The organism is Lysobacter helvus (assembly GCF_018406645.1).
Lineage (GTDB): Bacteria > Pseudomonadota > Gammaproteobacteria > Xanthomonadales > Xanthomonadaceae > Noviluteimonas > Noviluteimonas caseinilytica.
This window is the reverse complement of sequence record NZ_AP024546.1, coordinates 609,729-666,950: the sequence shown is the minus strand read 5'-3', so window position 1 is coordinate 666,950 and position 57,222 is coordinate 609,729. Positions and strand designations below refer to the sequence as shown.

Annotated in this window: 48 protein-coding genes (1 of these 48 cut by a window edge); 29 read left to right on the top strand and 19 right to left on the bottom strand. The window is 69.5% G+C overall.

Going from position 1 to position 57,222, the window contains the following annotated elements:
- Positions 1–41 precede the first annotated feature (41 nt).
- The 7 genes from galE (at position 42) to LYSHEL_RS03355 (ending at position 6,304) form a co-directional block, all read left to right on the top strand.
- A complete protein-coding gene (galE, locus tag LYSHEL_RS03385; RefSeq protein ID WP_213435665.1) occupies positions 42–1,016 on the top strand; it encodes a UDP-glucose 4-epimerase GalE in 975 nt (324 codons plus the stop codon).
- A 129-nt stretch (positions 1,017–1,145) separates the two neighbouring features.
- Positions 1,146–2,003, top strand: a complete 858-nt coding sequence (locus tag LYSHEL_RS03380; RefSeq protein WP_213435663.1) for an STAS domain-containing protein — start codon at positions 1,146–1,148, stop codon at positions 2,001–2,003.
- Position 2,004: 1 nt separating this feature from the next.
- Positions 2,005–2,367, top strand: coding sequence for an STAS domain-containing protein (locus tag LYSHEL_RS03375; protein WP_213435661.1), 363 nt, complete (start codon positions 2,005–2,007; stop codon positions 2,365–2,367).
- Positions 2,364–2,768, top strand: a complete 405-nt coding sequence (locus tag LYSHEL_RS03370; protein ID WP_213435659.1) for an anti-sigma regulatory factor — start codon at positions 2,364–2,366, stop codon at positions 2,766–2,768. Before LYSHEL_RS03375 ends, LYSHEL_RS03370 begins: the two co-directional genes overlap by 4 nt.
- Positions 2,769–2,773: 5 nt before the next feature.
- Positions 2,774–3,787, top strand: coding sequence for an ATP-binding protein (locus tag LYSHEL_RS03365; RefSeq protein ID WP_213437552.1), 1,014 nt, complete (start codon positions 2,774–2,776; stop codon positions 3,785–3,787).
- The gene (locus tag LYSHEL_RS03360; protein WP_213435657.1) at positions 3,784–4,638 is read left to right on the top strand and encodes a sensor histidine kinase; all 855 of its coding nucleotides are present in this window, start codon (positions 3,784–3,786) and stop codon (positions 4,636–4,638) included. The genes LYSHEL_RS03365 and LYSHEL_RS03360 overlap by 4 nt, the downstream gene beginning before the upstream one ends.
- Positions 4,628–6,304 carry a response regulator gene (locus tag LYSHEL_RS03355; protein WP_213435655.1) on the top strand — a complete coding sequence of 559 codons (1,677 nt, stop codon included), beginning with the start codon at positions 4,628–4,630 and terminating at the stop codon, positions 6,302–6,304. Before LYSHEL_RS03360 ends, LYSHEL_RS03355 begins: the two co-directional genes overlap by 11 nt.
- Before the next feature lie 4 nt (positions 6,305–6,308).
- Here the strand turns inward: LYSHEL_RS03355 and LYSHEL_RS03350 are convergent, their stop codons facing one another.
- From LYSHEL_RS03350 to LYSHEL_RS03295, 12 genes are all read right to left on the bottom strand, one after another.
- A complete protein-coding gene (locus tag LYSHEL_RS03350; protein ID WP_213435653.1) occupies positions 6,309–6,845 on the bottom strand; it encodes a lipocalin family protein in 537 nt (178 codons plus the stop codon).
- Positions 6,842–7,927, bottom strand: a complete 1,086-nt coding sequence (locus tag LYSHEL_RS03345; RefSeq protein ID WP_213435651.1) for an SAM-dependent methyltransferase — start codon at positions 7,925–7,927, stop codon at positions 6,842–6,844. Before LYSHEL_RS03345 ends, LYSHEL_RS03350 begins: the two co-directional genes overlap by 4 nt.
- Positions 7,928–7,965: 38 nt before the next feature.
- Positions 7,966–8,742 (bottom strand): DUF1295 domain-containing protein, encoded by a 777-nt coding sequence (locus LYSHEL_RS03340; protein ID WP_213435649.1) that lies wholly within the window; start codon positions 8,740–8,742, stop codon positions 7,966–7,968.
- Between the two features lies 1 nt (position 8,743).
- Positions 8,744–10,018, bottom strand: coding sequence for an SAM-dependent methyltransferase (locus tag LYSHEL_RS03335; protein WP_213435647.1), 1,275 nt, complete (start codon positions 10,016–10,018; stop codon positions 8,744–8,746).
- Positions 10,015–10,788: a DUF1365 domain-containing protein gene (locus LYSHEL_RS03330; RefSeq protein ID WP_213435645.1), complete on the bottom strand. Its 774-nt coding sequence runs from the start codon at positions 10,786–10,788 to the stop codon at positions 10,015–10,017. The genes LYSHEL_RS03335 and LYSHEL_RS03330 overlap by 4 nt, the downstream gene beginning before the upstream one ends.
- The gene (locus LYSHEL_RS03325) at positions 10,785–12,089 is read right to left on the bottom strand and encodes an NAD(P)/FAD-dependent oxidoreductase (RefSeq protein WP_213435643.1); all 1,305 of its coding nucleotides are present in this window, start codon (positions 12,087–12,089) and stop codon (positions 10,785–10,787) included. The genes LYSHEL_RS03330 and LYSHEL_RS03325 overlap by 4 nt, the downstream gene beginning before the upstream one ends.
- Positions 12,089–13,015, bottom strand: coding sequence for an acyl-CoA desaturase (locus LYSHEL_RS03320; protein WP_244858645.1), 927 nt, complete (start codon positions 13,013–13,015; stop codon positions 12,089–12,091). The genes LYSHEL_RS03325 and LYSHEL_RS03320 overlap by 1 nt, the downstream gene beginning before the upstream one ends.
- A gap of 69 nt (positions 13,016–13,084) precedes the next feature.
- Complete coding sequence (locus LYSHEL_RS03315; RefSeq protein WP_213435641.1) at positions 13,085–13,855, bottom strand: anti-sigma factor; 771 nt, start codon at positions 13,853–13,855, stop codon at positions 13,085–13,087.
- Positions 13,852–14,418, bottom strand: coding sequence for a sigma-70 family RNA polymerase sigma factor (locus LYSHEL_RS03310; protein ID WP_213435639.1), 567 nt, complete (start codon positions 14,416–14,418; stop codon positions 13,852–13,854). The genes LYSHEL_RS03315 and LYSHEL_RS03310 overlap by 4 nt, the downstream gene beginning before the upstream one ends.
- Positions 14,419–14,586: 168 nt before the next feature.
- Complete coding sequence (locus tag LYSHEL_RS15970; RefSeq protein WP_244858644.1) at positions 14,587–15,069, bottom strand: hypothetical protein; 483 nt, start codon at positions 15,067–15,069, stop codon at positions 14,587–14,589.
- The gene (locus LYSHEL_RS03300; protein ID WP_213435637.1) at positions 15,066–16,280 is read right to left on the bottom strand and encodes a glycosyltransferase; all 1,215 of its coding nucleotides are present in this window, start codon (positions 16,278–16,280) and stop codon (positions 15,066–15,068) included. Before LYSHEL_RS03300 ends, LYSHEL_RS15970 begins: the two co-directional genes overlap by 4 nt.
- Before the next feature lie 49 nt (positions 16,281–16,329).
- The gene (locus tag LYSHEL_RS03295; protein WP_213435634.1) at positions 16,330–17,121 is read right to left on the bottom strand and encodes a UDP-2,3-diacylglucosamine diphosphatase; all 792 of its coding nucleotides are present in this window, start codon (positions 17,119–17,121) and stop codon (positions 16,330–16,332) included.
- Positions 17,122–17,276: 155 nt separating this feature from the next.
- On the opposite strand from LYSHEL_RS03295, the gene LYSHEL_RS03290 reads away from it, so the two are divergent.
- Positions 17,277–17,792, top strand: a complete 516-nt coding sequence (locus tag LYSHEL_RS03290; RefSeq protein WP_213435632.1) for a hypothetical protein — start codon at positions 17,277–17,279, stop codon at positions 17,790–17,792.
- 201 nt (positions 17,793–17,993) lie between these two features.
- Positions 17,994–18,185, top strand: coding sequence for a hypothetical protein (locus LYSHEL_RS03285; protein ID WP_213435631.1), 192 nt, complete (start codon positions 17,994–17,996; stop codon positions 18,183–18,185).
- A 62-nt stretch (positions 18,186–18,247) separates the two neighbouring features.
- On the opposite strand, the gene recQ is transcribed toward LYSHEL_RS03285, so the two are convergent.
- Complete coding sequence (gene recQ, locus LYSHEL_RS03280; protein ID WP_213435629.1) at positions 18,248–20,053, bottom strand: DNA helicase RecQ; 1,806 nt, start codon at positions 20,051–20,053, stop codon at positions 18,248–18,250.
- Positions 20,054–20,115: 62 nt separating this feature from the next.
- Entirely contained in the window at positions 20,116–20,643 is a 528-nt protein-coding gene (locus LYSHEL_RS03275; protein WP_213435627.1) for a Dps family protein, read from the bottom strand.
- A 110-nt stretch (positions 20,644–20,753) separates the two neighbouring features.
- On the opposite strand from LYSHEL_RS03275, the gene hrpA reads away from it, so the two are divergent.
- From hrpA to LYSHEL_RS03260, 3 genes are all read left to right on the top strand, one after another.
- The gene (gene hrpA, locus LYSHEL_RS03270; protein ID WP_213435625.1) at positions 20,754–24,740 is read left to right on the top strand and encodes an ATP-dependent RNA helicase HrpA; all 3,987 of its coding nucleotides are present in this window, start codon (positions 20,754–20,756) and stop codon (positions 24,738–24,740) included.
- 179 nt (positions 24,741–24,919) lie between these two features.
- Positions 24,920–26,980: a RelA/SpoT family protein gene (locus tag LYSHEL_RS03265; RefSeq protein WP_213437546.1), complete on the top strand. Its 2,061-nt coding sequence runs from the start codon at positions 24,920–24,922 to the stop codon at positions 26,978–26,980.
- Positions 26,970–28,517, top strand: a complete 1,548-nt coding sequence (locus LYSHEL_RS03260; protein WP_213435623.1) for a hypothetical protein — start codon at positions 26,970–26,972, stop codon at positions 28,515–28,517. The genes LYSHEL_RS03265 and LYSHEL_RS03260 overlap by 11 nt, the downstream gene beginning before the upstream one ends.
- Here LYSHEL_RS03260 and LYSHEL_RS03255 read toward each other — a convergent pair.
- Complete coding sequence (locus LYSHEL_RS03255) at positions 28,514–30,628, bottom strand: glycosyltransferase (protein WP_213435621.1); 2,115 nt, start codon at positions 30,626–30,628, stop codon at positions 28,514–28,516. The two genes, LYSHEL_RS03260 and LYSHEL_RS03255, sit on opposite strands and share 4 nt — an antisense overlap.
- Positions 30,629–30,776: 148 nt before the next feature.
- On the opposite strand from LYSHEL_RS03255, the gene mrcB reads away from it, so the two are divergent.
- The 5 genes from mrcB to tsaB are packed head-to-tail and all read left to right on the top strand — an operon-like array spanning position 30,777 to position 36,819.
- On the top strand, positions 30,777–33,197 hold the full coding sequence (mrcB, locus tag LYSHEL_RS03250; protein ID WP_213435619.1) for a penicillin-binding protein 1B: 2,421 nt from the start codon (positions 30,777–30,779) through the stop codon (positions 33,195–33,197).
- Positions 33,194–33,721 carry a hypothetical protein gene (locus tag LYSHEL_RS03245; RefSeq protein WP_213435617.1) on the top strand — a complete coding sequence of 176 codons (528 nt, stop codon included), beginning with the start codon at positions 33,194–33,196 and terminating at the stop codon, positions 33,719–33,721. The genes mrcB and LYSHEL_RS03245 overlap by 4 nt, the downstream gene beginning before the upstream one ends.
- A 2-nt stretch (positions 33,722–33,723) precedes the next feature.
- Entirely contained in the window at positions 33,724–35,733 is a 2,010-nt protein-coding gene (yoaA, locus tag LYSHEL_RS03240) for a DNA repair helicase YoaA (RefSeq protein WP_213435615.1), read from the top strand.
- Entirely contained in the window at positions 35,726–36,127 is a 402-nt protein-coding gene (locus LYSHEL_RS03235; RefSeq protein ID WP_213435613.1) for a VOC family protein, read from the top strand. The genes yoaA and LYSHEL_RS03235 overlap by 8 nt, the downstream gene beginning before the upstream one ends.
- The gene (tsaB, locus tag LYSHEL_RS03230; RefSeq protein WP_213435611.1) at positions 36,124–36,819 is read left to right on the top strand and encodes a tRNA (adenosine(37)-N6)-threonylcarbamoyltransferase complex dimerization subunit type 1 TsaB; all 696 of its coding nucleotides are present in this window, start codon (positions 36,124–36,126) and stop codon (positions 36,817–36,819) included. The genes LYSHEL_RS03235 and tsaB overlap by 4 nt, the downstream gene beginning before the upstream one ends.
- A 6-nt stretch (positions 36,820–36,825) precedes the next feature.
- Here the strand turns inward: tsaB and LYSHEL_RS03225 are convergent, their stop codons facing one another.
- Both LYSHEL_RS03225 and gshB read right to left on the bottom strand, forming a co-directional pair.
- A complete protein-coding gene (locus LYSHEL_RS03225; protein ID WP_213435609.1) occupies positions 36,826–37,707 on the bottom strand; it encodes an energy transducer TonB in 882 nt (293 codons plus the stop codon).
- Entirely contained in the window at positions 37,707–38,678 is a 972-nt protein-coding gene (gene gshB, locus LYSHEL_RS03220) for a glutathione synthase (protein ID WP_213435607.1), read from the bottom strand. The genes LYSHEL_RS03225 and gshB overlap by 1 nt, the downstream gene beginning before the upstream one ends.
- Positions 38,679–38,890: 212 nt before the next feature.
- Between gshB and pilG the strand changes: the two genes are divergently transcribed.
- The 8 genes from pilG (at position 38,891) to LYSHEL_RS03165 (ending at position 52,208) form a co-directional block, all read left to right on the top strand.
- Complete coding sequence (pilG, locus tag LYSHEL_RS03215; RefSeq protein ID WP_213437544.1) at positions 38,891–39,289, top strand: response regulator; 399 nt, start codon at positions 38,891–38,893, stop codon at positions 39,287–39,289.
- A 20-nt stretch (positions 39,290–39,309) separates the two neighbouring features.
- Positions 39,310–39,675 carry a response regulator transcription factor gene (locus LYSHEL_RS03210; protein WP_213435605.1) on the top strand — a complete coding sequence of 122 codons (366 nt, stop codon included), beginning with the start codon at positions 39,310–39,312 and terminating at the stop codon, positions 39,673–39,675.
- Between the two features lie 25 nt (positions 39,676–39,700).
- Positions 39,701–40,255 (top strand): chemotaxis protein CheW, encoded by a 555-nt coding sequence (locus LYSHEL_RS03205; RefSeq protein ID WP_213437543.1) that lies wholly within the window; start codon positions 39,701–39,703, stop codon positions 40,253–40,255.
- 26 nt (positions 40,256–40,281) lie between these two features.
- Complete coding sequence (locus LYSHEL_RS03200) at positions 40,282–42,288, top strand: methyl-accepting chemotaxis protein (RefSeq protein ID WP_213435604.1); 2,007 nt, start codon at positions 40,282–40,284, stop codon at positions 42,286–42,288.
- A 25-nt stretch (positions 42,289–42,313) separates the two neighbouring features.
- The gene (locus LYSHEL_RS15965) at positions 42,314–48,679 is read left to right on the top strand and encodes an Hpt domain-containing protein (protein WP_244858643.1); all 6,366 of its coding nucleotides are present in this window, start codon (positions 42,314–42,316) and stop codon (positions 48,677–48,679) included.
- Positions 48,672–50,453, top strand: coding sequence for a chemotaxis protein CheB (locus LYSHEL_RS16080; protein WP_213435602.1), 1,782 nt, complete (start codon positions 48,672–48,674; stop codon positions 50,451–50,453). The genes LYSHEL_RS15965 and LYSHEL_RS16080 overlap by 8 nt, the downstream gene beginning before the upstream one ends.
- An 11-nt stretch (positions 50,454–50,464) precedes the next feature.
- Complete coding sequence (locus LYSHEL_RS03170; RefSeq protein WP_213435600.1) at positions 50,465–50,956, top strand: chemotaxis protein CheW; 492 nt, start codon at positions 50,465–50,467, stop codon at positions 50,954–50,956.
- Between the two features lie 76 nt (positions 50,957–51,032).
- Positions 51,033–52,208 (top strand): phosphoglycerate kinase, encoded by a 1,176-nt coding sequence (locus LYSHEL_RS03165; protein ID WP_213435598.1) that lies wholly within the window; start codon positions 51,033–51,035, stop codon positions 52,206–52,208.
- Here LYSHEL_RS03165 and LYSHEL_RS03160 read toward each other — a convergent pair whose 3' ends face one another.
- The gene (locus LYSHEL_RS03160) at positions 52,209–52,757 is read right to left on the bottom strand and encodes a GNAT family N-acetyltransferase (protein WP_213435596.1); all 549 of its coding nucleotides are present in this window, start codon (positions 52,755–52,757) and stop codon (positions 52,209–52,211) included.
- A gap of 54 nt (positions 52,758–52,811) precedes the next feature.
- On the opposite strand from LYSHEL_RS03160, the gene pyk reads away from it, so the two are divergent.
- The 4 genes from pyk to LYSHEL_RS03140 all read left to right on the top strand — a co-directional run bounded on the left by pyk (position 52,812) and on the right by LYSHEL_RS03140 (position 56,751).
- On the top strand, positions 52,812–54,281 hold the full coding sequence (gene pyk, locus LYSHEL_RS03155) for a pyruvate kinase (RefSeq protein WP_213435594.1): 1,470 nt from the start codon (positions 52,812–52,814) through the stop codon (positions 54,279–54,281).
- 45 nt (positions 54,282–54,326) lie between these two features.
- Positions 54,327–54,947, top strand: coding sequence for an energy transducer TonB (locus tag LYSHEL_RS03150; RefSeq protein ID WP_213435592.1), 621 nt, complete (start codon positions 54,327–54,329; stop codon positions 54,945–54,947).
- Between the two features lie 108 nt (positions 54,948–55,055).
- Positions 55,056–55,661, top strand: coding sequence for a hypothetical protein (locus LYSHEL_RS03145; RefSeq protein WP_213435590.1), 606 nt, complete (start codon positions 55,056–55,058; stop codon positions 55,659–55,661).
- Between the two features lie 79 nt (positions 55,662–55,740).
- Positions 55,741–56,751, top strand: coding sequence for a class I fructose-bisphosphate aldolase (locus LYSHEL_RS03140; protein WP_213435588.1), 1,011 nt, complete (start codon positions 55,741–55,743; stop codon positions 56,749–56,751).
- A gap of 171 nt (positions 56,752–56,922) precedes the next feature.
- Here LYSHEL_RS03140 and LYSHEL_RS03135 read toward each other — a convergent pair whose 3' ends face one another.
- Positions 56,923–57,222, bottom strand: partial view of a hypothetical protein gene (locus tag LYSHEL_RS03135; protein ID WP_213435586.1) — the 3' portion only. Its footprint extends 207 nt past the window's final position; 300 of the gene's 507 nt are visible here — the last part of the coding sequence; the start codon falls outside the window, past its right edge; its stop codon occupies positions 56,923–56,925.

Below are 57,222 nucleotides of genomic sequence, written 5' to 3'. Positions count from 1 at the left end.
GTGCCTGTTTTTTTGGGGCGACTCCCCGCATGCTTGCCCGCATGCACATCCTCGTCTGCGGCGGAGCGGGTTACATCGGCAGCCACATGGCGCGCTGGCTCGCCCTGCGCGGCACGCGCGTCACGGTGCTCGACAACCTCTCCACCGGGCATCGCGCCGCGGTGCAGTGGGGCGAGCTGATCGAAGCGGACCTGCGCGATGCCAGCGCGCTCGACCGCGCCTTCGCGGCCCATCGCTTCGACGCGGTCATGCACTTCTGCGCCAAGTCGCTCGTCGCCGAATCGGTGGCCGATCCGCTGGCGTACTACGAATCCAACGTCGGCGGCACGCTGTCGTTGCTGCAGGCGATGCGGCGGCATGGCGTCGAGCGGCTGGTGTTCTCGTCGACGGCCGCGGTGTTCGGGCATCCGATGACGGACCGCATCGACGAAACCCATCCGCTGCAGCCCATCAATCCCTACGGCGCCACGAAGGCGATGGCCGAGCGCCTGCTCGCCGATGCCGCGGCGGCGCATGGCCTGCGTTCGGTGGCGCTGCGCTACTTCAACGCGGCCGGCGCCAGCGACGATGCCAGCATCGGCGAATCGCACCATCCGGAAACGCACCTGGTCCCCAACGTGCTGCGCGCGGCGCTGGGCACGGGGCCGGGGCTGCAGGTCTTCGGCGACGACTGGCCGACGCCGGATGGCACCTGCATCCGCGACTACGTGCACGTCGACGACCTGGCGCAGGCGCACGCGCTCGCACTCGACTACATGGACGCGCATCCGGGCGCGCACGCGTTCAACCTCGGCAACGGCGCGGGCTTCTCGGTGCGCGAAGTCATCGCGGCGGCGGAGGCGGCGAGCGGGCAGGCGATCCCTTTCAGCGTGCAACCCCGGCGCGCAGGGGATCCGGCGGTGCTCGTGGCGGCCAGCGATCTTGCGCGCGCGGCGCTGGGATGGACGCCGGTGCACAACGCCCTTGCGCCGATCCTGGAAAGCGCACTGCGCTGGCATCGCGCGCCGACGTTCTGATGCGCGCGCGATGCGCGCGAGTACGCGGCGACATGTGAAGACCACGTGATTTGTCTTTGTAAATCAGATACTTCCATTGCCGCTCGCGTCGGCACATGATGTGAGGCCTTGCCTGTTGGAAGCGCCTCAATGCCCGTGTTGCCGCAACGTACGATCGACGCGATCACCAAGAACGAACAGAGCCTGCTGGCGCGTTGGGGCCAGGGCCTGGAAACGAGCGGCGCGACGCGCGACGCACGCATCACCGCCGATGAGTTGTCGCGCCAGACGCGCGAATTCCTCCGCCTGCTGGTGAGCACCGCCGCCACGGCCGATGCCACCAACATCACCGGCAAGGACTGGGCCGACACGCGCACGTTCCTCGATGGCCTGTCGCGCACGCGCGCCGAGCAGGGCTTCGATTCCCAGCACACCGCCAATTTCATCTTCTCGCTGAAGCGCCCGATGTTCGAGGAACTGCAGCGCGCCTACGCCGATTCGCCCGCGCAGCTGGCCGACCAGCTGGTGGGCGTGTCCGAGATGCTCGATGCCCTGGGCATGCACACGGTGCGCGCGTTCCAGAAGACGCGCGAGGACATCATCAACCGCCAGCAGGAAGAACTGCTCGAGCTGTCGACCCCGGTCGTGAAGCTGTGGGACGGCGTGCTGGCGCTGCCGATGATCGGCACGCTGGATTCGCAGCGCACCCAGGTGGTGATGGAATCGCTGCTGCAGCGGATCGTCGACACCGGCTCGGAGATCGCGATCATCGACATCACCGGCGTGCCGACGGTCGACACGCTGGTCGCGCAGCACCTGCTCAAGACGGTCACCGCCATCCGCCTGATGGGCGCGGACTGCATCATCAGCGGCGTGCGTCCGCAGATCGCGCAGACCATCGTGCACCTCGGGCTGGACCTGCAGGGCATCGTGACCAAGGCCAACCTCGCCGATGCACTGGCGCTGGCCTTGAAGCGACTGAACATGACGGTGGTCAAGGCCTCCTGACGTGGAACGCATCCCGATCCTCCAGATGGGGCAGTTCCTGCTCGTCACCATCCAGGTCGACATGCACGACCAGCTCGCGCTGACGTTGCAGGACGACCTGTCCGAGCGCATCCGCAAGTCGTCGGCCCGCGGCGTGCTCATCGACATCTCCGCGCTGGAGATCGTCGACTCCTTCATCGGCCGCATGATCAGCACGATCTCCGGCCTGTCGCACATCATGGACGCCGAGACGGTGCTCGTCGGCATGCAGCCGGCGGTGGCGATCACGCTGGTCGAACTCGGGCTCACGCTGCCGGGCGTTGCGACCGCGTTGAACGTCGAGCGCGGCATGGCGCTGCTGCACCAACGAATGCAGCAGGCATGAACGTGCGCGAGAGCGGGACGCAGGCGGTCGCGGTGGAGCAGGACGTCGTCCTGGCCCGCCAGACCGTCCGCAAGCTGGCGCTGCAATGCCGCATGCGCCTGGTGGACCAGACCAAGCTGATCACCGCCGCGAGCGAACTGGCGCGCAACACCGTCATCTACGGCGGCGGCGGGCACATGGACTGGGACGTGCTGGAAGACGGCCTCCGCACGGGACTGCGCTTGCTGTTCCGCGACGAAGGCCCCGGCATCGCCGACATGAAGCGCGCGATGACCGATGGCTGGACTTCCGGCAACGGACTCGGGCTCGGGCTGACCGGTTCGCGCCGGCTGGTCGACGAGTTCGCGATCGACAGCGCGCCGGGCATGGGCACGCGCGTCACCATCACGAAGTGGACGTGAGCGCCGTGCCTGCCGTCCTCGCCGGCGGCTTGCCGCGCACGATCCCGGTCGACGACGCCAGCCGCGTCGGGCAGGCGCGCCGCGTGGTGCAGCAGCTCGCCGAATCGCTCGGCTTCGACGAGGTCGATGCCGGGCGTGCATCGCTGGTGGCGATGGAGCTGGCGACCAACATCCTCAAGCACGCGCAACGCGGCGAGCTGCGCTTGCAGCAGGTCGCTTCGCCGGCGGGCACGGGGCTCGAAATCGTATCGGTCGACAAGGGCCCCGGCTTCGACGCCGCGGCCTGCTTCGACGATGGCTTCTCCACGCGCGGCACGCAAGGCATCGGGCTGGGTGCGGTCGCGCGCCAGTCCGACGTGATGGACCTGTATGCCGACGCACGCGGCGCCGTGGTGCTGGCGCGCCTGTACAAGCGGGGCACGCCGCACCAGGACCTGCGCTACGGCGCGGCGGCGCACGCGGTGCACGGCGAATCGGTGAGCGGCGATGCCTGGCGCATCGCGTTCGACGGCACGCAAGCGAACGTGCTGATGATCGACGGGCTCGGGCACGGCCTTCTTGCGCACGACGCCGCGCAACAAGGCGTCGCGGGATTCGATGCGGATCCGCTCGGCGAACCCGACACCTTGATGGCGTCGCTGCACCAATCGATGCACGGCTCCCGCGGCGGCGCCGTCGCGCTGGCGCGCTACGACGGCGACTCCGGTGCGTTGCGCTTCGCCGGCATCGGCAACCTGTCCGCCGCGACGCACAACGGGCAGGGCTCGCGCGGGCTGGCCTCGCATCCCGGCATCGTCGGCACGCAGTACCGCAAGATGCAGACCTTCGACTTCCCGGAATCGCGCGGCCGCCTGCTGATCATGCACAGCGACGGCTTGCTGTCGCGTTGGAGCCTGCGCGATTACCCGGATTTGCTGGGACGGCATCCGGCCGTCGTCGCCACGGTGCTGTTGCGCGACCACGACCGGGGCCGCGACGACGCCACCGTGGTGGCACTCGCACTTGGACATTCGCGATGACGCAGTCCGGATCAGACGTTGAAGCGCTGCGCGCCGAGTGCGACGCGCTGCGCACCGAACTCGACGAAACCAACCAGGGCGTCGTCGCGCTGTACGCCGAACTGGACAAGCAGGCGGAAGAACTGCGCGAAGCCTCCGAACTGAAGAGCCGGTTCCTGTCGTACATGAGCCACGAGTTCCGCACGCCGCTCGGATCCATCCTGAGCATGACGCGCCTGCTGGACGACGAACTCGACGGCCCGCTCAACGGCGAGCAGCACACGCAGGTGCGCTTCATCAGCAGCGCCGCGGGCGAGTTGACCGAGATGGTCGACGACCTGCTGGACCTGGCGAAGATCGAAGCCGGGCGCGTGACGATCTCGCCGGGCTGGTTCGAGATGGTGGATCTGTTCGCCGCGTTGCGCGGCATGTTCCGCCCGATCGTCGAAGGCGAAGACGTCGACCTGGTCTTCGAAGAACCCGAAGGCATGCCGGCGCTGTACACCGACAACAAGAAGGTCGCGCAGATCCTGCGCAACTTCATTTCCAACGCGCTCAAGTTCACGCCGTCGGGCACCGTGCGCATCGAAGCCGCGTCCGAGGATGCGGACTGGGTGCGCTTCACCGTGACCGACACGGGCATCGGCATCCCGCCGGAACTGCACGACAAGCTGTTCGAGGATTTCAGCCAGATCGACTCGCCGCTCCAGCGCCGCGTGCGCGGCACCGGCCTGGGCCTGGCGTTGTCCAAGCGCTTCGCGGAGCTGCTGGGCGGACACGTCGGCATGCGCAGCGAAGTCGGCGTGGGGTCGGCGTTCTACGTGGTGCTGCCGGTGGCGCTGGCCGGTCCGGAGGCGGGCGATGTCGCCTGACCCCAGCGACGCGGCGCACCCCGGCCTGCCGACGATCCTGATCGTCGACGACAACCCGGCCACGCGTTATGCGATGGGCCGCGTGCTTGGTCGCCAGGGCTACCGCGTGATCGAAGCGGGCACCGGCGAACAGGGCCTGGCGCGCATCGCCGAAGGGATGGTCGATGTCGCGATGCTCGACATCAACCTGCCGGACATGAGCGGCTTCGACATGGTGCGGCTGCTGCGCGCCGATCCGGTCACCGCCCTGTTGCCGATCGTGCATATTTCCGCCGCCTCCACGCACACGCGCGACATGGTGACGGGCCTGGAAGGCGGCGCCGACGGCTACCTGGTGCATCCGGTCGACCCGAACGTGCTGCTCGCGACCGTGCGCACGCTGCTGCGCGTGCGCGCCGCCGAAGAATCCCTGCGCGAGCGCGAGACGCGCGTGCACGCGGAGCGGCTGGATTCGGCGCACTCCGCGCTGGCCGACGAGATCTCCGCGCGCGAGCGCACCGAACAGCAGCTGATGCAGGCGCAGAAGATGGATGCGCTCGGGCAACTGTCCGGCGGCATCGCGCACGACTTCAACAACCTGCTGACGGGGATCATCACCTCGCTCGGCCTGATGGGCCACGAGATCGACACCGGGCACGCGCAGGCCGCCAAGGCCCACGCCGCCACCGCGCTGGACGCCGCGCGCCGCGCGGCCGCGCTCACGCATCGCCTGCTCGCGTTCGCGCGCCAGCAGCCGCTGGATGCGCGCGCGGTGGACGTCAACCTGCGGATCCTGTCGCTCGAAGAACTCCTGCACCGCACGATCGGCGAACAAGTCGCCCTGCAGTTCGACCTCGATCCGGAAGCGGGCATCGCGAGCGTGGATGCCAACCAGCTCGAGAACGTCGTGCTCAACCTCGCGGTCAACGCGCGCGATGCCCTGCCCAACGGCGGCACCATCCGCATCGCGACGCGGCGCGTGTCGCCCACGCGCGCCGATGTGCTGCCGGCCGGCGACTACGTCGAAGTCAGCGTGTCCGACGACGGCACCGGCATCGCGCCGGAACTGCTGGACAAGGTGTTCGATCCGTTCTTCACCACCAAGCCGATCGGGCAGGGCACGGGGCTGGGGTTGTCGATGACCTACGGCTTCGCGCGCCAGAGCGGCGGGACGGCGCGCATTACGAGCGAGCCGGGCGCGGGCACGTGCGTGTCGCTTTTGCTGCCGCTGGCGAACGATCGCACGCTGGCCACCGATCCGGTGCGCAGCCCCGCGAATGCGCTGGCGGACATCCCGGGCAACGGCGAGACCATCCTGGTCGTCGAAGACTCCGACACGGTGCGCCAGCTCACCTCGACGCTGCTGCAGATGTTCGGTTACGTCTGCCTGCAGGCGGCCGATGTCGAACGCGCACTCGAAATCCTGCGCAGCGACCAGTCCCTCGACCTGTTGCTCACCGACGTCGGCTTGCCCGGCATGAACGGCCGCCAGCTCGCCGAGGCCGCGCGCGCGTGGCGCCCGACGTTGCCGGTGCTGTTCCTCACCGGCTACGCGAAGCACACGCTCGCGGTGGGCGATTTCCTCGGCGAGAACATGGACATGATGACCAAGCCCTACGAGGCCGACGCGCTGCTGTCGAAAGTGGCGCGCATGGTGACGCGACCGGTGGGCGCGATCGGCGCCTGAGTCGTCAGCGCTGCGGCACCTTGCGCAGCTTCGTCGTGTCGTAACCGATTGCCTGCAGCTTGCGCACCGCTGCCTCGTACTGCGCCGCCGGCATGCGCGGCGTACGCGCCATGATCCACGCATAGTCGCGCTTGCTGCGCGCCACGATCGTGCTGCTGTAGTCGGGCGCCAGGTCCACGATCACGTACTCGGCCCGGATCGGCCAGAAGAACTGCATGCCCCACACGGCGTTGTTCGTGCCGGGGCGCACGAAGCCCTTCGGCGTCATTGTCTGCACCGGCGCTTCGAAGCTGCCCTTGCGGAAGCGGAACGTCGTGCCGATCGTGCCATCGGCGTTCTTCGCGTAGCGCTCCACCGCGCCCCACGCGTCGCGCTCCTGCCTGGAGGGAATGTGCGCGATGACGTACCAGTCGCCCATGAAGCGGTCGATGTCCACCCGGGCCACGGGCGGGACCGTGGGCGGCGTTGCGTCGGAGGCGCACGCCGTCACCGAGAGCATCGAGCCCAGCAACGCGCTGCCCAGCTTGCCGAAACGTTTCATCGCAGTTCCTCCTTGCGGAAGCGGTAATGCGCGACCATCCATTCGCGGCCGCCGTCGTAGCCGAACAACTCGGCGCACGCCATCCAGAACATGCGCCAGCGTTGCGCCCACAGCGGAGCCGCATCGCCGTAGGCCTCGCGCAGGATCGCCAGCACTTCGTCGCGCGCGGCATCCTGGCGCGCCAGCCAGTGGTTGGCCGTGCGCTGGTAGTGCGTGCCGTCGACGAGCCAGCGGTGCTCGAGGTGCAGGTCGCGCTGGAACATCGCCAGCGTGTCCGCCGATGGCATGAGGCCGCCCGTGAAGAAGTGCCGGCCCATCCAGTCGTCTTCGCCCTGCGTCTCGAAGGGATACAGCAGCGTGCGATGGCAGAACACGTGGACGAACAGCGCGCCGCCGGGGCGGAGCCAGTCGCCGATGCGTGCCATCAGCGTTGCGTAGTTGCGCATGTGTTCGAACATCTCCACCGAGATGCAACGGTCGTAGTGCGCCGCGGGCAAGAGGAGCTTGTTCACGTCGCTGGTCACGACGCGGACGTTGGCGAGCCCGCGTTCGCGCGCGACGGCTTCGATCTGCTGGCGCTGCGCGTTGGAATTGGAAACGGCGGTGATGCGTGCATTCGGATAGCGCCCGGCCATCCACAGCGTGAGCGAGCCCCAGCCGCAGCCGAGTTCGAGGATGTCCTGGCCGTCTTCCAGCTGCGCGCGCTCGGCATACGCGGCCAGCATGGCCTCTTCGGCTTCGGCCAGCGTTTCGTCGCCGCGCGGATACAGGCATCCGGAATACTTCATGCGCGGCCCGAGGCAGGCGCGGAAGAACGCGGCCGGCAGCTCATAGTGCTGGCGGTTCGCCGCATCGACGTGCACGGCCACCGGACTGCTGCGCAGCATGCGCAGGTGCGCCTGCAGCGTGGCTTCCTGTTGGGCAGGTCCGCCCGCGCGTTCGTCGCGCAACCGCTGCGCGCACAGTCTGCGGATGCCGAGGCGCACCGCGGCATCGGGCAACCAGCCCCGTTCGGCCAGGCCGAGCAGGCCGGGCGCGGGCGCATCGTGGTGCGGCTCGAGGTGTTCGATGGCAGTGTTCATGGCGCGCTCCGTGCAGGCTTGGCGGGCGGTTTCGGGATTCAGGGGAAGAACATCGGCGTGTCGCGCATGTAGGCGCGGTAGTCCTCGCCGCGCGTGCGCAGCGCTTGCGCCTCGGTGAAGGGCACGCCGCTCAGGTAGCGCAGGAACACGTACATCACCCCGGGCCCGGTCCACGCCAGCCAATGCCACGGCGAGCCGATCGCCAGCAGCACGTACGCGAACCAGTGCAGCCATTCGAAGAAGTAGTTGGGATGGCGCGAGAACCGCCACAGCCCGCTGCGACAGGTGCGTCCCTTGTTCGCGGGGTCGGCGCGGAAGCGCGCGAGCTGCGCATCGGCGACCGCCTCGCCCGCGACGCAGGCGATGAACACCACGATCCCCGCGACCAACCACGGCGTCCACGCCGTTACCGGATTGCGCGCCACGGCGAGGAGCGGCACCGCGAACAACACGATGAGCAGCGCCTGCGCCTGGAAGAACAGGAACCACTTGCGCTGGTCGCCGTCCCAGCGTTCGCGCAGTTGCGCATAACGTCCGTCTTCGCCTTCGCCCCGCACGCGCCGCAGGAGATGCAGCCCGAGCCGCAGGCCCCACGCGCCGCCGAGCAGCGCGAGCGCCACGCGCGGCAGGACCGCGCCATCCCCGAGCGCCGCGACGAGGACGGCCGCGCCGCCGACGCCGAATGCCCACACCACATCGACGATCCCCGCATTGCGATGCGCGCGCTGCCACGCCCACGCCAGCGCCTGCGCCAGGGCGGCCAGGGCCCACGTGAGCGCGAGCGGCGAGAGCGGATGGTCCGCGAAGAAGTCCATCTCAGGCCTCGATCGCATCGAGCGCAGGCACGGCGCCTGCATCGCGCGCCCCGGGTTTCGCGAACACCAGTTGCGCGACGCCGATCGACCGCTCGCGGAACCCGCCTTCGCAATACGCCAGGTAGAACGTCCACAGGCGCGCGAAGCGCGCGTCGTGCCCCAGCGCGAAGACCTCGGGCAAGCGGGCCTCGAAGCGTTCGCGCCAGGCCTGCAGCGTGCGCGCATACGACATCCCGAAATCCTCCACGTGCAGCAGCGCCAGGTCGCTGCGTTGCGTCTTCGCGTCGATCAACGCGGCGAGGGAAGGAATGAACGAGCCCGGGAACACATGGCGCTTGATGAAATCCACCGACCGCAGCGCCCGTGCGTAGCGGTGGTCCTCGATGGTGATCGCCTGCACGAGCGCCAGGCCGCCGGGGCGCAGCAGCGCACCGATGCGTTCGAAGTAGCCGGGCAGCTGCGCGGCGCCGATCGCTTCCACCATCTCGATCGACACCAGCTTGTCGTAGTCGCCGCGCAGGTCGCGGTAGTCCTCGCGCAGCAGCGTCACGCGATCCTGCAAACCCGCGGCCGCCACGCGCGCGGTGGCCAGCGCGTGCTGTTCGCCCGAGATCGTGGTCGTGGTGACGTGGCACCCGTAGTTGGCCGCGGCGAACAGCGCGAAGCCGCCCCAGCCCGTGCCGATTTCCACGACGCGATCGCCCGGCGCGAGCTGAAGCTTGCGGCAGATGCGATCCAGCTTGCGGCGCGAAGCGACTTCCAGCGTGTCGTCCTCGCGCGCGAACATCGCCGAGGAGTACATCAGGTCGTCGGACAGGAACAATCCGAAGAAATCGTTGCCGAGGTCGTAGTGCGCCGCGATGTTGCGCCGCGCACCGGCGCGCGTGTTGCGTCGTGCCGCATGCCACAGGCGCAAGGCGGCGCCGCCCAGGCGCGCGGGGCCGGTTTCCATCGCATCGAGCAATGCGCGGTTGCGCACGAGCACCTGCACCAGCGCGACCAGGTCGTTGCAGTCCCACGCACCGTCGATGTACGCCTCCGCGGCGCCGACGCTGCCGCTGGCGGCGGCGAGGCGGTAGAACGCGGCGTTGTGGACATGCAGTTCGAGCGCGGGGAACGTCCCGTCGCCCAGCAGCGTGGTGCCGAAGGCATCGTGGACCTGCAGGGTGCCGCCCCGCAGGCCGGCCAGCGTGTGCAGCAGCCGATCGCGGAGCAGGCGATCCAGCGGCGACCAGCGCGGCCGCGCCAGCGGGACGACATTGACTTGGACATTCATGCCAGCGGTTCCTGCAAACGGGGATGGGAATGGATCGGTACGCGCTTGCACCACAAGCGCAACGCCTGCCAATGGATGGCGCCGATCACCTGGACGGTCATCAGCGGGTAGCGCCACAGGACGCGCGCAAGCGCCGGGCCGTCGAGCGGGCGGCGTTGCAGCGCGAGCGTGGCGTCGAATTCGCACGCGCCCTCGCGCAGCACCCGCATGTGCACGCGCAGGTCTTCGCCCGGAACCGTGAAGCGCCAGTCGTACGCGCGCGCCATGCCCATGAACGGCGAGACGTGGAACGATTTGTCGAAGTCCCACCGCAGCGCGCGGCCCGCACGCGCGGCCTCGGCGACCGGCAGCACGTAGGCGTGGCGTTCGCCCCACGGCGTGTTGGTGATCTCCGCGACGATGGCGGCGAGCGAGCCGTCGCGTTCGAAGCAGTAGTAGAAGCAGACCGGGTTGAAGACATGGCCGCCGTAGCGCAGGTGCGCGAGCAGGCGCACCGGGCCGCTCGGGCGCGTGCCCGTCTGCGCTTCGACGCGCGCGAGCACGGCGTCCTTCAAGGGTTGCGTCGCCGGCCCCAGGAAATCCGCGCGCCGGAACTCGGCGAGGTTGGGCGCATCCACCGACCACAGCCAGCGTCCGCGGAAGATCGCGTCGACTTCGTCGAGGTCGAGGAACAATTGCGCCATCCGGTAGCCGAACGCATGCGCGCGCGGCAGGAAGCGGCGATGGCGCACGCCGCCTTCGTACAGGGCGCTGTGCACGACGGCGTTCATGCGGCCTCCCGGGATGGGGCGTCGACGGGGTCGGGCATCGACGTCCCGATGCCTTCGACGCACCAGCGCACGCCGAGCAATTCAGCCACCTCCACCGCGCTGCGCATGCCGTCTTCGTGGAAGCCCCAGCCCCAGTACGCGCCGGCGTACCACGTGCGTGCGCGCCCCTGGATCGTGGGCCGCAAGGCCTGCGCGGCGACCGCGGCGCGGGTGAACACCGGGTGCGTGTACGACATGCGCGCCAGGATCTTGGCGGGATCGATGTCCGTCGTGCGATTGAGCGTGACGATCAACGGCGTGCCGACCTCCAGCGATTGCAGCGCGTTCATCCAGTAGCTCACCGTGCAGGCCCCGGTGGCATCGGTGGGCACGTGCGCATTCCACGCGGCCCACGCCTTGCGATGGCGCGGCAGCAGCGACGCATCGGTGTGCAGCACGGTGTCGTTGGCCTGGTAGGGAATCGCACCGAGCACCGCGCGTTCGGTTGCGTCCGCATCGCCCAGCAGCGCCAGCGCCTGGTCGCTGTGGCACGCCATCACCACGGCCTCGAATCGCTCCCCGCCGCCATCGACCTGGACTTCCACGCCTTCGACATCGCGGCGCACGCGCCGCACCGGCGTGCCCAGGCGGACGTCGACGCGCCAGTCGCGTTCGAGCGCGCGGATGTATTGCGAAGACCCGCCGCGCACGACGCGCCATTCCGGGCGCCCGGAGACCTGCAGCATCTGGTGCTGGTGCATGAAGCAGACGAGATGCCGCGCGGGAAATTCGAGGATGGTGGCGGCAGGCGACGACCACAGGGCGCACGCCATCGGGACCAGGTGGTCGTCGCGAAACGCCTGGCCGAAGCGATGCTGCGCCAGGAATTCGCGCAGCGTCGGATCGCCCGCGCCTGCGTCCAGCAACGCAGGGGCGATGCGGTAGAAGCGTGCCAGGTCGCGCAGCATGCCGAGGAAGCGCGGCGAGGCGATGTTGCGACGCTGGCAGAACAGGCCATCGAGCGAGGTGGCGTTGTATTCCAGCCCGCTGCGCGCGTTGCTGACGGAAAATCCCATCGTCGTCGGCTGCGTCTGCACGCCCAGCGCATCGAACATGCGCGAGAGCAACGGATAGTGCGCGCGGTTGTGCACGATGAAGCCCGTGTCGACCGCCACCGCCTGGCCATCGACCTTCACGATGTGCGTATGCGTGTGCCCGCCCAGGCGCGTGTCCGCTTCGAACAGCGTGACCGCGTGCCGGCGCGACAGGAGCCACGCGCTGGCGAGGCCGGAGATCCCGGAACCGATGACCGCGATGCGCATCAGGGCGCCTTCGCCCTCGCCAGCACCCAGGCGGGCACCGGCTTGAGGTCGCGCACCAGGCCAACCGCCGCCATCGCGCGCAACACGTAGTACGACAGGTCGATTTCCCACCAGCGGAAGCCCTGGCGCACGGTGCCCGGGAAGAAGTGGTGGTTGTTGTGCCAGCCTTCGCCGAAGGTGATCAGCGCCAGCCATGCGTTGTTGCGGCTGTCGTCGCGCGTGTCGAAGCGGCGCCGGCCGAACCGGTGCGCGAGCGAGTTGATCGTGACCGTCGCATGGAACAGCACCACGGTGGACACGAAGAACCCCCACACCAGCAGCTGCGGCCCGTTGGTGTGCAGGCCCGGCGCGTAGCGTTCGAGCAAGGCACCCGCCGCGTAGAGCGCGATCGCGAACAGCACCGGCACGGCCGTATCGAAGCGATCCAGCCAGCGCAGTTCGCGGTATTGCGCGAAGTCCGGCACGCGCGCCAGGTTGGTGCGGAAGGCCGCGGGCGTCAGGAACCAGCCGGCGTGGCTCCACAGGAAGCCATGCACGCGCGGGGAATGCGGATCGCGCGCGGTCTCGGTGTGGCGGTGGTGGTCACGATGGTGCGCGGCCCACCACAGCGGCCCGCGCTGCACGCACGCCGCGCCGATCAATGCAAAGACGAACTGCACGGTGCGCGAGGCGCGGAACGTGCGGTGGGAGAAGTAGCGGTGGTAGAACGCGGTGAGCGCGAACATGCGCACCGCGTAGGCGATCGCCGCGACCCACAGCGCGGTCGCCGACACGCCGACCGAGAACACCCACAGGCACGCCAGGTGCATCGCGACGAACGGCGAAGCCCGCAACCAGTCGATGCGACCTTCGCGTTCGCCGGGCACCTGCGTCGTGGTGTCGAACCAGCGCCGCATCGTCGCGGCGACGGTCTGGGCAACGGCCATGGCATCCCTCCTGGAGCGCGGTCCTGTCCGTGTTACGGACGGGACGCCCCGGTGGATGCACCTGCCAGGTCAGATCTGCGCGATGCCGCCCTTCGCCACGACCGGTCCGGACGGGGCCGCATGCGGGATGCCGGCCAGCGGTTCGAGCGTGACGGCGAGCGTCGCGCCGACGCGCAACGCATCGCGCACGGCGGCCGGCACGTCGATGGTCTGCGCCTTGTCGGTCGAGACCAGGCCCAGCGAGATCGGTGCCTTGCCCGCGGGAATGACCCACAGCTCGTTCACGCGACCCTGCGCATCGGCCGGCACGGGCACGGGCGCCAGGTGGACCTGCGCGGCGCCCGGGTCGATGGAGGCGATCCAGCCCGTGCTGCCGTCGTCGCGTTCGAGCACGGTGACGGGGCGCGCGGGCGTCGTCGGTGCAGGCGCGGGCGGCGCCACGACGACCTGCGGCGGTGCGGGCGGCGCGGGACGCTGCAGCAACGCGAAGCTGATCGCGGCGATGGCGGCGGCTGCGGCGAGCGCGGTGGCAAGGCGCCACGTACGCACATCGTTCCAGCGGCCCGGGCGCGTGTCGTCGCCGACCGACGCCCATCCGAGCGACGTACGCACGCGCGGCCAGACGTGCGCGCTGGGCGCCTGCGGTTGTGCACGCAGCAACCAGGCAGCGAAGCGCGCGTCCCAGGCCGCGACCAGGGCCGCGAACGCCGGATCGCGCGCGATGCGTGCCTGCGCTTCGATGCGCTCGTTCGCGTCGAGCACGCCCAGCGCGTATTCGGCGGCGAACAGGTCGTCGTCGCGCGGCACGTCGGGTTCGAGGCGGTCGGCGGCGACGTTCATCGTTCCAGGCACGCTTTGAGTTGCTGCAGGCCGCGCCGGATCCAGCTCTTGATCGAACCGATCGGCGACCCGGTGCGCGCCGCGAGTTCTTCATACGTGACGTTCTCGAAGAACGCGGTGCGGATGAGTTGCCTGCGGCGCGGTTCGAGTTGCTCGACGCAGTCGTCCAGGCGCGCCTTGTCAGCGCTGGCCTCGGCCTGCATGGCGGGCGAGGGCGCGGGGTCGGGCGCTTCCTCGGCGAGTTCCATCGGCGCGCGCGGGGCATTCGGCATTGCGCGCAGGCGGTCGATCGACCGGTTGCGTGCGATCGCGCCCATCCACGTCAGCGCACGCGCGCGGGCGCCGTCGAATTGCGCGGCCTTGCGCCACACCGTGACGAACACGTCCTGCAGCACGTCCTCGGCTTCCGCGCGATCGGGCAGCACGCGCAGGCAGATGCCGAGCAGCAGCGGCGCGGCATCGCGATACAGAGCTTCGAACGCGGCCCGGTCGCCGCCGGCCACGCGCGCGAGCAGCGCGTCGATGGCGTCGGCGTTGCGTTCGGGCAACACGAGGTCGGTCATGGGGCGCGCGCGTCCTGCGAATCGGGGTGCGGCAGGGCGCCGCGGTGTCCGGCGAACCTTAAGCCACGTGCCGTGAAGGGGGAACGTGGGGACGGGACGCCGGACCGGGTGCGGGTGCATGTCCGCCTTTACGCGGCGGAGGGCGGTGCGGATTCAGGGGGGCGCGGCTCAGTCGACGCGGTACACGCGCGCGCCGGGGGTGTCGTCGTCGAGGCGGAAGAACCAGCGGCCCGCCGCGCCGGGCACCACTTTCACCTTCGGCGCCTGCAGCGGTTTCGACAGCGTGTAGTGGCCCTTGAGGACCTTCCAGCGCTGGCCGTTGGCGAGTGCGAACTCGGTGCCGGGTTCCCAACCGTTCAAGGTGCCGACCAGCGTGCTTTCGATCGGCTCGTCGTTGAAGCCGATGAAGCGGGAGCGTTCGGGTTCGCGCTCGGCGTGCGGCGCGGAGGCGGCGACGGGCGCAGGCGCAGCCTCGGCGTCGTCGCGCAGCAAACGGTTGAGTTCGGCGAGCTGCGCGGCGGTCAGCGTGTCCAGGCCGGTGGCGTGCAGCTGTTCCTTCGTGAAGCGATGTTCGAGGTCTACCCACGTCGTCGCGGCGATCGCGCCGGTGACGAAGCAGGCGAGGACCAAGGCCAGGGTGCGTCGCTTCATGCGCGTTCTTCCAGGGGAATCGAGAGGGCGGCCGCGTCGGGCCGCGCCGTGGCGTAGACCTCCAGCGCGCGCTGGATCAGGCGTGCGTTGTCCCACGCCGCGGCATCGCGCGGACCCGCGGCGGACAAGGCGATGCGCAAGGTGTCGTCGCGCAGCACGCGCAACACGTGGCGCGCGAATTCTTCCACGTGCTCGCCGCTCACCACCGCGCTGCGCGCCTTCCGCAAGACGGTGGCGGTGCCCATCACCGCGGTCGATACGATCGGGATGCCGAGCGCCATGGCTTCGATCAGCACCAGGCCCTGCGTTTCGGTGGGCGAGGCGAACAGGAACGCATCCGCCGCGCGATAGCAGTCGAGCAGCGTGGTGCGGCGATCGAGGTTGCCGACGAAGACCACGTTGGCGTCCAGGCCCAGCGTGCGCACGCGCGTGCGCAAGCGTTTCTCATCGGGGCCTTCGCCGGCGATGACGAAGCGGAGTGCGGGCGCGTCGCGCACGACCCGCGCGACGACGTCCAGCAGGAACGGGATGTTCTTTTCGATCGCGAGGCGACTGACCGTCGCGACCACTGGCGCACCGGGCGCGAGGCCCTGCGCGGCGCGGAAGCGTTGGCCGTCGCCGCCCTGGAATTCGTCGAGGTCGATGCCGGTGGGCAGCACCGTGGCAGGCGTGCGCACGCCGTAGGTGCGCAGCACGGCCTCCATCTCGGTGGTCGGTACGATGAGGTGGTCGACCTCGTGGCACAGCTTGCGCGACAGGCGCCGTGCGACCAGCCGCAGCAACGGCGAGGGACACCACGGCAGGTAGTGCGCGATGTATTCCTCGAAATACGTGTGGTAGGTCTCCACCACCGGCGCGCCGGAGGCGCGGGCGAGGCGCACGCCGACGCCATGCGCGCGGAAGGGCGTGTGCACGTGCACGGCGTCGAAGCGGCGCGACGCGAGGCGGGCTTCGACGGCACGCAACGCACGCGCGGTCATCAAGCGGTCTTCCGGATCGAAGAACAACACGCGCGCCGGCACGCGGATCACGTCGAAGGCGGGACCGAACTCCGTGTCGCGCGCGGTCTGTTCGTCCGACGCGCCGTAGTCCGGCGCAACCAGCGTCACCCGGTGGCCCAGCGCGACCAGCGCGCGGACGAACGTGCGGATCGACGTCGACACGCCGTTGACCCGCGGGAAATAGACGTCCGACACCATGAGCAGGTCCATGCGCGCACGGTATGGCGCGCGTGTGACTGTTTTGAGACAGCCGCCTGCGTCAGGCGGCGAGCGGCCGCTGCAGGTCGAAGGCCGGCCGCGGCGCGAGGCGGGCGAGGGTGGCGTGGGTGTGGGACAGCAGGCGCAGCGTGCCGTCGGGATCCTCGACCAGCGCGGTCAGCGATTCGACCCAGTCGCCATCGTTGGCATAGATCAGGCCGCGGCGCATCTCCAGCGCCGCGCGATGGATATGGCCGCACACGATGCCGTCGAGGCCGCGCCGCCGCACTTCGTCGAGCCCGGCCTGGCGATAGCGCGCGATGTAGCGTTCGGCCGCGTCGCTGCGACGCTTGAGGAATTCGGCGAGCGACCAGTAGCGCATCCCGAAGCGCCGGCGCGCGCGGTTGAGCAGCGCGTTCCCGGACAGGATCCGGTCGTACAACCAGTCACCCACGCGCTCCTGCATCCCGCCGAACTGCGTCTGCGCATCGAACTCGTCGCCGTGCACCACCAGCAACCGGCGCCCATCAGCGGTGACGTGGATCGCGCGGCGCCGCACGCGCATCGCCGGCAAAGCGAGCCCGCAGAACCGCCGCGCAGGGCGATCGTGGTTGCCGGGGATGTAGATCAGTTCGGTGCCCGCGCGGCGCAGGGCATGCAGCGCTTCGACCACGCGGTTCTGCGCCGCGCCCCACTGCGCGCGGCGGCACGCCATCCACCACAGGTCCACGATGTCGCCGACGAGGTACAGGCGTTCGCATTGCAGCTGTTCGAGGAAGGTCGCGAGTTCGGCGGCGTGGCAATGGGTCGCGCCGAGATGGCAATCCGAGACGAACGCGGCGCGATGGCGCATGCGGACTCCGGCATTGGCGATGCGCGCAGGCTCGCGCCGCTGCGCGACACGGCGATGACACGCACGCGACAACGCGGTGACGGCGTGGCCACCGGCGTGTCATCGATCGTCCATCTGCGCCCGATAGCCTTGCGCGCCCAGGGGAGGGAACCGACATGCAACTGGGGAAGACGGACAAGGCGCGCGACGTGCTCGCGGGCGGAACGCGCGGTGGCGTGGACATGCGCGAGCGGCGCATCCTGATCCTCGCGGACGGACGCCGCACGCTGGAGGATGTGATCGCGATGCTGGGCGAGGACATCCGGCCGGCCGTCGATCGGCTGGTGCGCGAGGGATACCTGTCGCCTTCGACGCGTGCGCCGGTGGCGATGGAAATCGCACCGCGCGTGGGGCCCGTCGCCACGCAGGCACCTGCCGCGCGACGTCGTTCGCTGGTGGCCGCGAAGATGTACCTCATCGACATGCTGCAACTGCAACGCAGCACCGAAGCGGCCGACCTGCGCCTTGCGATCCAGTCCACCGGCGACGAAGCGTTGCTGGTCGAACGCTTGCTGGAGGGACTCGCGCATTTGTGTGCCACGACGACGGCCAGTTACGGCGCGCGCGTGCGCGAACGCTTGTCGGAAGTGTTGCCGGAAGCCTTGCTGCCGCGTTTGTCGTCGGTGGGTTGAACGCCCGCTTGCACGTTGCTGAATCCGCAAACATGCGCATTCGAATTCGTCGACACACCTGCACATCTCTGAAGCGAACCAATGCATCGCATGAATGCGCGCGCATCTCACGTATTTCTCATGCGTGCTCTTGCAGAGTGTCACCACCGACGCAAGTCGGACATCGGCACCAACCAATCGCAAGAGAGGAGTAAGCACACGATGGGCAACAACCAGAACGACCGCGGCAACATGGGCAGCAACATGGGCCAGGGCTCCGGCCAGCGCCAGGAAGGCCAGGGCAAGGACTCGGGCAAGACCACGCAGCAGACCCAGAACAAGCAGGACGATCGTAGCCAGGACAAGAAGCCCGGCACGTCCGCCCCGCCGCGCGACGACAGCAGCCACCGCTAAGCAACACCACCCTTGATCAGGTGCGAAGCCGGAAAAGCCCACGCTTTTCCGGCTTCGTTGCGTCAGGCCTCGGCCGACGACAGTGCTTCCAGCACCGCCGAGCCGTAACGTTCGAGCTTGGTGGCGCCGACGCCGCTGATGGTGGCGAGCGCATCGAGGTCGGTCGGTTCCGCCAACGCGATCTGGCGCAACGTGGCGTCGTGGAAGATCACGTAGGCCGGGACATTCTGTTCGCGCGCCACGCTCGCGCGCCACGCACGCAGCGCATCGAACCGCACCGTCGCTTCGTCATCCATCGCCGCCGTGCCCTGCGACGCGCGCGCTTCGCGGCGCGCCTTCGGCAGGCGCTCGGCTTCGGCGCGCAGGGTGAGGGTGCGTTCGCCTTTCAACAGCGCCGCGCTTTCCGACGTGAGCCGCAATGCGCCATGCCCTTCGACATCCACCTGCAGCCAGCCGCCCGCGACGAGTTGCCGCATCACGCTGCGCCATTGCTTCGCATCGAGGTCCTTGCCGACGCCGTAGGTGCTCAGGCGTTCGTGCCCGAACTGCTGGATCTTCTGTGTCTCCGCGCCGCGCAGCACATCGATCACGTGCGCGGCGCCGAACCGCTGCCCCGTGCGATACACGCACGACAAGGCCTTCTGCGCCGCCACCGTGCCGTCCCAGCTTTGCGGCGGTGAGATGCAGTTGTCGCAGCGTCCGCACGCGCCGGGATGCGATTCCCCGAAGTAGCCCAGCAGCGACTGGCGCCGGCAGCTGGTGGATTCGCAGAAGCCGATCAACGCGTCGAGCTTGCGACGTTCCAGGCGCTTGCGATCCTCGCCCGAGTCGCCCTCTTCGATCATGCGTTGCAGCAGCACCGCATCGCCGAGCCCGTACGACATCCACGCATCGGCCGGATCGCCGTCGCGCCCCGCGCGGCCGGTCTCCTGGTAATAGCCTTCCATGGACTTGGGCAGGTCCAGGTGCGCGACGAAGCGCACGTCCGGCTTGTCGATGCCCATGCCGAAGGCGATGGTGGCGCACATCACGATGCCGTCTTCGCGCAGGAACCGGCGCTGGTGTTCGGCGCGCACCTGCGAATCGAGCCCCGCGTGATACGGCAAGGCAACGATACCTTTCTCTGACAACGCCTCCGCCGTCTGTTCCACCTTGCGTCGCGACAGGCAATACACGATGCCGGACTGGCCGCGCCGGGAGGACAGGAACTCCAGCAGCTGTCGCCGCGCCTCCTGCTTGGCGACGACGGTATAGGTGATGTTGCGCCGGTCGAAGGAACTGACGAATTCCTGCGCTTCCTCCAGCTTCAGCCGCTCGACGATCTCGCGCCGCGTGGGCGCATCGGCCGTGGCGGTGAGCGCGATGCGCGGCACGTCCGGCCAGCGCTCGTGCAGCAGCGTGAGCTGGCGATATTCCGGGCGGAAGTCGTGGCCCCACTGCGAGACGCAATGCGCTTCGTCGATGGCGAACAGCGCCAGGCGCGCCTGGTCCATCAGCGACAGGAAGCGCGGCGTCAGCAGGCGCTCCGGCGCGACGTACAGCAGGTCGAGTTCGCCGGCCGAGAACGCACGCTCCACCGCGAGCGCGGCGCCGGCATCGAGCGAGGAATTGAGGAACGCCGCGCGCACGCCGAGCTGGCGCAGCGCCTCCACCTGGTCCTGCATCAGCGCGATCAGGGGCGACACCACGATCGCGGTGCCTTCGCGCAGCAGCGCCGGCAGCTGGTAGCACAGCGACTTGCCGCCGCCGGTGGGCATGAGGACGAGCGCGTCGCCGCCACCGGCGACGTGCGCGACGATCTCGCCCTGCGCGCCGCGGAAGGCGTCGTAACCGAAAACGTGGCGGAGGGTGTCGAGTGCGGCCTGCATGCCGCACAGGTTACGCGAGACCGGCGCCGTCCCGGGCGGAACGACGCCGGCAAATCAGCGGATCATTGCAGCAGCGAGCGCAGCATCCACGCATTCTTCTCGTGCACCTTCAGGCGCGAGGTCAGCATGTCCACCGTCGGGTCGTCGCCGGCCTTGTCGGCGATTTCCAGGCTCTTGCGCGCGGTGCGGCTGACGGCTTCGTTGCCCAGCGTGAGCTGGCGGACCATTTCGCGCCAGTCGGTGTGTTCCACCGTGGTGTCGTCCTTGATGGTGCTCAGGCGCTGGAAATCCTTGTACGAGGCCGGCACGTTGTAGCCCAGCGCGCGGATGCGCTCGGCGATCTCGTCCAGCGCGATCCACTGCTCGTTGTACTGGGTCTCGAACATCAGGTGCAGGCTGTTGAACATCTTGCCGGTGATGTTCCAGTGGAAGTTGTGCGTCTTCAGGTACAGCGTGAAGGCGTCGGCCAGCACCTGCATCAGGGATTCGGAAATGGCCTTGCGATCGTCGGCGTTGATGCCGATGTCGATGTCGGGGGCGTTGGCACCCAGGTTCGGATCCTCGGACAGGGATTTCTCGGACTTGCCCATGCGCATGCGCTCCAGGTGGGGGGTTGCGATCACAATAGTGGGGCGGCGGCGACTCGGGAAATCGATTGTCGCTGCCGCAGTGATTGATGGCGGCTATCAACAGGCAGTGTATGGAATCGAGTGCAAAGACCGCGTCAGGGCGGGCCCGCAACGCCATCGAGGGCGCGCTCTCGAAGGACCGCGGCCGCCTGCTCGGCCTCTGGCAGCGCTGGAACGCGAAGCCGGAAGACGAGGCTTTGCGCGATGCCTTCGCCCAGGCGCTGCAGCGCTCGGTCACCGTGCGCGAGGCCCGCGCGGCCGCCTTGCCGAAGGCCGGGGTGGCACCGGACCTGCCGATCGCGGCGGAAGCCGAACGCATCGTCGAACTGATCCGCAAGCACCCGGTGGTGGTGATCGCGGGCGAAACCGGCTCGGGCAAGACCACGCAGATCCCGAAGCTGTGCCTGGCCGCGGGCCGCGGCGCCGCCGGGATGATCGGCTGCACGCAGCCGCGCCGCATCGCCGCGCGCGCGGTGGCGCGACGCGTCGCCGAGGAATTGCAGGTGCCGGTGGGCGGGGCCGTGGGGTTCCAGGTGCGCTTCACCGACCACGTGTCGGAGCAGACCGCGATCAAGTTCATGACCGACGGCATCCTGCTGGCGGAAATCCAGTCCGATCGCTGGCTGTCGGCGTACGACACGATCATCGTGGACGAAGCGCACGAGCGCAGCCTCAACATCGATTTCCTGCTGGGGTACCTGAAGCAGCTGCTCGAACGCCGGCGCGATCTCAAGGTCATCGTGACCTCGGCGACCATCGACACCGCGCGCTTCGCGGCGCACTTCAACGATGCGCCGGTGGTGAGCGTGGAAGGGCGCGGGTATCCGGTGGAAGTGCGCTATCGCCCGCTGGAAGGCGAAGGCGACGAGGCAGGCGATCGCACCACGCTCGACGGCATCGTCGCGGCCTTCGACGAAATCGCGCGCGAACGCCCGATGGGCGACACGCTGATCTTCCTGCCGGGCGAGCGTGAAATCCGCGACGCGCACCAGGCGCTGGAACGCCGCAAGTATCGCCACACCGAAATCCTGCCGCTGTATGCGCGCCTGTCCGCGCGCGACCAGGACCGCGTGTTCAATCCCGGCCCGCAGCGGCGCATCGTGCTCGCGACCAACGTGGCGGAAACCTCGTTGACCGTGCCGCGCATCCACGCGGTGGTCGATCCGGGCCTGGCGCGCGTGAAGCGCTACAGCCCGCGGCAGAAACTCGATCGCCTGCACATCGAACCGATCAGCCAGGCCAGTGCCGACCAGCGCAAGGGGCGGTGCGGGCGCATCGCGCCGGGCACGTGCTATCGCCTGTATTCGGAACCGGATTTCGAATCGCGCGCGCGCTTCACCGATCCGGAAATCCGCCGCGCCGCGCTCGCGGGCGTGATCCTGCGGATGCTGTCGCTGGGCCTGGGCGGCATCGAAGACTTCCCGTTCCTCGAACCGCCCGATCCGCGCGCGGTGGCGGATGGCTGGCAGCAGCTGCATGAACTTGGTGCGGTGGAAGAGGGCGGCTCCAACGAAGCACGCCAGGCGCGCAAGCTCACCGCGATCGGCCGCACGATGGCGCGGATGCCGGTGGACGTGAAGCTGGCGCGCATGCTGGTGGCGGCGAAGGACATCGGCTGCCTGCGCGAGATGCTCGTCATCGCCGCGTTCCTCGGCATCCAGGATCCGCGCGAGCGTCCGTCGGACCAGCGCGGCGCGGCCGACACGGCGCATGCGCTGTTCGCCGATCCGAAGTCGGAATTCGTCGGCATCCTCAAGCTGTGGGACGCCTACCGCGTCGCGCACGAAGACCTCACGCAGTCGAAGCTGCGCGCGTGGGCCGAGAAACACTTCCTCGGCTTCCTGCGCCTGCGCGAATGGCGCGAACTGCATCGCCAGCTGAAACTGCTGTGCGACGAACTGGGCTGGCAGCAGAACGACACGGACGCGCATTACGCGGATTTGCACCGCGCGTTGATGACGGGCTTGCCGACGCAACTCGGCAACCGCGGCGATCGCGGGCTGTACGACGGGCCGCGCGGGCGCAAGTTCCAGTTGTTCCCGGGCTCGCCGCTGGCGAAGAAGCCACCGCCGTGGGTGTTGTCCGCAACGCTCCTCGATACCGAGCGCGTGTGGTCGCTCACCAACGCCGCGATCGAACCCGAATGGGCGATCGACGCGCTGCCGCACCTGCTTGCCCGGCGCCAGCACGATCCGCGCTGGGCGCGTTCGCAGGGGCGCGTGGTCGGCAGCGAACAGATTTCCCTGTTTGGCCTGGTGCTCGCGCCCAAGCGCCCGATCCATTACGGCGCGCTGTTCCCGGAAGAAGCGCGGCAGATCTTCGTGCGCGATGCGTTGCTGACGGGCGAGATCAACACGCGCAGTGCGTTCCTGCCGCGCAACCTGGCCACGCTGGCGAAGGCGAAGGAAGAAGAAGCCAAGCAGCGCCGCGCAGGTCTGGTGGTCGACGAGGAGTGGCAGGCGCAGTGGTACCTCGATCGCCTGCCGCCGCACGTGCACAACGCGCAGGCGCTGGATGCTTGGTACGGGCGGTTGTCGAAGGAGGCGAAGCTCGCGCTCGACTGGTCGCTCGCCGACCTGATGGTCGGCGACCAGAGCGACGCGATGCGGTTCCCGCCGTGGCTTGCGCTGGGCGATGCGCGGCTGGCGGTGCGGTATCGCTTCGAACCGGGCGCGCCGGACGACGGCATGACGATCGTGGTGCCGCTGCATTTGTTGAATGCGCTGGATCCGGCGCGCTTGTCGTGGCTGGCGCCCGGGTTCATCGCCGACAAGGCCGCGGCGCTCATCAAGTCGTTGCCGAAGGCATTGCGGCGCAACTTCGTGCCGGCGCCGGATTTCGCGCGCGCGTTCGCGGAGGCGTTCCCGGAACCGACGGCGGACAGCATCGAAGGCGCGCTTGCGCGCTTCCTGCACAAGCTGACGGGCGTGGCGGTGGCGACGACCGATTTCGCACCGGAAACGGTGGAGGCGCATTTCCACGCGAACCTGCGACTGCTCGATGCGGGGACCCGGGACCGGGGACCAGGGACCGGGGGTGAAGCGCGGGTGCTTGCGGAGACGCGCGACCTTTCGGAATTGCGCGAACGATTCAGTGCGCGCGCAGAAGCGGCGTTTGCGGCGCGTGCCTCCGAAGGCATGGCGGCGCAGGGGCTGGTCGTGTTTCCCGAGCGCGCGATTCCCGTCTCCGTGCCGGGCGCGGGCGGCGTGCCTGCGTATCCCGCGCTCGAGGATCGCGGCGACAGCGTTGCGCTGCACGTGCACGCCAATCGCGAGGAAGCCGCGCGGCGCCATCCCGAAGGCGTGCGGCGCTTGCTGCACCTCGCGCTCGCCGATCGCTTGAAGCAGGCGCGCAAGCAGTTGCCCGTCCAGCCGAAGACCGCGTTGTTGTATGCGGCCATCGAATCCGCCGCGCCGCGCACGATGGCGGGCAACGACAGCGACCGCCTGCGCGCGGACCTGGTCGATGGGGCATTCGCCGCCCTGTCCGCGCAGGGGCTGGAGGACATCCGCGACGCGGACGCCTTCGCGCACCGCCGCGATGCGATTGCCAAGGGCCTGTTCCCCGAAGCGATGGCGCGCCTGCAGCAGGCGCAGGCGATCCTCGGGCTGGTGGCCGACGTGCGCGCGGGCCTGGACCCGAAGCTGGTCGGCTGGGCCTCGGGCAACCTGGACGACATGCGGGCGCAGCTCGCGCAGTTGGTGCCGCCGGGCTTCCTGCGCGACGTGCCCGCCACCGCGCTCGCCGATTACCCGCGTTACCTGCGCGCACTGGTGCTGCGCAGCGAACGCGCCCTGCGCGACCCGGGCAAGGACCAGGCCCGGATGCTGGAGCTCAAGCCCTTCGCCGATGCGGTGGCGTCGGCGGCCGCCAATGACCTGCTGGGCGAACCGGACTGGCAGGCGTTGCGCTGGGACCTGGAGGAACTGCGCGTGTCGCTGTTCGCGCAGGAACTGGGCGCGCGGGCGGGGGTGTCGCCGAAGCGGCTGGCGCAGCGCTTGCGAGATCTCGGGACCGGGGACCGGGGACCGGGGACCAGGAAGAGCCAACGCTCTTGATCTTCCCGGTCCCTGGTCCCCGGTCCCTGGTCCCGGCCTTTACCTCTTTCGCGCTAGTGTGACCTCACCACCGGACCTGCTGCTTGAACGCCCCCTCGCCCCTCGCCCCCGCCTTCGACTTCCCGGCGCTGCTTTCGCAGGCGCCCGCGAACGCGATCGCGCCGGCGTTGCGCGACGCGATGCTGCGCACGCCGGGCGATCCCTTCGTCGGCGCGCCGGATGCGCCCGCGGTGCTGATCGACACGCTGGCCTCGCTCGCGCGCCTCGGCGCGGATGGCGAAGTGACCGCCGCGGCGATCCTGCATGCGTTGCCCGCGGTGCAGGCGCCCTTGCGCGCGACGATCGATCGAGAATATCCGAACATCGCCGCGCTGCTGGAAGGCCAGCGTGCCGCCGCGCAAGTGTGGGCGCTGCACGCCGAACAACGCGGCATCGGCAACAGTGAAGGCCTGCGTCGTTTGCTGCTCGCGATCGTGCGCGACCTGCGCGTGGTGCTGGTGTTGCTGTCGCGGCACCTCGCGCGGTTGCGCCTGGCGTCCGCGCTGCCCGAAGACCAGCGCCGCGCGCTCGCGCAACTCACGCGCGACATCCACGCGCCGCTCGCCAACCGCCTCGGCATCTGGCAGTTGAAGTGGGAATTGGAAGACCTCGCGTTCCGTTACCTCGAACCTGCGACGTACCAGCAGATCGCGCGCCTGCTCGACGACAAGCGCAGCGGGCGCGAGCGTTTCGTCGAAGACGTGAAGACGCAGTTGCGCGACGCGCTGGCTGCGCAGGGCATCCGCGGCGACGTGGCCGGGCGCCCGAAGCACATCTACAGCATCTGGAAGAAGATGCAGAAGAAGAACGTGCCGATCGGCGAGCTGTACGACCTGCGCGCGGTGCGCGTGCTGGTCGACGACGTGCCGGCCTGCTACGCGGTGCTCGGCGTCGTGCACGCGTTGTGGCTGCCGGTGCCCGCGGAGTTCGACGACTACATCGCACGCCCCAAGCGCAATGACTACCGCTCGCTGCACACCGCGGTGATCGGGCCGGAAGGCAAGACGCTCGAAGTGCAGATCCGCACGCACGAGATGCATGCGCAGGCCGAGCTCGGCGTCGCCGCGCACTGGAAGTACAAGGAAGGCCGCGGCCACGCCAGCAAGACGGCGGACGCGGCGATGGAAAAACGCATCGCGTGGATGCGCCAGCTGCTGGAGAGCGAAGAAGGCGGGATGCTGCGCGAGCTCGACAGCGAGCTGGCCGAAGACCGCATCTACGTGCTCACGCCGCGCGGTGAAGTCATCGACTTGCCGCAGGGTGCCACGCCGCTCGATTTCGCCTACCACGTGCACACCGAAGTCGGGCATCGGTGCCGCGGCGCGAAGATCGACGGGCGCATCGTGCCGCTCGACCACGTGCTGCGCAGCGGCGATCGCATCGAGATCCTCACGGCGAAAGTCGGCGAACCGCGGCGCGACTGGCTGGTCGCGTCCAACAAGTTCCTGGCCAGCCCGCGCTCGCGCGAAAAGGTGCGCAGCTGGTTCCACAAGCTCGACCGCGCGCGCAACCTCACCGCCGGCCGCGACCTGCTGGAACGCGAACTCAAGCGCCTCGGCCTTGCGAAGGCCGACCTGTCGCCGGTGTTCGCGAAGTTCAACGTCAGCACCGAGGACGACCTCGTCGTGCTGGTGGCGTTGGGCGACGTCGGGCCGCACCAGGTCGGTCGCGCGCTGCTGGAATACGAGCGCGCGCAGTCCGAACCCGAACCGATCGCCTCGCCGGTGGTCTCGCGCGCACCGTCGAAGAAGCAGCGGTCCGACTTCACCATCCAGGGCGTCGGCAACCTGCTCGCGCAACCGGCGCGCTGCTGCCAGCCGTTGCCGGGCGAACCCATCGTCGGTTACCTCACGCGCGGCAAGGGCGTGTCGGTGCATCGCGCCGGATGCGCGACGTACACGCGCCTGGCCGCCGCGCAACCGCAGCGCGCGATACCGGTGGAGTGGGGCGGGGCGCACGGCGGGCACGATGTCGACGTGCAACTGCTCGCGCTGGATCGCAAGTGGCTGCTCAAGGACGTCACCAACCTGATCGCGCAGGAAAACGCGCACGTCTCCGGCATCCACAGCGACCCGGAACGCGGCACCGGCCGCGTGCGCCTGGGCCTGCGCCTGCGGGTGGAGGACTACGGCCAGTTGTCGTCGCTGCTGGGCAAGCTCGCCGCGGTGCCGGGCGTGGAGGATGCGCGGCGTGCGACCTGAGCCTCGCGGCGGCCTCGTGGCCCGCATGTTCGGCAATTTGCGGATCGTCGAATGGATGCGGCGCTGGCCGCCTGCGCTCCGGCGGCGTGCGGCCTGGGTGGTGGTCGTGGTGTTCGCGCTCATCGCGGTGGCGATCGCGTTGCGCAATCCGATCGCCGACCGCGTGTATCCCGAAGCACGCGCGCAGCAGTTGCGCGACGACGCCGAACGCGCGCTGCGCCAGGGCCGGTTGACGTCGCCCGATGGCACCGGTGCCCGCGAACTGTATGCGGCCGCATTGGCGCTGGATCCGGATCGCGACGAAGCGCGCGTCGGCCTGCGCAAGGTGGGCAGCGCCGCGATCGGACGTGCGCGCACCGCCACGGACGCGAAACGGTTCGAAGAAGCGCACGCCGCGTTGCAACTGGCGCGCGAGTTGTCGATGCCCGCCGCGGAAGTCGACGCCATCGCCGAACGCCTGCGTGCACGCGAAGCCGATGTCACGGGCATCGACACGCTGCTCGAGCAGGCGAATGCTGCGCGCGAAGCCGGGCACCTCGACGGTGCGCCCGATGCGGCCTTGCCGCTCTACCAGCGCATCCTGCAGTTGCAGCCCGATCTCAATGCTGCGCTCGAGGGTCGCGAAGACGCATTGTCGGACTTGCTCGTGCAGGCGCAGGCGCAGTTGTCGGCCGGCAAGCTGGCCGAAGCCGCGGCGATCGTCGAACGCGTGCGCGGTTACGACGCCGGCCACGTGGGCCTGCCCGATGCGCAGGCCGCGCTCTCGCAAGCCGGTGAGCGCGCACGCGCAACCGGTGCGCGATCGCTGCGCGCGCACCAGCTCGATGCCGCGCAGGCCGCGTATGCGAATGCCCTCGCGCTGGATCCGCAGGACACCGCCGCGCGCGACGGCTTGCAGGACGTCGCGCTGGCGTGGGCGGCGCGCAGCGAACACCAGGCCTCCGATTTCCGCTTCGACGACGCCGAACACAGCCTCGCGCGGGCGCGCACGCTCGCACCCGACAGCCCTGCGATCGCCAACGCCGAACGCCACCTCGCGCAGAGCCGCACGTTGCAGAAGCGGCTGCCGGTCGCGAAGGTCACGCCGCGTCGCGCGGCGGAAGTGAAGCGCCTGATCGCGGAAGCCGCCGCGGCGGAAACCCGCGGCGACCTGCTCGCACCCCCCGGCGACAGCGCGTACGACCACCTGCGCCATGCGCGTGCCCTGGCGCCGAACGATGCCAACGTGCAGCGCGCACTCGCGCGCCTGTTGCCCGCCGCGCAACGCTGCTTCGACGATGCGCTGCGCGCCAATCGCCTCGCCCGCGCGCAGGCGTGCCTGGATGCGCGCGAACAATTGGGGGACAAGGCGACGCCGCTCGCGCAGGCGCGCACGCGACTCGCGGCGCGCTGGATCGCGGTCGGCGAAGAACGCCTCGGCGCCGGTGAAGTCGAATCCGCGCAACGCGCGGTCGATGCCGCGCGCACGCTCGATCCCGACGTGGAAGGCCTGGCGGATTTCGCCGCCCGCACGCGCGCGGCGGGCGCGCGCCGCTAGGCGTCCTGGCGCAGCAGCACGCGGCGCACGACGTCGCGCCCCGCATCGAGCGAGAAGTGCGCGGCCACGTTGCGCAGGCCGGCATCGCGCAAGCGCTCCCACAAGGCTTCGTCTTCATGCAGGCGCACGATCGCCTCGGCGAACGCCTCGGGTGCATCGGCCACCAGCACGTCGTCGCCATCGCGCAGGTGCATGCCTTCGACCGCGCACGACGTGGCCACCACCGGTTGCCCGTGCGCCATGCTCAGGTTGACCTTGCCCTTCACGCCCGCGCCATAACGCAGCGGCGCGAGCGCGATGCGCGCGCCGTCCATGTACGGATCGATGTCCGGCAGGTGGCCGTGCACGTGCACGCCGTCGATCGCGTCGAGCACGCGGATCTCGTCCGGCACGTGGCCGCCGATGCAGTGGAACCGCACATCGGGCAGGCGCGCACGCACGCGGGGAAACACGGATTCGACGAACCAGCGCACCGCGTCCACGTTCGGCGGATGGCGGAAGCCGCCGACGAACACGAGGTCGTGGCGTTGCGCGAACGGCAGGCCGGGGCCGGCGAGCTGGTGCAGGTTCGAGAGGATGTCGACGCGCGCCCCCGGGGCATCGGTGGCCAGCAGCGTGCGTTCGACGTCACTGACGACGAGCGTGGCGTCGCTGCGCGCGATCAGGTCCAGTTCGCGCGTGCGCGTGCGATCGGCGGCGCGCAACGCGACCTGGTCGCCCGCGACTTCCGCGCCGCGGCGTTCGCGCAGGTAGTGCAGGTCCACCGTGTCGAACACGACGCGCGCCTGCGGCGCGTGCTGGCGCGCCAGCGGCAGGAATTCGGACGCGACGTAGTGCCGGCACAGCACGATCGTGTCGAAGCGCGCCCCGTGTTCGCGGAACCACGCCGGCGCGCGTGCCGCGAACGGCGCATGCCAGCACTCCACGCCCATCGCTTGCAGCGCGTGCGTTGCGGCCCCGTCGTCGCGGCGGTTGGCCGGCAGGAAGACCACGTGCGCGCCTTCTTCGCGCAGCAGGCGCATCAGGTTCACGAGGCGCAGCGAGCCGGAGTCGTGGTCCGGATGCGGCGTGAGCGCATCGACGATCAGCACCTGCCGTTGCCGCGCATGCACGACGGCGGGCGAGGGCACCGTGCCCGGCGCCGGGTGCGTCGCCAATGTCTCGCGCCAGCGTTCGAGGAAACGCCCCTGGTTGCGCACCTGCGCGGCCTTCGGGCCCGCGTTGAGATCGGTGCCGGCCGTGCCGCCTTCGTCGTGCACGACCACCGAATCCGGCTGGTACACCACGCGCAAGCCCCGCGCGCGCACCGCGAACGCGAGGTCGGTGTCTTCGTAATACGCGGGCGCATACGTGGCAGAGAACCCGCCGAGGTCGGCGAACAAGGCGCGCGGCAGCGCGATCGCCGCGCCGCTCACGTAGTCGCAATCGCGCAGGTAGGCGTAGCGACAATCCTCCGGCGCGGCGAAACGCCCGTAATTCCACGCGCTGCCGTCGGAGAAGACCACGCCGCCGGCTTCCTGCAGGCGATCGTCCGGGTAACGCAGTTGCGCGCCGACGAGGCCGACGTTCGGCTCCGTGTCGAATGTGCGCAGCAATGCATCGAGCCAGCCCGGCTGCGGGATGGTGTCGTTGTTGAGGAACACGACGACCTCGCCGCGCGACAGCGATGCGCCGTCGTTGCACGCGGCGATGAACCCGCCGTTCGCCGCGCGGCGGTGGAACCGCAGGCCGGCCACGCGGGGCAGGGCCTCCGGCGTCTCGTCCGACGAACCATCGTCGACCACGATCACCTCCGCCAGCGCCGCCGGCGGATGCGCCGCCAGCGCGCGCAGGCACGCCAGGGTGCGCGCGAACTGCCCGTACACGGGAATCACGATGCTGGCGCGCGGCGCGTCGGCGGCCAGCGTGGCCGGCAGCGCGAAGGGCGTGAAGGGCGCGTCGGCCGGGCGCCACGGCGGCGTGCGCGGCGCGGCGGTGCTGCGTTCGAAGACGTCGCGGACGCGGGCCCACGTGGCGCGCCAGCCGCGGGCACGCAGGCTCGCCCAGCCGCGGCGGAGCAGGCCGGTCGCGCGATGGAACAGGAAGCGCGCATCGGCCAGGGGCATCGACATGCGAACGGAACTCCGGCTGACTGGTGGGGATGCGCGCGCCCTGCGTGGCGTCCTGCCTGCCGGGGACGCTGCGCTAGACTCGCGCCTCCATTGTCGCATCGCAGTGCCCCGAACCCTTCGCGGCGCGCGGCCGAGAACCCTCCGGATCATGCCCAAGCAGCCCCCGCGGATCGAGTACGACGAAGACGACGACCGCGATGACGCCGCCCCGCCGGGGTGGCGACGACGCGTCATCACGTGGGGCCTGGCGGCCGTGGCCCTCGGGCTCGGCTTCCTGGTCCCGTACACCCTGTATCTCAACCACCAGGTCGGCGAGCGCTTCGGCCAGTTGCAATGGCAGTTGCCCACGCGGGTGTACGCGCGCCCGCTGGTGCTGCGCCCCGGCGCGGCGATGGATGCGCAGACGCTCAAGACCGAACTCGACGCGGCTTCCTACCGCGACGACGGCGCCGGCGTGCGCCCCGGCACCTACGCCCGCAAGGGCGGCCGCTGGCTGATCGCCAGCCGCGGGTATTTCGACGTCGACGGGCAAGTCGCGCCGCGGCGCATCGAAGTGGTGCTGTCCGGTTCGCGCGTGGCCACCGTGCGCGATCCGGCGCGCAAGCAGGGCCTGAAGCAGGCGCGCCTGGATCCGGCGCGCATCGCCACGCTGTACGGGCAGCAGCAGGAAGAACGCCGCCTGGTGCGCATCGAGGAAGTCCCCGAGTTGCTGGTCACCGGCCTGCAGGCCGTCGAGGACCGCGACTTCAACAGCCACCACGGCCTGGACCTCAGCGGCATCCTGCGCGCGGCGTGGGTGAACATGCGTTCGGGCGAAGCCAAGCAGGGCGCGAGCACGCTCACGCAGCAGCTCGCGCGCAGCGGCTTGCTCGGGATCGGCAAGGAACAGACCCTGCGGCGCAAGTTCAAGGAAATGCTGTATGCGTTGCTGATCGAAGCGCGCTACGACAAGCGCACGATCCTGGAGGCATACTTCAACCAGGTGTACCTCGGCCAGCAGGGCTCGCAGGCGATCCACGGCGTGGCCGCGGCGTCGGAGTTCTGGTTCGGCCGCGACCTGCGCGACCTCAGCACCGAACAGATCGCCCTGATGATCGGCATCGTGCGCGGCCCGTCGTACTACGACCCGCGCCGCCATCCGGAACGTGCGCTGCAGCGTCGCAACTTCGCGCTCGGCAAGATGCACGAGTCCGGCCTGATCAACGACCAGGAATACGCGCGCGCGATGGGCGCACCGCTGGGCGTGAGCGCCACGCCGCTCAACATCGCCAATCGTTTCCCGTCCTACGTGGACCTCGTGCGCCGCCAGCTCGCGCGCGACTATCCCGCCGATGCGCTGCAGGGCGCGGGCCTGATCGTGCTCAGCGCGATGTCGCCGTCGGCGCAGGCCTACGCCGAAGGCGCGGTGACGCGCACGCTGAAGTCGGTGGAAAGCAAGCGCCGCCCGCCGCTGCAGGCAGGCCTGGTGGTCACCGACGTGCACAACGGCGACGTCGCCGCGGTGGTCGGCAGCCGCAGCTTCCAGGAACACGGCTTCAACCGCGCGGTGGAAGCGCAGCGCCCGGTGGGGTCGTTGCTCAAGCCGTTCGTGTACCTGCTCGCGCTCGCGCAGCCCGCCAAGTATTCGCTGGCCACGTACGTCGACGACGGCCCGGTCACGGTGTCGCTGGGGCAGGGCAAGCGCTGGACGCCCGGCAACAGCGATGGCCGCAGCCATGGCTCGGTGCGCCTGATCGATGCGCTCGCGCAGTCGTACAACCAGGCCACCGTGCGCATCGGCATGCAGGTGGATCCGCGTCGCCTCGGTGCGTTGATCAAGACGCTCGCGGGCATCGAGGCCGATCCCAATCCCGCGCTGATCCTGGGCTCGGTGGACCAGAGCCCGTATGCGATGGCGCAGCTGTACCAGTTCCTCGCCTCGGGCGGACAGATCCAGCCGTTGCACGCGGTGCGCGGCGTGCTCGATGCGAAGGGCAAGGCGCTCAACCGCTACGACACCATCCCGCCGCCGGCGCAGGAAGGCGACGCGATCGCCGCGCGCCTGATCGGCACGGCGATGCAGCACACCGTCACCTCGGGCACCGCGCATCAATTGGTCGGCGACGGCCTCGGCCGCCTGCAGGCCGCGGGCAAGACGGGCACCAGCAACGACAGCCGCGACAGCTGGTTCGCCGGTTACACGGGCGACTACCTGGCGGTGGTGTGGGTGGGCAACGACCAGAACCAGCCGACAGGCCTGTACGGCGCGACGGGCGCGATGCGCGTTTGGTCCGGCATCTTCTCGCGCCTGCCGAGCAAGCCGCTCGAGATCGGCGACAAGGGCCTGAACTGGACGTGGGTGATCGGCGGCAACGCGACCGATCCGGATTGCCCGGGCGCGCGCCGCTTCGCATTCGTCGCCGGCTTCCAGCCGCCGTATGCGCCGTGCCAGATCCAGGCGCCGCCGCAGGAAGAAAGTGGTGGCTGGCGCGACTGGTTCGGGTTCGGCAAGGACAACGACCAGCAACAACCGCAACCGCCGCCGCAGCCGCAACAGCAGCAGGCGCCGCCGCAGGACAACGGGCAATGACAGTGGCAGTGCGTGGCTTCGCGATCGCGTGCGTGCTGGCCGTGCTGTCAGCATGTGCCACGCCTGCGCCGCCGCAACCGCCGGCCGCGCCGCCGGTGAACGTGGAAGCGATGGTCGCGCAGATCCGCTTCGCCGCCGGCGCGCCGGAACCGCGCGAGGAACTGGCGATCCAGCCCCTGCGCGATCCGGTCGTCGAAAGCGAACGCGCGCAGGCCCGCACCGCCGAAACCGAACATCGCTACGCCGATGCCGTGGCCGCGCTCGATCGCGCGCTGGTCGCCGTCGATGACGATCCGTCGTTGCTGCAGGATCGCGCGGAAGCAGCACTCCTCGTGCGCGATTTCGACGGCGCCGAAAAATTCGCCGAACGCGCCTACGCCGTCGGCGCGCAGGTCGGCCCGCTGTGCCGCCGCCACTGGGCCACGATCCTCGCCGTGCGCAAGCTGCACGACGACGCGGCCGGCACCACCATCGCCGAACAGGGCTTCGCCGCCTGCAAGGTCACCGCGCCGCCGCGCTACTGACGATGTCGGACCTGGTCGCCTCCGCGCGCGATGCGCTGGCCGAAGGCGGCGCGCTCGCCGATGCCATTCCCGGCTTCACGCCGCGCGACGCGCAGCAGCGCCTCGCGATGGCGGTGGCCGACGCGTTCGACAAGCGCAGCACGTTGCTCGCCGAAGCCGGCACGGGCACCGGCAAGACTTTCGCGTACCTCGTGCCCGCGTTGTTGTCGGGGCTGAAGACGATCGTCTCCACCGGCACGCGCGCGCTGCAGGACCAGCTGTACCTGCGCGACCTGCCGCGCGTGCGCGATGCGCTGGGCATCGGCATCACGACGGCGTTGCTGAAGGGTCGCGCCAATTACCTGTGCAAGCACCGCCTCGAACGCGCGAAGGGCGAGCCGCGTTTCGCCAATCGCGAACAGATCGCGCAGTTCCAGCGCATCGTCGCGTGGAGCGGGCGCACGCGCTTCGGCGACATGGCGGAGATCGAGGCGCTACCCGAGGATTCGCCGCTGCTGCCGATGGTGACGAGCACGGCGGAGAACTGCCTCGGCAGTGAATGCCCGTTCTGGTCGGAGTGTTTCGTCGTGCAGGCGCGCTCGCGCGCGCAGTCGGCGGATGTCGTGGTCGTCAACCATCACCTGCTGCTCGCGGACCTGGCGCTCAAGCAGGAAGGCTTCGGCGAAATCCTGCCGGGCGCGCAGGCGTTCGTGGTCGACGAAGCGCACCAGTTGCCGGATCTCGCCGCGCAATTCTTCGGCGAAGGCCTGGGCGCACGCCCGCTGGTGGAACTGGCGCGCGACGCGATCGGCGAATGCAAGGACGTCGGCAGTGCGCTGGGCGCCGTGCAGGGTCCGGCGATGCAGGTGGAACACGCCACGCGCGTGTTGCGCGCCGCGATGGACGTGTTGCCGACGCGCGGCACGCGCGGGCGTGCGCTGCACGAAATCCCGGTGCGCGATGCGTGCGAACAGTTGCTCGACGCCGTGCAGGATTTCGTCGAAACGCTCGTCCCGCTGCGCGAAGCATCGCCGGGCTTCGAGAGTTGCCATGCGCGCGCGGTGGAATTCGGGGCGCGGCTGCGGCGCTGGATCGAAGGACCGGAAGCGCGCGATTTCGCCGAGGCCGTGGAAGGCGACGAAGACCTCGCGCCGCAGCACGATGGCGACGTGTGTTGGTACGAACTCTCGCCGCGCGGTTTCCGCTTCCAGCGCACGCCGCTCGATGTGTCGGGTCCGCTGCGCGAGCATCGCGAGCGTTCGCATGCGGCGTGGGTGTTCACGTCGGCGACGCTGTCGGTGGCGGGCGCGTTCGACCACGTGCGCGAACGCCTCGGCCTCGAAAACCCCGAGATGCTGCTCGAACCCAGTCCCTTCGACTGGCCGAAGCAGGCCCTGTGCTATCTCCCGCCGCACATGCCGGAACCGATGTCGCGGGACTACGGCCGCGCCGTGGTCGATGCGCTGACGCCGGTACTGGAAGCGTCCGCCGGCCGCGCATTCGTGTTGTTCGCCTCGCACCGCGCCTTGCGCGAAGCGGCCGAAGCGATGCGCGATGGTCCCTGGCCGTTGTTCGTGCAGGGCGAAGCGCCGCGGCACGTGCTGCTGCAGCGCTTCCGCGAATCCGGCAACGGCGTGTTGCTGGGCGCGGCGAGTTTCCGCGAAGGCGTGGATGTCGCGGGCGATGCGCTGAGCGTGGTGGTGATCGACAAGCTGCCGTTCGCCGCACCGGACGATCCGGTCTTCGAAGCGCGGCTGGATTCGATCCGCCGCGCCGGCGGCAATCCCTTCCGCGACGAACAGTTGCCGCAGGCCGTGATCGCGCTGAAGCAGGGCGTCGGCCGGCTCATCCGCAGCGAGACCGACCGCGGCGTGCTGGTGCTGTGCGACCCGCGCCTGGTCGGCAAGAGCTACGGCCGCACGTTCTTCGAATCCCTGCCGCCATTCGCGCGGACGCGGGACGTGGCGGACGTGGCCGCGTTCTTTGCGGCAGAATCCACGCACATCCCCGTCGAGGAGCCTGTCCATGACTGATCGTCCCCGCCGCGTGCACGGCATTGGCGGCGTGTTCTTCAAGGCCGACGATCCCGACGCCTTGTCCGCCTGGTACGCGAAGCACCTCGACGTCGGCGGCGAAGGCTGGGGCGGCCACATCTTCAGGTGGAAGCGCGACGACACCGGCGCGCCGGCCCAGACCGTGTGGTCGCCGTTCAAGGCGAGCACCGAGTATTTCCAGCCCAGCGACAAGCCCTACATGGTGAACCTGCGCGTCGACGACCTCGACGCCACGCTCGCCGCGCTGCGCGCCGAAGGCTGCAACGTGCTCGACCGTTACGACGCGAGCGAGCAGGGCAAGTTCGGTTACGTGCTCGATCCGGAAGGCGGGCTCGTCGAGTTGTGGGAACCGGCGCCCGAAGACGGCGCATGAAACTGCTGGCGTTCGAGCTTGCGACCGAAGCGTGTTCGGTGGCGCTGTGGGTCGACGGCGACGTGCGCGAGCGCTTCGAGATCGCGCCGCGCCGCCACGCCGAACTCGCATTGCCGTGGGCGGAAGCGGTACTGGCGGATGCCGGCATCGCGAAGTCGCAGCTCGATGCGATCGCCGTGGGCCGCGGCCCGGGTGCCTTCACCGGCGTGCGCCTGGCGATCGCGATCGCGCAGGGCATCGCGCTGGCGCTGGATCGTCCGATCGTGCCCGTGTCCACGCTCGCCGCGCTGGCATTGCGGGCGAACGCGCGTGACGTGCTCGCCGCGATCGATGCGCGGATGGGCGAGGTGTATGTCGGTGCGTTCCGTTGCGAGGGCGGCGATGCGCGCCTGGTGGATCACGAACGCGTCGCGAAACCGGACGGCGTGGTGTTGCCGGACGGCACGTGGATCGGCAGCGGCACGGGCTTCGGCGCGGTCGATGGTGTGTTGCCGCGCACGCTCGGCGATCGCCTGCAGGCGTTCGATGCGACGGCGTTGCCGCATGCGGCGGATGTCGCGCGACTCGCGGTACATGCGTTCGAACGCGGCGAAGCGGTTGCGCCGGAGCGCGCGGAACCTGCGTATTTGCGCGACAACGTCGCGCTCACCCTCGTCGAACAACAGGCTGCACGCGCCGCGCGCCAGCCTTGATCGCGCTTACCGGTCGATCAGCTCGCCGCCCGGCGTGAATTGCCACGTCCGCACCACGTGCAGGATGTCGACGTTTTCTTCCGTCTTCGGCAGCGGCGCGAACGGTTCGCTCAATTTCACGATGCGCAGCGCGGCCGCGTCGAGCATCGGCGTGTGGCTGGACTGGATGATGTCGGCGCGTTCGATGCTGCCGTCGCGGCGCACCGCCACGCTGATCACGAGCAAGCCGCCGATGCGGCGACGACGCGCCTCGTCCGGATAGTTGAGGTTGCCCACGCGCTCGACGCGATCCACCCAGCCGCGGAGGTACGCGGCGTACGCGTATTCCTTGGTGCTGGCCGAGACGAACTTGCGCTTCGGGCGCTTGGCGTAACGCTCGCTGCGCAAATGGATCTCCGCGGCCAGGCGCGCCATCTCCATGTCGCGTTCGACTTTCTGCCGGCCCTGCGGATACGGGATGTCGGTGGGCGTCGGCGTTTCCTGCGCTTGCGGTGCGCGCGTGTCGCTGCGCACCGCGGTGATGACGCGCGCTTCCGGCGGCGGCTGCGGCGCGGGCGACTGGCGGCGCAACGGTTGCGCGGCGACGCCGGGTTCCGGCTGCGGCGCGATGCCGGTCTGCGCATCGGTGGGCCGCGCGCTCTTGTCGTGTTCGCCGCCGCCCTGGTTGTTGGCCTGCGCCAGGAAATCGGCTTGCTTCGGCGTGAGCGGCGTCTGTGTCTGCGTGAGAATCACGTCGAGCGTGGGCAGCACGGGCGCAGCGTCGTCCAGCGCGAAGCCCACGCCGAGCACGAGCAATCCGTGCAGGAGGAGCGAAAACACGACGGTCGCGCTGAGGCGTTCGTTGTCGCCGATGCGCGGCGCGGGCGGGGGTGCGGCGACGGCGGACATCAGGCGCGGGCGATGTCCTGGTCGCGCGCGGCCACGCGCGCTTCGATGGCATCGAACAGCAGGCCGGCGATGTTGAGCCCGAACTGCGCGTCGAGCTCGCGGATGCAGGTGGGGCTGGTGACGTTGACCTCGGTGAGGTAGTCGCCGATCACGTCCAGGCCCACGAACACCATGCCGCGGCGGCGCATCTCCGGGCCCACCTGCTGGGCGATCCAGCGGTCGCGTTCGCTCAGGGGGCGGCCTTCGCCGCGCCCGCCGGCCGCGAGGTTGCCGCGGAATTCGTCGCCCTGCGGGATGCGCGCCAGGCAATAGTCCACCGGCACGCCGTCCACGAGCAGGATGCGCTTGTCGCCTTCGGAGATCTCCGGGACGTAGCGCTGCGCGATGGCCAGGTGGCGGCCGCCGGCGGTGATGGTTTCCAGGATCACGTTGACGTTGGCCTCGCCGGCGTCCACGCGGAAGATCGAGCGCCCGCCCATGCCGTCCAGCGGCTTGACCACGGCGCGGCCCTGCTCGGCGACGAAGGCCTTCAGGGCGGTGGCGTCGCGGGACACCAGGGTCTCGGGGCAGCACTGCGGGAATTCGAGCGAGCCCAGCTTCTCGTTGAGGTCGCGCAGGCCCTGCGGATCGTTGACGACCAGGGCCCCGGCGCGCTGCGCCAGCGTGAGCACCTGGGTGTCGTTGAGGAAATCGGTGTCGACCGGCGGGTCCTTCCGCATCAGCACGACATGCTGCGGACCCAGCTCAATCTGTGACGCAGTTCCCAGTTTGTAGTGGTTTCCGGCCTCGTCGCGCACTTCGAGCGGCGCCACGCGCGCCCCGGCGACGCCGCCGCGCACCGACAAACCACCGGGCACCACGTACAGCAGGCGGTGCCCGCGGCGCTGCGCCTCGAGCAACATCGCGAAGGTGGAGTCCTTGGCGATCTTGATCGACCCGATCGGGTCCATCACCACGACGACATCAAGCATGGGGGTGCGCGCTGGGCAAGGTGCGCGGGATGTTAGCAGGCACGCATGCCCCGACCTGCGGACGCTGGCACGCAATTCGCACGCGTGAATGCGTTGCCTCCGAATAACTCTGCAATTCTCGCTTGACAGCGTTCGTCCGGACTGGGATATAAGACGTCCGCAACGGCGCCGGGGGAGTCATGAGCGCCGTTCGAATCGAAGGGGATCACGTGATGCAGGAAGACGGTCGGCCGACCAACCTCAGTGGCTTGAGGGTGATGGTCATCGACGACTCGAAGACGATCCGACGTACCGCCGAGACATTGCTCAAGCGCGAAGGCGCCGAGGTGGTGACGGCGACCGACGGCTTCGAGGCGCTCGCCAAAATCGCCGACAACCAGCCACAGATCATCTTCGTCGACATCATGATGCCGCGCCTGGATGGCTATCAGACGTGTGCATTGATCAAGAACAACCAGATGTTCAAATCCACGCCCGTGATCATGCTGTCCTCCAAGGACGGCCTGTTCGACAAGGCGAGGGGTCGAATCGTCGGCTCCGAGCAGTACCTGACCAAGCCTTTCACTCGGGAAGAACTGCTCGACGCCATCCGCAAGCACGTCAACGCCTGACCGGGGGGTAGGGCGACACCATGGCAAGAATCCTGCTGATCGAGGACTCGCCGACCGATACGGCGGTCCTTACGCAGTTGCTTGAACGCAACGGACACCAGGTGCTGGCATCGCCCAGCGCCGAGGACGGCATTGCCGTCTGCAAACGCGAAATGCCCGACCTCGTGCTGATGGACGTGATCCTGCCCGGCATGAACGGGTTCCAGGCCACGCGCGCGCTGTCCAAGGACGCCGCGACCAGCGCCATCCCGGTGCTGATCGTGAGCACCAAGGGCATGGAAACGGACAAGGCGTGGGGACTTCGGCAGGGAGCCAAGGACTACATCGTGAAGCCGCCGCATGAGGCCAGCCTCATCGCGCGGATCAACGAACTGCTGGGGGCCTGACCTCATGGGCATGCACACGGACACGATGACGTCCCGCGCCGCCGGGTCGCGCGCCACGCCGTACGAGGTCATCGCGGACTACGAGCGTCGCAGCCTGTCGCACGTCGTCGGCCTGCCGGAGCAGATGGAAGCCCCGGGCCTGTGGCGCGGCGTCGGCTATCGCATCGGCGCGCACCGCCTGGCCTCGGGCTTCGACGAAGTGGTGGAAATCCTGCCGCTCCCGCCGGTCACCCCGGTGCCGGGGGCGCAGCCGTGGATGCTCGGCGTGGCCAACATCCGCGGCAGCCTGCTGCCCATCGTGGACCTCAAGCAGTTCCTCGAAGGCGAGCGCACGGTCATCCATGAAGGCCAGCGCGTGCTGATCGTCCGCCAGGCTGGCGGCGATGTCGCGGTCACCATCGACGAACTCTATGGACAGCGTTCCTTCGTCGAAGCGCAGAAGATCGAAACCGACGGCCTGGCCGAAGGCCGCTACTCGCATTTCATCGACCGGGCCTACCGCCTGGGCGACCACCCCTGGGGCGTCTTCAGCCTGTCGTTGCTGGCGCGCACCCCCGAATTCAGACAAGCCGCGGCCTGAGCCGCACCGCAGATCAGAGGTCGAACATGAGCACGATGATGGAAAAGGGCCGCAACCTGGGGACCACGGCGTGGCTTGGCCTGCTGGGGTTGTCGGTGTTGATCTTCGGTGCGAACACGGGCATCGCCACGTATCGCGGCAGCCAGCTGGCCGGCGCCAACGCCTCGGCGGCGAACCTGCAGGTGTTGTCGCAGCAGCTCGCCAACCAGGGCCGTGAAGCGGTCGGCGGCAAGCCCGAAGCGTTCACGGCCTTCAAGGCGACCAAGGCGACGATCGAGTCGGACGTGTCCGACCTGAAGAGCAACTACGGCGACAAGGCGCTGGTCTCCGGCCCGATCGACAAGGTTTCCGCGACGTGGGCCCCGCTGGGCCGCAGCGCGGACCAGGTGGTCGGCGCCGAGAAGACGGTGGTCGAATTCGCCGGCCACGCCGACAAGTTCACCGCCCGCGTCCCGCAGCTGCAGGCGCAGCTCGACGAGGTCGTGCGCGCGATGTCCGCGTCCGGCGCGCCGTCCTCGCAGGTCTACATCGCCCTGCGCCAGGTGGTGCTCGCCTCCACGATGGCCCAGCGCGTCACGCAGATCCGCGCCGGTGGCGCGTCGGCCAGCCTCGCCGGCGACGCGCTCAAGCGCGATACCGACGTGTTCGAAAACGTGTTGAAGGGCCTGCGCGACGGCGGTTCGGCCAACGTGCAGAAGCTCGCCAACCCCGCCGCGGTGGCCTCGCTCAACCAGGCCAGCGTGTTGTGGACCGACATGCGCAAGGACCTGGACGCCATCCTGGCCAGCTCGCAGAACCTCTTCGCCGCCCAGTCGGCCGCCGCGCAGATCACCAACGGCTCCGACGGCCTGCTCAACGACAGCCGCGGGTTGTTCGACGCGCTGTCTTCGTTCGGCTCCGTCAAGAGCACCACGCTCGTCGGCCACCCGCTCGTGAGCTTCGTCTCCGGTGCGCTGGCGCTGCTGTCGATCATCGGTTTGCTCTGGTCGTTGTACCGCGCGCAGCAGCGCCGGTTCGACACCACCAAGGAACTCAACGACCGCAACCAGGAGGCGATCATGCGCCTGCTGGACGAAATGGGTTCGCTGGCAGAAGGCGACTTGACGGTGAAGGCGACGGTCACGGAAGACATGACCGGCGCGATCGCGGACTCGATCAACTTCGCGGTCGAACAGCTCCGCAGCCTCGTGGCGACGATCAACGACACCTCGGTGCAGGTGGCCTCCAGCGCGCAGGAAACGCAGGCGACCGCCATGCACCTCGCCGAAGCCGCCGAACACCAGGCGCAGGAAATCAGCTCCGCCTCCGACCGCATCAGCGAAATCGCGGAAAGCATCAACCAGGTGTCGCGCAACTCGGCCGAATCGGCGGACGTGGCGCAGCGCTCGGTGCAGATCGCGACGAAGGGCGCCGGCGTCGTGCGCCAGACGATCGCGGGCATGGACTCGATCCGCGACCAGATCCAGGAAACCTCCAAGCGCATCAAGCGCCTCGGCGAAAGCTCGCAGGAAATCGGCTCGATCGTTGAACTGATCAACGACATCTCCGAGCAGACGAACATCCTGGCGCTCAACGCGGCCATCCAGGCGGCCTCGGCCGGTGAAGCGGGCCGCGGCTTCGCGGTCGTCGCGGACGAAGTGCAGCGACTCGCAGAACGCGCTTCGAACGCCACCAAGCGAATCGAAACGCTGGTCCAGACGATTCAGTCCGACACCAACGAAGCGGTGAGCTCGATGGAACAGACGACCTCCGAAGTGGTCGCCGGTGCACGCCTCGCGGAAGACGCGGGTACGGCACTGGGCGAGATCGAAAAGGTGTCGTCCGACCTGTCGAACCTCATTCAGGGCATTTCGACCGCAGCGCAACAGCAGTCCAGCGCCGCGACGAACATCACCGCCACGATGAACACCATCCAGCAGATCACTTCGCAGACCTCGCAGGGCGCGAGCCAGACGGCCGAATCCATCGGCAACCTGGCCCAGCTCGCCGCGGACCTGCGCCGTTCGGTCGCGGACTTCAAGCTGCCGGCGTAAAGCGCCGACAGCAGGAACCTAAGGCATGACCGCGCTGCGCGACGCCATCGATACCACCACGCTCGGCTGGATCAAGCCGGAGCTCGATGAAACCCTGCGCCAGGCGCGCATGGACATCGAAGCCTTCGCCGAAGATCCCGCCGATACCGCCCGCATGCGCTTCTGCGCCGGCTTCCTCCACCAGGTGCACGGCACGTTGCGCATGGTGGAGCTGTATGCCCCGGCCATGGTCGCCGAGGAAATGGAACGCCTCGCGCACGCGCTGGCGGTGCCGCCCGGCTCGGCCGGCGGCGTCGCCGACCGCGACGAGGCCTGCGGCGCGCTGATGCGCGGCGTGGTCCTGCTCCCGGATTACCTCGAGCGCCTGCAGGGTGGCCACAAGGACATCCCGATCGTCCTGCTGCCGCTGCTCAACGAGCTGCGCGCCGCACGCGGCGAAACGGGGCTGAGCGAAAGCGTGCTGTTCGCGCCGGACCTCGACCGTCCGCTGCCGGCCGACCTGCCTGCGCCGACGCCGCTGCCGCGCCAGAGCCGCCAGCTCATGGCGGGCCAGCAGCTGTCGACGCTGCGCGACGCATTGGCGGCGTGGCCGGAAGACGGCGCGCCCGCGAATGCCGCCGGCATCGCGAAGGCGATCGACGCATTGCTGGAAAGCGCCGACCACGATTCGACGCGCCGCATGTTGTGGGTGGCCTCGTCCGTGGCCGCCGCGCTGCGCGATGGCGCCATCACCGCGACGCGTGCGATGCGCCAGGCCTTCGCCGGCGTGGAGCGCGAAGCGCGCAACGTGTTCGAGGGCGACAGCTTCAATGCGCCGCGCCCCGAACCCACCTTCGAACCGACGCGCCAGCTGCTGTACCACGTCGCCCACAGCGACGGGAAACACCAGGCGCTGGATGCGTTGCGCAACACGTTCAACCTGTCCGCGCACCTGCCGACGGAATCCGAACTCGCGCACGCCCGCGGCAGTTTGAGCGGCCGCAACCGCGCGCTGCTCGACACCGTGGCCGCCGCGATCAAGGAAGACCTGCTGCGCGTCAAGGATTCGCTCGACCTGCACCTGCGCACCAAGCAGACGGGCGTTGCCGACCTGCATCCGCAGGTGGAAGCGCTGGGCCGCGTCGCCGATACGCTCGGCATGATGGGCCTGGGCGTGGCGCGCAACGTCGTGCTGCAGCAGCGCGATGCGATGCACGACATCGTCGCGGGCAACCGCCCGGCCGACGAAGGCGCGCTGCTCGATATCGCCGGCGCACTGCTCTACGTCGACGCCTCGCTGGACGACCAGGTCGATCGCCTGGGCCGCCCGAACGAAGGCGAAGCCTCCGACCCGATCGCGAGCGAATCGCGCAAGGTGCTCGAAGTCCTCGTCCGCGAAGCGATCACCAATTTCTCCGACGCGCGCCAGGCGTTCGTCGCGTTCGTGGAAACCAGCTGGGACCACGCGCAGCTCGACAACGTGCCGCGCCTGCTCGACGAAGTCGGCGGTGCGCTGCGCATCCTCGACCTCGCGCAGCCCGCCGACTACCTCGTCGGCATCCGCAAGTACACCGAGGCCGAGCTGATCGGCCGCAAGCGCGTGCCCAACGGCCAGCAGCTCGACACGCTCGCCGATGCGCTCGCCTCCATCGAGTACTACCTCGAAGCCCTGCGCGAACAGCGCCCGAGCCGCGACGGCATCCTCGACATCGCGCGCCAGAGCCTGGAAACGCTGCGTTACTGGCCGTTGCCGCAGGACGTCGCGCCGGTCGAAGCGCCGGTGGAAGCCGCACCGGTCGCCGAACACGACGTCGCGTTCGACCTGGTCGATGCGCCCGTCGCCCTGTCCGACGACACGATCGAACTGGTGTCGGCGCCGACGCACGCCGTCGAGCCCACGCCCGCGATCCCCGTGCCGCCGCCCGCGCCGGCCTACGTGCCCGCGCCCGTCGCCACCGGCGTCGCCGGCGGTTTCGAAGCCACCGGCGACGAGATCGACGACGAAATCCGCGAAGTGTTCCTCGAGGAATTCGAGGAAGAGATCGGCCACCTCGAACAGATGCTGCCGGCGTGGCGCAACGCGCCCGACGACGTCGAGAAGCTGCGTCCGATCCGTCGCGTCTTCCACACGCTGAAGGGCTCCGGCCGGCTCGTGGGCGCGCGTACGCTCGGCGAGTTCAGCTGGAAGATCGAGAACATGCTCAACCGCGTGCTCGATGGCTCGCGTCCGGCCAGCCCGGCGGTCATCGCGCTCGTCGAACAGGCCTTCTACACGCTGCCGCAGCTGCACGCGGCGTTGCGCGGCGAAGGTGCGTTGTCCGCGGACCTCGCCGGCATCGAAGCGATCGCCGATCGCGTCGCCGCGGGTGAAGAAGCCACGTACGTTGCGGCCGCGCCCGTCGCTGCCGTGGTGGCGCCCGTCGCGACCACCGTCGCCATGGATGCCGCCGATTCGCTCGCGCCCGCCGTCACCGGCGACAGCGACGAAGTCACCGTGCCGGCAACCGTCGACCCCGTGCTGCTCGAGATCCTGGGCACGGAAGTCGGTGGCCACCTGGTCACCATCGATGCGTGGCTCGCCCAGGCGCAGGCGCGCCCGGTCGCCGCCAACGACGCGCTGCTGCGCGCGATGCACACGATGAACGGCGCGTTCGCGATGACCGAAGTCCCGGCCATCACCAACGTCACCGGTCCGGCCGAGACCTACATCAAGCGTCTGCTCGCCGCGCATGCATTGCCGACGGCGCAGGGCGTGGCCGCGCTGGCCGCCACGGCGGAAGCCATCCGCCGCACCGTCACCGCGTTGCAGACCGACGCGCCGCGCGTGCCGGTGTTCGAAGCGCTGGCCCGCCAGGTCGTCGCGCTGCGCGACGAACTGCCGGAAGCGAAGACGCCGCTGCTGCCGACCGAACCGGTCGAAGCCGACCTCGACGCGCTGGAACACGCGAACCTCGAACTGGCCGGCGTCGCCGACCTGCGCGAATTCACCGACCTCGCCGAAGCCACGCCGGTCGACACCGGCCTTGCGTTGCAGGACACGTCGGACCACGCCGTCGAGGAAGTCACGCTGCAGGGCGAAGACCTGTCGGCGTTCCTCGACCTGTCCGATGCGATCCCGGTCGATGCCGGGCTGCCGATCAACGAAGCCGCCGAAGGTGGCGCCGACCACGTCGTCGTCGAAGACATCGTGCTCGACGGCACGCTGGACACCGCGTCGCTGGATGCCGCGTCGTTCGACGTCGGCAGCGACGGCCTGGCGCTGGAAGAGTTCGAACTCGAAGGCGATGCGGCCGACGCCGCGGCGATCGAAGCGCAGGCGGGCCTGGAAGCGTCGTTGCTCGAAGCCGAGCGCGTCGAAGCCGAGCGCCTGGAAACGCAACGCCTCGACGCCGAGCGTGCGCAAGCCGATCGTGCGGAGGCCGAACGCGCCGAAGCGGCGCGTGCGGAAGCCGAACACGCCGAAGCGCAGCGCCTCGAAGCGGAACGTGCCGAATTCGAACGCATCGAATCCGAGCGCCTGGAAGCCGAACGCGCCGAGTCCGAGCGCGCCGAAGCCCAGCGCGTGGAAGCCTTGCTGCTGGAAGCCGAACGCCTCGAAGCCGAGCGCATCGAAGCCGAACGCCTCGACGCCGAGCGCGCCGAGACCGAACGCGTCGAAGCGGAACGCCTCGAAGCCGAACGCCTCGAGGCCCAGCGCGCCGAAGCCGAACGCGCCGAAGCCGAACGCGCCGAAGCCGAACGCGCCGAAGCAGAACGCGTCGAATCCGAACGCGTCGCCGCCGAAGCCGAAGCCGAACGCGTCCGCCTCGCCGAGGAAGCCGAATACGCCGCGCTGGAAGCGGAATACGAAGCCGAGCGCCTGGCCCGCGAACACGCGGCCGCCGAGGCCGCGAAGCTCGCCGAGGACGCCGCGGCGCCGCAGCCTGAAGCCGAAGCACCTGCGGTCGAAGAACCCGTCGTCGAAGAACCCGCCGTCGAAGCCACCGTCGCCGAATCCGAAGACGCCGAACCCGCCGTCGCCCAGATGCTGGCCGACGCCGTGGCCTCGGCCAACGATCCGGACGAAGCGCTCGACCTCACCGACCTCGACCCCGAACTCGTCGACATCTTCGTCGAGGAAGGCGTCGACCTGCTCGACCATTCCGACGGCCTGCTCGCGCAGCTGCGCAACGCACCGGGCGAACGCGAACACCTGGTCGGCCTGCAGCGCGACCTGCACACGCTCAAGGGCGGTGCGCGCATGGCCGGCATCATGGCCGTGGGCGAACTCGGCCACGCGATGGAGTCGCTGCTCGAAGCGGTGGTCGAACACCGCAGCGAGCTGGGACGCGATGGCATTCCGCTGCTCGAGCGCGGTTTCGACCGCCTGCACGCGATGGTCACCCGCGTCGGCGAACGCCGCGCGATCGCGATGCCGGAACAGCTGATCGCCCAGTTCGACGCGCGCGCCAAGGGCCGCACGTACGAGCCGGCGGCGGAAGTCGACACGCGCCAGACGTGGGCCGCGCCGAAGGCGGAACTCAAGCCGCTGTCCGCGCCGATCATGGACGCGGGCGCCGGCGACGACGACGACATCGGCGTGCGCGCCCCGCAGGAACAGGTGCGCATCCGCGCCGACCTGCTGGACCGCCTCGTCAACTACGCGGGCGAAGTCGCGATCTACCGGTCGCGCCTGGAACAGCAGCTCGGCAACTTCCGCGGCGCCATGGGCGAAATGGAAGCGACCAACCAGCGCCTCCGCGACCAGCTGCGCCGCCTGGACATCGAAACCGAAGCGCAGATCATCGCGCGCTACCAGCGCGAGCACGACACCGCGGACCAGACGTTCGATCCGCTGGAACTCGACCGCTTCTCCACGCTGCAGCAGCTCAGCCGAGGCCTGGCCGAGTCCGCGGCGGACATGTCGTCGCTGCAGGGGTCGCTGGAAGACCTGACGCGCCAGTACGAAACGCTGCTGCTCCAGCAGTCGCGCGTGAGCTCGGAACTGCAGGAAGGCCTCATGCGCACGCGCATGGTGCCGTTCGATGCGCTCGTGCCGCGCCTGCGCCGCGTCGTCCGCCAGGCGGCGGCCGACACCGGCAAGAACGTGCAGCTGAAGCTGGACGGTGCGCAGGGCGAACTCGATCGCAACGTGCTCGAGCGCATGACCGCGCCGCTGGAACACATGCTGCGCAACGCGGTCGCGCACGGCCTGGAATCGCCGGGCGACCGCAGGAAGCACAAGAAGAGCGAAGAAGGCACGATCCGCATCGCGGTGCGCCGCGAAGGGTCGGAAGTCGTGCTGGAAGTCGGCGACGACGGCGCGGGCCTCAACCGCAACGCCATCCGCAAACGCGCCGAAGAGCGCGGCCTGATCCGCAGCGATGCGGTGCTGGCCGACGCCGACCTCGACGCGCTGATCATGGAGCCGGGCTTCTCCACCGCCGACACCGTCAGCCGCCTCGCCGGCCGCGGCGTGGGCATGGACGTGGTCGCCAGCGAAGTCCGCCAGCTCGGCGGCGCGCTGGACATCAAGTCGAAGCAGGGCGAAGGCACCACGTTCACCCTGCGCCTGCCGCAGACGCTCGCGGTCACGCAGGCGGTGTTCGTCAAGATCGGCGAAACCACGTATGCCGTGCCGATCGCCTCGGTGCGCGGCGTGGGCCGCGTGACGCGCGAAGCGCTGGCGAAGAACGACGCCACGTACGCGTACGGCGGCGAAGAGTACGCACTGCACGATCTCGGCCTGCTGCTCGGCCACGCGGCCGCGAAGGCCGAAGGCCAGCTGCAGATGCCGCTGCTGCTGATCCGCGCCGGTGAACTGCGCGCGGCGGTCAGCATCGACCAGGTGCTCGGCAATCGCGAAATCGTGGTGAAGCCGGTGGGTCCGCAGGTGGGTTCGGTGCCGGGCATCTTCGGCGCGACGATCATGGGCGACGGCTCCGTCGTCGTGATCCTCGACGTCGCTCCGCTCGTGCGCCGCCAGGCCGCGTTGCCGCGTGACACCGTGCCGGCGCCGCAGCCCGAAAAGCGCCACGTGCCGCTGGTCATGGTGGTCGACGACTCGGTCACGATGCGCAAGGTCACCGGCCGCGTGCTGGAGCGCCACAACTTCGAAGTCACCACCGCGAAGGATGGCGTGGACGCCCTGGAACGCCTGGAAGAGCGCGTGCCCGACCTGATGCTGCTCGACATCGAAATGCCGCGCATGGACGGTTACGAACTCGCGACCGCGATGAAGGCCGACCCGCGCTTCCGCAACGTGCCGATCATGATGATCACCTCGCGTACCGGCGAGAAGCATCGCCAGCGCGCGTTCGACATCGGCGTGGAGCGTTACCTGGGCAAGCCGTACCAGGAGCACGAATTGCTGCGCAACGTGTTCGAACTGATCGCCGAGAAGATGGCCGACGGAGTCCGCGTGAATGGGTGAGTCCCGTCGCGTCGCGCTGCTGGCCCGTCCCGGTGAAGCCTGCGAACGCCTGCGTTCGGCGTTGCAGGAAGCCGGCGGCGAAATCGTGCTCGAAGCCGATCCCGCGATGATCGAACCCAGCGCGCTCGCCGATGCGCGCGCGCAGACGATCCTCATCGCGCTGGATCCGGCGGTGGAAGACGCGCTGGAAAAGTTCGACGAAGTGCTGTCCGATCCGTCGCTGGCCGTGATCTTCGACGAGGCCGAACTGGCCGCGCGCCGCGAAGGCTGGGATGCGGCGCGCTGGGTGCGCCATCTGTCCGCGAAGTTGAATCGCCATGCCGACGTGCTGCCGCCGGGGCGCGAACCCGAAAGCGATGCGTTGCTGGTGCCGGGGCGTCCCGAAGCGCCGGAAGCGCGCCACGCGGATGCCGATATCGCCACGTTCGCCGCGGAAGCCGATGCGGTCGCCGTCGACGTGCCGCGCGAGCCGGTGATCGGCGAAGCGGCGCTCGAACTGCCGGCCTTCGACGCCGACCTGGGCGGCGAGATCGTGATGGAAGGCGTCGAACTCGACGGCCTGGCGCTGGACGAGCTGTCGCTCGACGACCTGCAGTCCGCCGACATGTCGATGGAAGCGGTGTCGATGGAATCGGTGTCGCTCGACGACATCGCGTTCGACGACTCGGTGGCGCAATCGTCTTCCGATGCAACGCCCGCCAGCGAGCCCGCCTTCGGCGAGACCGCGCTCGACGAAATCTCCTTCGGCGACATGACCTTCGCCGAATTGCCGGTGCACGACACCGTGCAGCACGCGCCCACCGACGCCCCGGCGTTCGGCGGCATCGCGTTCACCGACGACGTCAACGCGCTGGACTTCGAGGCCGAGGAAGGCCTGTCGGACCAGCCGCGCCCGTCGTTCCGCCACGATGCAGGCGAGGCGCACGACTTCGACGCGATGATGCGCGACCTCGGTGCGCACGCCGCGAACGAAACCGAATCCGACGTGCTCGAAGCCGTCGCGCCCGTGCGCGCCGCGCCGGCGGAACTGCCGAACCTCGACTTCGACATCGCGCCGATCGAAGCGCCCGCCGCTGCGGCGAGCACCGCCAGGCCGGCGAAGCTCGACTTCTCGTCGCTGTCGCTCGCCGACGTCACCGACGAACCGCACGTCGCCACGCCGATGGCGATCGACGAAGCCGCCGCGCCGCAGTTCCGCCAGCACCTGGATGCGCTCGACGAAAAAATCGCCACGCTCGCGCTGGTCGACGAAGCCGCGGTGTCGCGCGGCGCCGTGCTGATCCTCGCCGGCATCGGCGGACCCGATGCAGTGCGCCAGATCCTCACCGCGTTGCCGACCGGCTTCGCGCGCCCCGTGCTCATCAGCCAGCGCCTCGACGGCGGCCGCTACGATCGCCTCGTGCAGCAGATGGCGCGCGCCGCCTCGCTGCCGGTGACGCTCGCCGAAGCCGCGACGGTGCTCGAGCCCGGGCACGTGTACATCGTGCCGCCCGAACTCGGGCTGGAATCCGTCAACGGCCTGCGCTTCGCGTCGAATGCGACGTTGCTCGCCGCGCTGCCCCCGGCCGACAGCGCCGTGCTGCTGCTCAGCGGCGCCGATCCTGCGTTGGTCGATCCTGCGCTCGCGCATGCGGCGAAGGGCGCGCTGGTCGCCGGCCAGTCGCCCGACGGCTGCTACGACGCTGCGGCGCCGATGGCCCTTACCGCGCGCGGTGGCGAAGCCTCCACCCCGCACGACCTCGTCAACCGCCTGCTGCTGCGCTGGCCCGCCTGAGTAACGCAACGATGTCCGCACCCCAACTCAATCAAGACATCCGAGGCGTGCTGATCCAGATCGCCGGCGCGCGCCTGCTGCTGCCGAACGCGACGATCGCCGAAGTGCTGTCCTACGCCGATCCCGAACCCGTCGAAGGCACGCCCGACTGGCTGCTCGGCCGCATCCGCTGGCGCGGTTGGCAGTTGCCGCTGATCGCGTTCTCCAAGCTCGCCGCCATCGCCGAAGAAGCCGGTGGCCTCGGCAGCAAGGTGATCGTGCTCAAGGCGCTCGGCGGCGACGCCAAGTTCCCGTACTTCGCGCTGCTGACCCAGGGCTTCCCGCGCCTGGTGACGGTGGCGCACGACACGCTCGTCGAAGACGCCGTCGCCGACGGCGACACGCTGCCGACCGGCGTGCACGCGCGCGTGCTGCTCAACCAGGACCAGGCGCTGCTGCCGGACCTGGAACGCATCGAGCAGATGATCAACGACGCGTTGCAGCAGGCCGCGCAAGCCGCCTGACCCCGGCCCCGCGCATGCGGGGCCAACGCCTGCCGGGCTAGAATCCGGGCCCCTTTTTCATCCAGGCGCCCGCCCGATGGCCATCCTCCGCATGACCGACCTCGACCTGCACGGCAAGCGCGTGCTGATCCGCGAGGATCTCAACGTGCCGGTGAAGGACGGCAAGGTGACCTCGGAGCAACGCATCCTCGCCGCGCTGCCGACGCTCGTGCGCGCGCTGGACCAGGGCGCCGCGGTGATGGTGATGTCGCACTTGGGCCGCCCGACCGAAGGCCAGTGGAGCGCGGCCGATTCGCTCGCGCCGGTCGCGCAACGCCTGGCGCACCACCTCGGCCGCGACGTGCCGCTGGTGCGCGACTGGCTCAGCGACGATTTCGACGTGCAGCCCGGCCAGATCGTGCTGCTCGAGAACTGCCGCATGAACATGGGCGAGGGCAAGGATGACGAAGCGCTCGCGAAGAAGTACGCGGGCCTGTGCGACGTGTTCGTCATGGACGCGTTCGGCACCGCGCATCGCGCGCAGGCCTCCACGCATGGCGTCATCAAGTTCGCGAAGGTCGCCGCGGGCGGTCCGTTGCTGATGGCCGAACTCGATGCGCTCGCGCTCGCGCTGGAAACGCCGGCGCGTCCGCTGCTGGCGATCGTCGCGGGCAGCAAGGTGTCGACCAAGCTGGAACTGCTGGGCTCGCTGGTGGGCAAGGTGGACCAGCTGATCGTCGGCGGCGGCATCGCCAACACGTTCATCGCGGCGCTGGGCCACGACGTCGGCAAGTCGTTGTACGAAGCCGACCTCGTCGACACGGCGCGCAAGATCATGGCGGACGCGAAGGCGCGTGGTGCCGAGATTCCGTTGCCGACCGACGTGGTGGTCGCGCCCGCGTTCGCGGCCGATGCGCCTGCCACCGTGAAGCGCATCGATGCGGTGGGCGCGGACGACCTGATCCTCGACATCGGCCCGGAGACGGCGAAGGCCTATTCGGCGCTGATCGCGAAGGCGGGCACCGTGGTGTGGAACGGGCCCGTCGGCGTGTTCGAGTTCGATGCGTTCGGGAAAGGCACCGAGGCATTGGCGCATGCGATCGCGGCGTCGAAGGCGTTCTCGATCGCCGGCGGCGGCGACACGCTGGCCGCGGTCGACAAGTACGGCATCGCCGATGACGTGGGCTACATCTCCACGGGCGGTGGCGCGTTCCTCGAATTCCTCGAAGGCAAGACGCTGCCGGCGGTCGCTGCGCTCGACGCGCGCGGTTGATCAGCGATCCTGGCGCGGGAGTTCGCGCCAGTGGTGTTGCGGCGAATCCCCGGGCTTGAAGCCGAGGTCGCGCAGCAGGCGCAGGGAGGCATCGTTGCGCGGGTCGGCGTTCGCGTCGAAGCGCTGCAATCCCAGCGTGTCGTGGCCCCACGCCAGCGCGCGCGACACCGCGTCGCGCGCAAGCCCGCGTCCCCAGGCATCGGGATGCAGCGCGTAACCCACCCACGCGGCATGCGCGCGGCCGACGAAGTTGAACAACGTGCACGTTCCCAGCGCGCGGTCGTCGTCGCGCGCGGTGACGATCCATTCGATGCGCGTGCGGTCGTCGAACGAGGCCAGGACTTCGTCGATCCAGCGTTGCGCTTCGCGCAGCTCCACCATCGGCGCGCGCGGCCAGTAGCGCATCACGCGCGGATCCGCATACAGCGCGAACACGGCCGCGGCATCCTCCGCCACCGGCGCGCGCAGGCGCGTGCGCACGCCGCGCAACGCGGGGAAGCCCGGCAGTGCGGCGAAGGCCTGGTCGACGGAAATCGTATGCAGCGGCATGGGCGCGCGCGGGCCCTGTGTTAGGTTTCGTGGAGACCGGGACAACAGATTGCCATGACCACGCCGCAACGCCGCCGCACCCGCATCGTCGCCACCCTCGGCCCCGCCACCGATCCGCCCGGCGTGCTCGACGCGCTCATCCAGGCGGGCGTGGACGTGGTGCGCCTCAACTTTTCGCACGGCGATCCGGCCGGGCAGATGGCGCGCGCGCAGGCCGTGCGCGAAGCCGCGCAGCGCGCCAACGTCGAGGTAGGCATCCTCGCCGACCTGCCCGGCCCGAAGCTGCGCATCGAGCGCTTCGCCGAAGGCAAGGTGTACCTGAAGGCCGGCGATCCCTTCGACCTGGTCGCGCGCGCCGACGCCGCGCCGGGCACCGCGCGCGAAGTGGGCATCAGCTATCTGGGCCTGCCCGACGACGTGCGCCCCGGCGACACGCTGCTGCTCGACGATGGCCTGCTGCAACTGCGCGTGGAGCACGTGGACGGCGAACGCATCCACACCACCGTGCTCAACGATGGCGCGCTGTCCGATCGCAAGGGCCTCAATCGCCTCGGCGGCGGCCTGTCGCTCGGCGCGCTGACCGATCGCGATCGCGAACTCATCAAGGTGGCCGCGCAGATCGATGCGGATTTCATCGCCGTGTCGTTCTGCCGCAACGCCGCCGACATGGAAGAAGCGCGGTCCATCGCGCGCGCCGCCGGCAGCGAAGCGGCGATGGTGGCGAAGGTCGAGCGCGCGGAAGCGATCGAAAACCTGGCCGAGATCGTGGACGCCAGCGACGTGGTGATGGTCGCGCGCGGCGACCTGGGCGTGGAGATCGGCGACGCCGAGCTGCCGGGCCTGCAGAAGAAGATCATCCGCGAGTCGCTGCTGCGCAACAAAGTGGTGATCACGGCGACGCAGATGTTGCAGTCGATGGTCGACAACCCGATCCCCACGCGCGCCGAAGTGCTGGACGTCGCCAACGCCGTCATCGACGGCACCGATGCGGTGATGCTGTCGCAGGAAACCGCCGCCGGCAGCTATCCGGTGAAGGCGGTGGAAGCGATGACGCGCATCTGCCTGGGCGCCGAGCGCCAGTTCGAGATGGACACCGATTTCGAGAAGGCGCCGCGCAACCTGGAGCGCGTGGACCAGGCGATCGCGATGTCGGCGATGTTCCTGTCCGAGCACATCGGCGTGCGCGCGATCGTGGCGATGACCGAATCCGGCGGCACCGCGCGCTTCCTGTCGCGCTTCCGTTCCTCGGTGCCGATCTACGGCCTGTCGCGCTACGACGGTGCGCGCCGGCGGATGGCGATGATGCGCGACGTGTTCCCGGTGGATTTCGACAGCCGCGGCATGGCCTCGCGCGACGCCGCCCGGCAGGCGTTGAAATTGCTGTACGACCGCGGGTTCCTCGACGTGGGCGACCGCGTGATGTTCACCAGCGGCGACCACATGGAACACCACGGCGCGACCAACACGCTGCGCCTGCTGCAGGTCGGCGCCGGCGGGCGCGCCGAGGGCCTCGGCGACCTCTGAGATTGCTGCACTGCGGCCGGATTGGCGCCTGCGCGGCGCCGACCAATGGTCGTTGCGGTCGTGCTGCCGTGGGTGTATTCCGGCGCCGTGGACAGCCGCTTGCCCTTGCTTCTCTGCTGCGCCCTGGCGTGCGCGACCACGGCGCGCGCGGCCAACCGCATCCCCGTGACCAATGAAGGCGGCATCCGCGATCGCTGGATGCTGGCCGACGGGGTGACGCTCGCCGCGCCCGCGTACCCCCAGGCCTTCGTGCGCCGCGGCGACGAGGTGTGCGTGGCCGTGGGGTACCTCGTGAATCCGGACGGCACCACGTCCGATTACGCGTTGGTCAAGGCGTGGAGCAGCGCCGGCGCCACCAGCGAACCCGCGCCCGGCTACTGGAGCGCCTTCGCCGAGGCCGCCGCCGACGCATTGAAGCAATGGCGCTTCAAGCCGCGGCCCGAAGTGACGGCGCCGACGAAGGTCTACACCGTCGGCACGTTCGTGTTCGGCATGCGCGGCCTGCGGAACGACCTGCGCCAGCGGTGCAGCGTGCCCGACCTGGCGGCCCGCCTGCGGGAGCTGAAAAGCGGCGCGCGTCGCAACGTGATGCTGGACTCGCTGGACCTGACGCCGGCGGCCGGCGGCTACCAGCGCGACAACGCCCCGGGCGGCATGCAGCGCTGAGGCGCCGTCACCCCGCGCCCGACATTCACCGGCTTGCACATGCACGGGAAGCGGCCGTTCGCTTAGGATCGGCGCGCACCCCAAGCACCCAGGCCCAGGAGCCGCCCCATGACCCGCACCCGCGTTGCCTTGCTCGCGCTGTCGTTGTGCACCGTCGTCGTCGCCGCACAGGCCGGCGACCGCACCCGGATCGTCAACGAGGGCGGGATCCGCGACCAGTGGATGCTGGCCGACGGGATCAAGCTCGCCGCGCCGGGCTATCCGGCTGCCTACAAGGAGCGCGGCGACAACGTCTGCGTCGCGGTGGCCTATGCGATCAAGCCCGACGGCACGACGTCCGACTTCGCCGTGGTGAAGGAATGGAGCAGCGCCGAGGACGCCGGCACGACGAAGGGGTATTTCGACGCGTTCGCGCAAGCCGGCGCCGGCGCGCTGGCGCAGTGGAAGTTCAAGCCGCGCCCGGAAGTGACCGAGCCGCAGCGCACCGTCACCGTGGCCACGATGCACTTCATGGGCAAGCAGGCGATGGACATCGCCGCGCTGCGTTCCCACTGCCAGGTCTCTGACCTGGCCGCGGCGATCCAGAACGCCAAGCACGACGCCACCGACCGCGACCACACGCGCCGCGACATGGAGCGGGCCGCGCGCCAGGGGGTCTCGTCGGGCGCGATGATCAACGATCCCGGCGCGGCGCAGGGCCGGCCGATCCGCTGAGGCGGGGGGCGTTGCAGGGGCGGGCCGAGCGGGGGAGGGGCGTATAATCGCGCCCTTTCCCATCGCCCCCAGGACGCCAATGAGCATCGAACAGCTTGCAGAAACCGCACAGGCCATGGTGGCCGCCGGCAAGGGCATCATCGCGATCGATGAGTCCACCACGACCATCGCCAAGCGCTTCCAGGGCGTGGGCATCGAGAACACCGAAGAGAACCGCCGCGCCTACCGCGAGATGCTGCTGACCACGCCGAAGCTCGGCGACTACATCTCCGGCGCCATCCTGTTCGACGAAACGCTGCGCCAGTCCACCAAGTCCGGCGTGCCGTTCGCGAAGTACATGTCCGACAACGGCATCATCCCGGGCATCAAGGTCGACAAGGGCCCGCAGCCGCTGGCCGGCTTCCAGGGCGAAGTCGTCACCGAAGGCCTCGACGGCCTGCGCGCGCGCCTGGAGGAGTACTACAAGCTCGGCGCCCGCTTCGCGAAGTGGCGCGCGGTGATCAACATCGGCGACGACATCCCGTCGGGCACCTGCATCGAGGCCAACTCGCACGCGCTCGCGCGCTACGCGGCGCTGTGCCAGGAACAGGGCCTGGTGCCGATGGTGGAGCCGGAAGTGCTGATGGATGGCTCGCACGACATCCAGACCTGCTACGAAGTCACCGAAGTCGTGCTGCGTTCGCTGTTCGACGCGCTGTTCAACCAGAACGTCATGCTCGAGGGCACCATCCTCAAGGCATCGATGATCGTGCCGGGCAACAAGAGCGGCGAGCGCGTGTCGGTCGACGACGTCGCCGAGAACACCCTGATGTGCCTGAAGACCGCCGTGCCGGCGATCCTGCCGGGCATCGTGTTCCTCTCCGGCGGCCAGAGCGACGAAGACGCCACCGCGCACCTCGACGCGATGAACAAGATGGGCCCGCACCCGTGGCCGCTGTCGTTCTCCTACGGCCGCGCGATGCAGTCCGCCGCGCTGAAGATCTGGTCGCAGGACCTGGTCAACAACGTGGCCAAGGCGCAGCAGACGGTGTTCGCGCGTGCGCGCGACAACGGCCTGGCGGCGCTGGGGCAGTGGAAGAAGGTGGCCTGAGGCAGGACGTTTCAGGTTTGATCCGGTTCGGGGAGCGGCGTAGAGTCCGCTCCCAGGTCGCGCCGACGGGTGCAAGCGCCCGGCCACCGCGCAAGCGGTCCCCACCCCACGGTAGGGATAACCAAGAGTCTCCCGGAACACGAAACCCCCGCTTGCGGGGGTTTCGCTTTTTCAGAGCAGTGCGCGCAGCAAGTGCCTGAACTTGTCGGGCTTGCCGCCGGGCCGGAAGCCCCGGCGCGGATGCGCGCTCAGCACCATCAGGTTGGCGTCGAGCCCTGTCTTCGGCGAAGCGCGCCGCAACGCGAAGAACACGGCGTAGTCCTCTCCGGCTTCGGTACGCACCGTGCTGAACAACACGTGGTTGCGGCGGTCGGTGAGGTAACAATTGCGGTCGAGCATCGTGGCGACGATGCGTGGCAATTCCTCGCCCATGGCATGCCGGGTCTCGCAGAAGATCCGGCCTTCGGGGTT

Coding starts and splice junctions, on each gene's coding strand:
- galE (WP_213435665.1), top strand. CDS start 42: ATGCACATCCTCGTCTGCGGCGGAGCGGGTTACATCGGCAGCCACATG.
- LYSHEL_RS03380 (WP_213435663.1), top strand. CDS start 1,146: ATGCCCGTGTTGCCGCAACGTACGATCGACGCGATCACCAAGAACGAA.
- LYSHEL_RS03370 (WP_213435659.1), top strand. CDS start 2,364: ATGAACGTGCGCGAGAGCGGGACGCAGGCGGTCGCGGTGGAGCAGGAC.
- LYSHEL_RS03360 (WP_213435657.1), top strand. CDS start 3,784: ATGACGCAGTCCGGATCAGACGTTGAAGCGCTGCGCGCCGAGTGCGAC.
- LYSHEL_RS03355 (WP_213435655.1), top strand. CDS start 4,628: ATGTCGCCTGACCCCAGCGACGCGGCGCACCCCGGCCTGCCGACGATC.
- LYSHEL_RS03350 (WP_213435653.1), bottom strand. CDS start 6,845: ATGAAACGTTTCGGCAAGCTGGGCAGCGCGTTGCTGGGCTCGATGCTC.
- LYSHEL_RS03345 (WP_213435651.1), bottom strand. CDS start 7,927: ATGAACACTGCCATCGAACACCTCGAGCCGCACCACGATGCGCCCGCG.
- LYSHEL_RS03340 (WP_213435649.1), bottom strand. CDS start 8,742: ATGGACTTCTTCGCGGACCATCCGCTCTCGCCGCTCGCGCTCACGTGG.
- LYSHEL_RS03335 (WP_213435647.1), bottom strand. CDS start 10,018: ATGAATGTCCAAGTCAATGTCGTCCCGCTGGCGCGGCCGCGCTGGTCG.
- LYSHEL_RS03330 (WP_213435645.1), bottom strand. CDS start 10,788: ATGAACGCCGTCGTGCACAGCGCCCTGTACGAAGGCGGCGTGCGCCAT.
- LYSHEL_RS03325 (WP_213435643.1), bottom strand. CDS start 12,089: ATGCGCATCGCGGTCATCGGTTCCGGGATCTCCGGCCTCGCCAGCGCG.
- LYSHEL_RS03320 (WP_244858645.1), bottom strand. CDS start 13,015: ATGGCCGTTGCCCAGACCGTCGCCGCGACGATGCGGCGCTGGTTCGAC.
- LYSHEL_RS03315 (WP_213435641.1), bottom strand. CDS start 13,855: ATGAACGTCGCCGCCGACCGCCTCGAACCCGACGTGCCGCGCGACGAC.
- LYSHEL_RS03310 (WP_213435639.1), bottom strand. CDS start 14,418: ATGACCGACCTCGTGTTGCCCGAACGCAACGCCGACGCCATCGACGCG.
- LYSHEL_RS15970 (WP_244858644.1), bottom strand. CDS start 15,069: ATGAAGCGACGCACCCTGGCCTTGGTCCTCGCCTGCTTCGTCACCGGC.
- LYSHEL_RS03300 (WP_213435637.1), bottom strand. CDS start 16,280: ATGGACCTGCTCATGGTGTCGGACGTCTATTTCCCGCGGGTCAACGGC.
- LYSHEL_RS03295 (WP_213435634.1), bottom strand. CDS start 17,121: ATGCGCCATCGCGCCGCGTTCGTCTCGGATTGCCATCTCGGCGCGACC.
- LYSHEL_RS03290 (WP_213435632.1), top strand. CDS start 17,277: ATGCAACTGGGGAAGACGGACAAGGCGCGCGACGTGCTCGCGGGCGGA.
- LYSHEL_RS03285 (WP_213435631.1), top strand. CDS start 17,994: ATGGGCAACAACCAGAACGACCGCGGCAACATGGGCAGCAACATGGGC.
- recQ (WP_213435629.1), bottom strand. CDS start 20,053: ATGCAGGCCGCACTCGACACCCTCCGCCACGTTTTCGGTTACGACGCC.
- LYSHEL_RS03275 (WP_213435627.1), bottom strand. CDS start 20,643: ATGGGCAAGTCCGAGAAATCCCTGTCCGAGGATCCGAACCTGGGTGCC.
- hrpA (WP_213435625.1), top strand. CDS start 20,754: ATGGAATCGAGTGCAAAGACCGCGTCAGGGCGGGCCCGCAACGCCATC.
- LYSHEL_RS03265 (WP_213437546.1), top strand. CDS start 24,920: ATGCTGCGCACGCCGGGCGATCCCTTCGTCGGCGCGCCGGATGCGCCC.
- LYSHEL_RS03255 (WP_213435621.1), bottom strand. CDS start 30,628: ATGTCGATGCCCCTGGCCGATGCGCGCTTCCTGTTCCATCGCGCGACC.
- mrcB (WP_213435619.1), top strand. CDS start 30,777: ATGCCCAAGCAGCCCCCGCGGATCGAGTACGACGAAGACGACGACCGC.
- LYSHEL_RS03245 (WP_213435617.1), top strand. CDS start 33,194: ATGACAGTGGCAGTGCGTGGCTTCGCGATCGCGTGCGTGCTGGCCGTG.
- yoaA (WP_213435615.1), top strand. CDS start 33,724: ATGTCGGACCTGGTCGCCTCCGCGCGCGATGCGCTGGCCGAAGGCGGC.
- LYSHEL_RS03235 (WP_213435613.1), top strand. CDS start 35,726: ATGACTGATCGTCCCCGCCGCGTGCACGGCATTGGCGGCGTGTTCTTC.
- tsaB (WP_213435611.1), top strand. CDS start 36,124: ATGAAACTGCTGGCGTTCGAGCTTGCGACCGAAGCGTGTTCGGTGGCG.
- LYSHEL_RS03225 (WP_213435609.1), bottom strand. CDS start 37,707: ATGTCCGCCGTCGCCGCACCCCCGCCCGCGCCGCGCATCGGCGACAAC.
- gshB (WP_213435607.1), bottom strand. CDS start 38,678: ATGCTTGATGTCGTCGTGGTGATGGACCCGATCGGGTCGATCAAGATC.
- pilG (WP_213437544.1), top strand. CDS start 38,891: ATGCAGGAAGACGGTCGGCCGACCAACCTCAGTGGCTTGAGGGTGATG.
- LYSHEL_RS03210 (WP_213435605.1), top strand. CDS start 39,310: ATGGCAAGAATCCTGCTGATCGAGGACTCGCCGACCGATACGGCGGTC.
- LYSHEL_RS03205 (WP_213437543.1), top strand. CDS start 39,701: ATGACGTCCCGCGCCGCCGGGTCGCGCGCCACGCCGTACGAGGTCATC.
- LYSHEL_RS03200 (WP_213435604.1), top strand. CDS start 40,282: ATGAGCACGATGATGGAAAAGGGCCGCAACCTGGGGACCACGGCGTGG.
- LYSHEL_RS15965 (WP_244858643.1), top strand. CDS start 42,314: ATGACCGCGCTGCGCGACGCCATCGATACCACCACGCTCGGCTGGATC.
- LYSHEL_RS16080 (WP_213435602.1), top strand. CDS start 48,672: ATGGGTGAGTCCCGTCGCGTCGCGCTGCTGGCCCGTCCCGGTGAAGCC.
- LYSHEL_RS03170 (WP_213435600.1), top strand. CDS start 50,465: ATGTCCGCACCCCAACTCAATCAAGACATCCGAGGCGTGCTGATCCAG.
- LYSHEL_RS03165 (WP_213435598.1), top strand. CDS start 51,033: ATGGCCATCCTCCGCATGACCGACCTCGACCTGCACGGCAAGCGCGTG.
- LYSHEL_RS03160 (WP_213435596.1), bottom strand. CDS start 52,757: ATGCCGCTGCATACGATTTCCGTCGACCAGGCCTTCGCCGCACTGCCG.
- pyk (WP_213435594.1), top strand. CDS start 52,812: ATGACCACGCCGCAACGCCGCCGCACCCGCATCGTCGCCACCCTCGGC.
- LYSHEL_RS03150 (WP_213435592.1), top strand. CDS start 54,327: ATGGTCGTTGCGGTCGTGCTGCCGTGGGTGTATTCCGGCGCCGTGGAC.
- LYSHEL_RS03145 (WP_213435590.1), top strand. CDS start 55,056: ATGACCCGCACCCGCGTTGCCTTGCTCGCGCTGTCGTTGTGCACCGTC.
- LYSHEL_RS03140 (WP_213435588.1), top strand. CDS start 55,741: ATGAGCATCGAACAGCTTGCAGAAACCGCACAGGCCATGGTGGCCGCC.